The sequence below is a fragment of the Brevundimonas sp. AAP58 genome, assembly GCF_001295975.1.
Lineage (GTDB): Bacteria > Pseudomonadota > Alphaproteobacteria > Caulobacterales > Caulobacteraceae > Brevundimonas.
In genome coordinates this window covers 1-55,387 of the sequence record NZ_LJHU01000074.1, presented here as the reverse complement: position 1 = coordinate 55,387, position 55,387 = coordinate 1, and the positions used below count along the sequence as shown (strand labels likewise).

The following is a 55,387-nucleotide window of genomic DNA, read 5'->3' as shown; positions in this document are numbered from 1 at the left end:
CTTGAACGGGCCCGCGCTCGGCACCGAGATGTAGTCGGCCTGTTCCTTGGACAGGGTCGTCAGCTTGGCGCCCAGCTTGCCGAGGTGGAGCATGGCGACCTTTTCGTCCAGGTGCTTGGGCAGGACATAGACCTTGTTCTCGTACTTGGACTTGTTGGTCCACAGCTCGATCTGGGCCAGCACCTGATTGGTGAAGGACGCCGACATCACGAACGAGGGGTGGCCCGTGGCATTGCCCAGGTTCACCAGGCGGCCTTCGGACAAGAGGATGATCTTCTTGCCGTCCGGGAACTCGATGTGGTGGACCTGCGGCTTGATCTCGTCCCACTTGAAGTTCTTCAGGCCCGCGACCTGAATCTCTGAGTCGAAGTGGCCGATGTTGCAGACGATGGCGTTGTTCTTCATCGCCCGCATGTGGTCGACGGTGATGACATCCTTGTTGCCGGTCGCGGTGACGAAGATGTCGGCCGAGCCCTGGACGTCTTCCAGGGTCTGGACCTCATAGCCTTCCATCGCGGCCTGCAGGGCGCAGATCGGATCGATCTCGGTCACGACCACGCGGGCCCCGCCCTGGCGCAGCGAAGCGGCCGAGCCCTTGCCCACGTCGCCGTAGCCGCAGACCACGGCGACCTTGCCCGACAGCATCACGTCGGTGCCGCGACGGATCGCGTCGACCAGGCTCTCACGGCAGCCGTACAGGTTGTCGAACTTGGACTTGGTGACGCTGTCGTTGACGTTGATGGCGGGGAACGGCAGCTCGCCGCGCTCGGCCATCTGATACAGGCGGTGCACGCCCGTGGTCGTCTCTTCCGACACGCCGCCGATGGCGTCGCGGATGGCCGAGTAGAAGCCCGGCTTTTCGGCCAGGTAGCGCTTCATGACCTTGTAGAGGGCTTCTTCTTCCTCGTTCTGCGGGTCGTTCAGGACCGAGGGGTCTTTCTCGGCCTTGGGCCCGAGCACGCACAGCAGGGTGGCGTCGCCGCCGTCGTCGAGGATCAGGTTCGGATAGCCGCCGTCGGCCCATTCGAAGATCTTGTGGGCATAGTCCCAGTACTCTTCCAGGGTTTCGCCCTTGGTGGCGAACACCGGCGTGCCGGCGGCGGCGATGGCGGCCGCGGCGTGGTCCTGGGTCGAAAAGATGTTGCACGACGCCCAGCGGACGTCGGCGCCCAGGGCTTCCAGCGTCTGGATCAGGACGGCGGTCTGGATGGTCATGTGCAGCGAACCGGCGATCCGCGCGCCCTTCAGGGGCTTGGTCGTGCCGAACTCGTCGCGCAGCGCCATCAGGCCCGGCATCTCGGTCTCTGCGATGGCGATTTCCTTGTTGCCGAAACCGGCGAGGGAGATGTCGCGGACGATGTAGTCGGGCATTGGGCGGCTCCTTGAGCACGGCGGTCGAGGTTGGGCGCGCCTATAGCCTGCCCCCGGGGCGAGGGCAAGAAACGTATAAGGATGTCCTTATATGTCGCGGTGGCGTGAACCGACGTCAGGCGTAGTCAGGAAGCCTTTCGGTAGCCATACGTTCTACGAGCGCCGAACGCGTAATGCCCAGACGATCGGCTGTATCGTCGATCGCGGCGAGAATGCCGGAGTCCAGAGACAGGTTCGCCTTGACCGGTCGTCCTAGTCGCTCGACGGCTACGATCTCTGTGACAATCAGGCTGGCTTCCCGGTCTTCGATGAAATCCGGATCGTTGGTGAGCGCCTCGATCGATCTTGGCGCGGGTACGTCTCGTCCCGAAGCGCGTGTCACCTCGATCCAGTGTCGGACGGCTTCGACCGCATTGGCCCGCGCCTCGTCCACCGTCTTGCCCATTGCGGTGCAACCCGGCAGGTCAGGCACGACCAAGCCATAGGCTCCCGGTTCGCCGTCGATCAGCGCAATATAGTGCATCGAACACACCTCGTTCTCATTGCGATCAAAGCCATCCGGCCGTCCTCGCGATCTGTCTGGCGACACCGGGCGAAAGATCCCGATGCCGGGGGACGACGACAACAGCCCCGGATTTGGTGTGCCGGTAGAGGTCGTGACCCTTGCCACCCTCATTGATCCAGCCGTCTGCGTTCAGCCGATCAATCACGCGGCGACGATTGGTTTCCGGCTTTGGCATCGGTTCGCGGTCCGAAATCGCGGACACAAGATGGATTGGATATCCTCTCAGAGCAAGGTCTTGGGCGCATATTTGTGCGCCTCGCAGCGTAGCTCTTTATGCCCTCGGAGCCGGCGTCTGCATCGACCGCGTCGCGGGGACGCCGACGCTGGGTTCGCGGGCGGCGCCGGCGGTCTCGCCGGGCTTCATGAACTTCACCAGCACGCGCTGACCGATCAGGAGCGGCGCGTCGCCGGCAGTCACGACGACCTCCACGACCCGTTCGTCCGACCGCTGGGACGGGTCGTCCGAGGCCAGCTTGCGGGCCCCGAACACGGCGGCGCGGCGCAGGACCGAGCCGACGTAGACGGTCGAGGGGTCGCCCTCGGGGGTGATCTCGACGGCCTGGCCGGTCGATACGTTGGGAATGTCGCTCTCGACGATCTCGGCGCGGGCGATGCGCGGGGCGTCGGGCTCCAGGTCGAACAGGTTGGACACGTTCAGCGTCGAGGCCCCCGAACCCGGGTTGGCGTAGCGTCGCACGATGCGGCCATCGGCGGGCGCGCGGATGACGGTCAGTTCGACGTTGTAGGCGGCCTGGTCGCGGCGGGCGCGAGCGGTCTGCACCGCCGCCTGCTGCGAGGCCAGCCGGGCCTGGGCGGTGGCGATGGCGTCGCGCGCCTGGTCCATCCGCTGGGCGGCGACGAAGTTGGTGGCCACCAGCTGCTGCAGCCGGTCATGCTCGCGCTGGGCCGTGCGGATGTCGACCTGGATCAGACGCAGCTGGGCCTCGGCGGCATTGAGGTCGGCCTGCGCCGTCTGCAGCGCCAGACGCGGTTCGTCGTCTTCCTGACGGGCCAGAATCTGTCCGGCGGTGACGATGTCGCCTTCCTGCACATAGACCTCTCGCACCACGCCGCCCCGACGGGCCGCGATCTGGATCAGCCCGCCCTCGACGTCGACGCGCCCGTTGGCGATGGCGGCATAGGGGCTCTCGACGCGCTCGGCGGCGGATTTCTCCTCGGCCGCCTTCTTGGCCGCGCCCTGGCCCTGCATGAACAGGAAGCCCGCGACGATCACGATGATCAGCAGGACGCCGATCCAGACCCATTTGTTTTTCAGGAAGCCGGGCATGCGTTGAAAATCCTAGTGGGTCGTCAGTGATGGGACGCCAGGGTGGCGTTCGGATTGGGGGTGCGACGCTCGTCGCTGATGATGATGCCGTCCTCGATCTTGATGACGCGGTCGGCCCACTCTTCGAGGCGCGGGTCGTGGGTCACGCAGATCACGGCGGCGCCGTGCTCGGAGGCCGCGCGACGCAGCAGCCGAATGACGATCTGCCCGTTCTCGCCGTCCAGCGCCGAGGTCGGTTCGTCGGCGAACAGGATCTGCGGGTCTTTGGCCAGGGCCCGGGCGATGGCGACGCGCTGCTTTTCGCCGCCGGAGAGGGCCGACGGACGCTGATGCAGGCGGGGCTTCAGGCCGACTTCCTCGAGCGCCAGCGTCGCGCGCTTCTTGGCCGCCGCAGGGGACAAGCCCTGAAACTTCAGCACGGTCTCGACCTGCTGCAGCGCCGTCAGGGCCGGGAACAGGTTGAAGCCCTGGAAGATGAAGCCGCAGTGGTCCAGCCGGAACTTGTCGATCCTGCCGGGCGACAGCTTCCACAGGTCGTCGACGTCGAGGGTGTCGACGCGGCCTTCCTCAGGCCGAAGCAGGCCGGACAGGGCCGCGATCAGGGTCGACTTGCCCGAGCCGGACGGGCCCATGACCATGGTCAGGTCGCCATGGCGGGCATCGAAATCGACCCGCTTGAGCACCTCGACGAAGTTCTTGCCGGACTTGAAGCGCTTGACCAGGCCCTTGGCCTCGATGGCGAAGTCGCCGTGCTTGCCGTGCGATGTGGTGTGAGGGCTCATCGCAGCAGGTCCGCCGGCTGGCTGTTCTTGAGGACGCCGAGGGACAGCATTCCCGACAGCATGGCGATGACGATCAGGCCAATGCTGACGATGATCAGCAGGATCGGCGGCAAGGCGATGATGATGCCGTTCGCCATAGCCAGTTGCGCGACCAGCCATGTCAGTCCGACCGCAGCGAGCACGCCGACACAGCCGACCCAGAAGCTCAGCTCCATGACGATGCGCCGGAGCGATCCCATACCCACGCCCAGGGCGCGGAGCGAGGCGAACTCCTTGATATTGGCCATGATGGCCCCGCGAAGGGTCTGCCAGGTGATGGCGACGCCGATGATCGTTCCGAGGACCACGCAGCCGCCCAGGATGATGACCAGAATGCCCTCCTCGAACATGGCGTTCTGATTGGCGTCGGCGAGTTCCTGCCGGGTCCAGGCCCGCCAGCGTCCGTCGCCGGACGCATTCAGCTCCTCGGCGACCCGCTCCGACTGAGCCGGGTTCTGGACCTTGATCATGAGCGGTCCGACCTGCGGGCTGCTGTCATTGATCTGGCCCAGCATGCGCAGGCTGTCCCGAGACATCACGATCGCAGGCTGCATGGGGTTGGGATACCCGCGCAGAACGCCCACCACGGTCACCGTGCGCCCGTTGAACAGGGCCTTGTCTCCAAGCTCCACGCCAAGGGTGCGCAGCGTCGTTTCATCGATCGCGATGGTGAAGGGCTGCCGCAGCGCTTCGACCAGTTCCTCGGAATAGTCGACCGGGATGGTCACGGCGCCTGGAGCGGTGTCGATGACGTTGACCTGAACGCCTTGGGCCCTCGGGGCTCTCAGCCGGGCCCGTTCGGCTTGGCTCAGCGTCGGATTGTAGTCGCGGATGCTCTGAAATTGACCCCAGCTTCCTGCCAGGGGGCGGACCTCGACAACCTCCGGGTGATTGTAGGCCAGGGGAATAAAGCGGCGCGGCACGCCTGACGGTCCGTCACCAAGCCGTGTCGCGCCGGGCTGCATGATGATTATGTCGGCGCTCGACCGCTCGATGGTCGCGGTGAAGCTCTTGCCGATGCCGATGAACACCCCGGTCATGGCCAGCACCAGCAGGCCGGACAGGGCCAGCGCCATGACGGCCGCCATGTAGCGGCGCCACTCGAACAGCAGCGTAGATAGGGCGAGCGACATGTGTGACAGAAGTGTCCCTGACGTGTGGCGTTATCTGACGCCCCCGAGCCTTCCCACCAAGTTAAATCGGGGTAAGGACGCTTGTCATCGATATTGCGACGCTAGGGACGGGACGAGCAGACCCGAGGGAGCGTCATGATGACAATCGTGCGCCATCGCAACCGCCGTCGCTCGTCATTCCGCGTTCACCCCGATCGGGCTAACCTTGCTCGCGCATGTGCCTTGGGCCTAGTCACAAGATAACGCCCCCTCCGGAGATCCCCCCTATGTCGCTTCGCCGTCTTGGCCTCGCCGCCTCGCTCGTCGCCCTGTCGTTCGCCGCCAACCCGGCGCTGGCGGACGAGGGGATGTGGACGTTCGACAACTTCCCGATCCAGACGGTGAACGACAAATACGGCACCCGCATCGACCAGGCGTGGCTCGACCGCGTGAGGAACGCCGCCGTCCGCATCCAGGGCTGCTCGGCCTCGGTGGTGTCGCCCAATGGTCTGGTCCTGACCAACCACCACTGCGTCGTCTCCTGCGTCCAGGACCTGTCGGACGCCCAGAACGACTTCGTCGCCGCCGGCTTCCGTCCCGCGACCCGCGAGGACGAGCGCCAGTGCGCCGGACAGACGGCCGAGATCCTGACCAACATCACCGACGTCACCGACCGCATCCTGGCGGCCGGTGAGGGGCTGGAGGGCGCAGCCTTCGTCCAGGCGCGTGGGGCCGAACAGCAGGCGATCCAGCGCGAGGCCTGCGGCGACGACCGGACCCGCACCTGCCAGGTCATCAGCTTCTACCGTGGCGGCCGCTATGCCCTGTACGAGTTCCGCCGCTATGAGGACGTGCGTTTGGCCTTCGCGCCGGAGTTCCAGGCGGCCTTCTTCGGCGGTGACCCGGACAACTTCAACTTCCCCCGCTTCGCGCTCGATTTCGCCTTCCTGCGCCTCTACGAGAACGGCCAGCCGGTCGAGACGCCGAACCACCTGACCTGGACCACCGAGGTGCCGGAAGAGGGCGACCCCGTCTTCGTGGCGGGCAATCCCGGCTCGACCTCGCGTCTTCTGACCGTCGATCAGCTGGAGCGTCTGCGCGATCAGGTCCAGCCGACGACCCTGCTCCAGCTGTCGGAACTGCGCGGCCGCATCCAGCAGTACGCCTTCACCGGCGAAGAGGCCGCGCGCGTCTCGGTCGATCCGCTGTTCGGCATCGAGAACAGCTTCAAGGCCACCTTCGGCCAGCAGCAGGCCCTGCTCGACCCCGACTTCCTGGGCAGGAAGCGCGAGGAGGAGGCCCAGCTGCGCGCCGCCGTCGCCGCCGATCCCGCGCTGGCTGAGCGCATCGGCGATCCCTGGAGCGAGCTGACCGCCGTCGAGGACAGGGCGGCGGACCTGTTCATTCCCTTCCGCCAGCTGGAGGCCGCCGCTGGCCAGCGCTCGCTGCTTTACAGCTATGCCCGCGCCATCGTCCGCGCGTCGAAGGAACGGGCCAAGCCGGCGGATCAGCGCCGTCCTGGCAACTCCGACGCCGACATCGCCGCGCTCGGCCGTCGCCTCGCCGCAGTGACGCCGATCGAGGCGGACCTGGAAGAGATCTACCTGTCCTTCTGGCTGTCCAAAACCCGTGAATACCTGACCGTCGACAATCCCGACGTCCAGCGTCTGCTGGGCCGCGAGAGCCCCGAGGCCCTGGCGGACCGCCTCGTGTCGGGCACGGGTCTGGCCGACCCCGCCCGCCGCGCCCAGCTTCTGGCCATGACGCCGGAACAGCTGGCCGCCTCGGGCGACCCGATGATCGAGTTCGTGATGCGGAACGACGACGCGGCCCAGTTCCTGCGCGCCCAGTGGGAATCAACGGTGTCGGGCCCGACCGCGCGCGCCGCCGAACGCATCGCCCAGGCCCGCTTCGCGGCTTACGGCACCAACCAGTATCCCGACGCGACCTTCTCGCTGCGCCTGTCCTATGGGGCGGTCGAGGGCTGGACCTGGCGCGGCACGGAGGTCGAGCCCTTCACCCGGATCGGTGGCCTGTATGAGCGCGCCACGGGCTCGGCCCCCTTCGTCCTGTCCGAGGCCTTCGCGGCCGCCGAGGACCGGGTCAACAAGGACGTCGTCTACAACTTCAGCTCCACCAACGACATCATCGGCGGCAACTCGGGTTCGCCCGTGATCAACGCCGACGGCGAGGTGGTCGGCGCGGCCTTCGACGGCAACATCCACTCGCTCGGCGGCGCCTTCGGCTACGACGCGGCGCTGAACCGCACGGTGACGGTGTCGACGGCGGCGATCACCGAGGCCCTCCGCAACGTCTACCAGCAGCCCCGCCTGCTCGAGGAACTCGGGGTCGAATAGGTCGACCTCTCCCTCCCCCTCGGGGGAGGCGCACGATTGTCATCCCGGCCGAAGCGCAGCGAAGAGCCGGGACGAGCCGCCGCAAATGTCTGAAGGCCCGGACAGACCGTCAGGTCTGATCCGGGCCACGGCCTGCCCGCAACTGGCTATAAAGATCGGCCCACCGTGGATTGTCCTTCTCGACCAGGGCGAACTTCCAAGGTCGCTGCCACCGCTTGATCCGCTTCTCACGCAGGATCGCCTGATCGACGTAGCGATGATGCTCGTACCAGACCAACTGGTCGATCCCGTGCTCGCGGGTGTAGCCGTCGAACACGCCGAGCTTGTGCTCCTCGACTCGCCTGATCAGATCATTCGTCATCCCGACGTACAGCCAGCCGCATGGTGCATCGGCCAGCATATAGACCCAGAAATCGAAGTCACGCATGCCCGTCTCCCGGACAATCGTTGCGCGATTTCCGGGAGGGAGTCAAAGAACCCAGCCGTGCGTCCCGGCTCTCCGCTGCGCTTCGGCCGGGATGACAAATCCGTGCGCAACTTGACCCATCCGGCGTGATCCCCTCCATTCCCGCCCGAAATCCGGAGTCCCCCATGCGCCTTCTCCTTCTCGCCACCACCGCCGTCCTCCTCTCCGCCACCGCCGCCTCTGCCGAGGAAGGCATGTGGACCTTCGACAACTTCCCCATCGCGCGGGCGAACCAGACGCTGGGGACGAACATCGATCAGGCGTGGCTGGACCGGGTGCGGCTGAGTTCGGCCAGGTTCGGCGGGTGCTCGGCGGGCATCGTCTCGGCCCAGGGGCTGGTGCTGACCAACAACCACTGCGTCGCCAGCTGCGTGGCCAATCTGTCGACGCAAGCCGTGAACTATGCCGCGACCGGCTTCACGCCGCGCACCCGCGAAGAGGAACTGCGCTGCCCCGGCGGGACGGCCGAGATCCTGACCGACATCACCGACGTCACCGAGCGCGTCAGGGCGGCGGGCGCCGGTCTGACGGGCCAGGCCTTCACCCGCGCCCGCGACGCCGAGATCGGCCGCATCGAACAGGAAGCCTGCCAGGGCGCCTCCGACCGCCGCTGTCAGGTCGTCAGCCTTTATCGCGGCGGCCAGTTCAAGCTCTATGCCTACAAGCGCTACACCGACGTGCGTCTGGCCTGGGCGCCCGAGGACCGGGCGGCGACCTTCGGCGGGGACCTGGACAACTTCTCCTTCCCGCGCTTCGCCATCGATGCCGCCTTCGTGCGCCTGTACGAGAACGGCCAGCCGGTCGCGACGCCGACCCACTTCGTCTGGAACGATGACCAGCCGGTGACCGGCACGCCCGTCTTCGTGTCCGGCAGCCCCGGATCGACGCAGCGTCTGCTGACCCAGGACCAGCTGGCGTCCATCCGCGACGTCGTCCTGCCGCTGGACCAGCTGATCGCGTCGGAGCTGCGTGGCCGGCTGATCCGTTTCGCCGCCGAGAGCGAAGAGAACGCCTTCATGGCCATGGACCCGATCGTGGGTCTGGAAAACACCTACAAGCGCGGACTGGGCCGCATGCGCGCCCTGACCGACGCCGGCTTCATGAGCCGCCGCGCCGAGGCCGAGGCCGACTTCCGCGCCCGTGTCGCCGCCGACACCGCGATGGCCGAGGCGGCCGCGGATCCATGGGGCGCGCTCTCGGCCGTGCAGCCAGCGGTGCGTGAGCTCTATGTGCCCATGGCCCTGCTGGAAGGCGGGACGGGCATCGGCACGACGTCGCCGGGCGGCGGCTCGGTCCTGTTCAACTATGCCCGCACGCTGGTTCGCGCAGCCCAGGAGCGCGAGAAACCCTCGGCCGAACGCCTGCCGGAATACGGCGACGCCCGGCTGGGCGCGGTGGAGAATGCCATCATGGCCCAGGGCCCGGTCTATCCGGAGCTGGAGCAGGTCCGCATGGAATGGTGGCTGTCCAAGACCCGCGAGTGGCTGACGGTCGACGATCCGCGCGTGCGCACCCTGCTCGGCCGTGAGTCCCCCGAGGCCCTGTCGGCGCGTCTGGTCGAGGGCTCCACCCTGGCCGACCCGGCCGTGCGCCGCGCCCTCTGGGACGGCGGCATCGAGGCCATCCGGGCGTCGAACGATCCCCTGATCCAGTGGATGCTGTCGATCCAGGACGTGACGCGCGGCGTGCGCGCCGACTGGGAGACCCGCGTCCAGGCCCCGACGGAACAGGCCTCCGAACGCCTCGCCGCCGCCCGCTTCGCCGCCTATGGCGACAGCGTCTATCCCGATGCGACGGGGACACTCCGCCTGACCTACGGCCTGATCGAGGGCTCCGACGTGCCGGGCCAGAGGTTCGACGGCTTCACCACCTTCGACGGCCTGTGGGACCGGGCGACGGGTGCCGCCCCGTTCGACGTGGCGCCCCGGCTGCTGGCCGCGCGCGACGCCATCGACGGCGACACGGTGCTGAACATGACGGTGTCGTCCGATACCATCGGCGGCTCGTCGGGCTCTCCGGTGGTCAATGAGGCGGGCGAGATCGTCGGGGCCAACTTCGACTCCACCGTCCTGACCCAGAGGAACGCCTACGGCTACGACCGCGACGTCAACCGCAGCGTGATCGTCACCACCGGCGCGGTGACGACGGCGCTGCGCGATGTCTATGGCATGGACCGGCTGGTGGAAGAGCTGGGGGCCGACTGAGGCCGCACCACTTCTGTCATAAGTGTCCCAAGGATTGTCATCCCGGCCGAAGCGGAGCGGAGAGCCGGGATGACAAGGTATTCTAGCGGCTAGAGGCGGAGCTAGGGATTCAGCCGCCCCTGGTGGTCGTCGGCGGCGAAGACCACCTCGCGGTCCGGCCGCTTCACCTTCGATCCCGGCCGTTTCAGCTCGGTCAGGATGTGGCGGATGACGTTGATGCGGGCGGTCTTCTTGTCGTCGGTGGCCACGACCGTCCACGGCCCGTGCTTGGTGTGGCATTCGTCCAGCATGCGGTCGCGCGCGGCGGAATAGGCGTCCCACCGCTTTTGCGCCTCGGCGTCCAGCGACGAGACCTTGAACCGCTTCAGGGGGTCGTCGACCCGCTCCGCCAGCCGCTTGGCCTGCTCGGCCTTGGAGATGTCCAGCCAGATCTTGATCAGCTGGATCCCCGAGCCGCGCAGCATGGTCTCGAAATGCGGCACGTCCTTCAGGAACTGCTCGTGCTGTTCGGGCGTGCAGAAGCCCATGACGGGCTCGACCCCGGCGCGATTGTACCAGGACCGGTTGAAGATCACCCACTCGCCCGCCGCCGGCAGATGGGGGACATAGCGCTGGAAATACCACTGGGTGGTCTCGCGCTCGGTCGGCTTGGGCAGGGCGACGACGCGGGTCTGGCGCGGCGAGGCGAACTCGGTGATGCGCTTGATGGCCCCGTCCTTGCCCGCGCTGTCGCGGCCCTCGAACACGATCAGCACTTTCTGGCCCTGTTCGATCGACCAGTGCTGGGTATCGACCAGCTCGATCTGGAGCTTCTCCAGCTCGGCCTCGTAGTCGTCCTTCTTGCCCATGGTCGTCTCCTTGCCTCGGCGAGGTTGCAGCGATTTAAGTTGGCGCGTCGAGTCCGATCGCACAGTCTGGTCCCATGAGCACAAGACGAGAGCTGCTGGTGGGGACCGCCGCCCTCGCCGTCGTCGGAGCCGGGTCAGCGGGCGCCGACGCCCGCGCATGGGACGCCGCCCTCGACCGGATCGCGGCGGGCGAAGGCGCGGCGCCCGCGCTGGCCGGCATGGTCGTGGGCCGGGACGGACCGCTATGGATCGGGGCGCGCGGGGTGCGTCGCGCGGCATCACCGGATGCCGTGACCGCGGATGACCGCTGGCACCTGGGGTCCAACACCAAGGCCATGACCGCGGCCCTGTATGGCCGCCTGGTCGATCAGGGCCGGGCCAGCTGGTCGGCGACCCTGTCTCAGACGCTGCCCGACATGGCGATGCATGAGACGTGGCGCGATACGGCCCTGACCGCCGTCATGGGCCATGTCGCGGGCCTGTCGGATCAGACGGCGATGGGTCGGACCTGGCTGATGACGGCGCGATCCGATCCGCGAAGCCTGCCCGAGCAGCGCCGGGCGCTCGTGGAGGCCATGCTGGCCGTGCCGCCCGCAGGGACACCGGGAACCTTCGCCTATGGCAACGCCAACTACATCGTCCTCGGCGCCGCGATCGAGGCGTTGACCGGTCAGCCGTGGGAAGAGGTCCTGCGGACCGATCTGTTCGCGCCGCTGGGCATCCGCAGCGGCGGGTTCGGCGCGCCACCGGGGGACCAGCCCTGGGGGCATCGCGGCGGGACCGCGATCGATCCGGCGAACCCGGGCTCCGACAATCCCCTCGCGCTCGGACCGGCGGGCACCGCCCATATGACGCTGGGCGACTATGCGCGCTTCCTCGGGTTGTTCCTGAACGACGGCGCCGGCCTCCTTTCTGCGGACACGATGGCGGTTCTGACCCGATCGGCGGGTTCGGGCCGGCCAGCGTACGGCGGGGGATGGATCATCGCCGAAGGTCAGTCCTGGGCGGGCGGTCCGGCCCTGACCCACGATGGCTCCAACACGATGTGGTATCTGTCGGCTTGGGTGGCGCCGGGGGCGGGACGCGCCTTCGTGGCGGCGTCGAACGACGGCATGGCCGGCGCTCAGGCCTGCCGCCAGCTGATCCCGGCCCTGATCCAGGCGACCTGACGGGTTGTCGCTGGCGGATCGAACCGCCGCGCTTCATGTTGATCGGGCATGAAGCGCGACTTCGCCGATTTCTGGAACCTGATGTGGGAGCTCGGCCTGGCGCTGTGCGCCGGCTTCGCCCTGCTGAACGTCTTCGCTCCGCCCCAGGACCTGCCGTGGAAGCCGCTGGACCTGAACCGCCCCATCGGTCAGGCGACGGCGGCCAAGGTGGCGGACTTCGCCGTGTCCTTTTCCGCGCCGGATGAAGAGGTCGAGGCGGTCACCGCCGCCTGCCTCCAGACGCTGCGGGATGCGGGCGTTCAGGTCCGCCGCGCCGAGGCCATCGACGGCGGCGGCTTCTGCCAGGTGAGGAACGCCGTGGTCATCACCGGTGGCGCGGTGACGCCGCTCCGGCCCGGCGGCCTGACCATGCAGTGCCCGCTGGCGGTCCGCTACGTCATCTGGGACCGGCAGGTTCTGAGGCCGGCCGCGGAGGCCGCCTATGGCTCCACGCCCGTGGCGGTGAACAATTTCGGCACCTATTCCTGCCGCCGCATCTATGGCTCCGACGACCGGAACGACCGTCCCAGCGAGCACGCGCGGGCCAATGCGCTGGACGTCGCCTCGGTCACCCTGGCGGATGGACGCACGGTCTCGGTCCAGTCCGACTGGGACGGGCAGGGGCCGCAAGGCGTTGAAGGGGCGGGCTTTATCCGGCGGATCCGGGACGGGGCCTGCCGCGTGTTCTCGACGGTTCTCAGTCCCGACTACAACGAGGCCCACGCCGACCACCTGCATCTGGACGGGGCCCCGAGGGGGCTGTGCGCCTGATTTCACTTCATCTTGATCGCCCGGGGCGCGAATCGATTCCGATTGACCGGGCTTGACGGCTGGGAGACAACATTCGCGCAATCCGGATTTCGCGTGGGGTCCAAACCTGCGTCTAGCTCCTTCTATGAACGAGCCTGTCCAGATGGATTGTCGGACCCCTTGAACAGGGCGTTCGCCTGGAAGAGCGCGTTTATGGAGACGCACAATGCCGACCGGTACGGTCAAGTGGTTCAACCCCACCAAGGGCTTCGGTTTCATCCAGCCCGAATCCGGCGGAAACGATGTGTTCGTGCACATCACCGCCGTTCAGAAAGCCGGCCTCGCCGGTCTCGATGAGAACGCCAAGGTCGAATACGAGCTGGAATCCCAGCGCGGCAAGACCTCGGCCGTGAACCTGAAGGTCCTCTGATCCTCACCGATCAGGGTCGCCGATAGCGATCACGCGGGCGCGGTTCCTCCGGGAGCCGCGCCCGTTTTCGTAGGCGCGGGCGGTCGCGCGTTCGACCACTGCGCCAGGACGATCGCCGCCATCACCAGCGCCCCGCCCAGCGCCTGAACCGGCGACAGGATCTCGCCGAAGATCACCCATCCCAGCAGACCCGCCACGATCGGCTGGATCAGGATGGTCACGGCGGTGATGGACGCCGGCAGCCGCCCCAGCGCCCAGGCTACGCCGCCCTGTCCGGCCACATGCATCAGCCCCATGCCCACACAGGCCGCCCATCCCGCGGCCGTCGCCGGAACCATGTCCTCGCCCAGCATCAGGGCGACGGCCCCCATCAGCGGCAGGCCCGCCAGGGTCGCCCAGAAGGTGACCTTCAAGGCGCCCGCCGTGGTCCGGGCAAACTTCACCATCAGGAAGTAGAGGGCGTACCAGACCGAGACGAGCAGAGAGAGGGCGTCGCCCAGCGGCGGATTGGTGCCCTGGCCCCCCGCCTTGCCCGCCGCCATGGCCCAGGCCCCGGCCATGGCGAAGCCCAGCGCCAGGAGGAACAGCCGCGCGGGCTTCTCCTTGAAGAACAGCCACCCGATCAGGGTCACCACCACCGGCGTCAGGTTGCACAGCACCGTGGCGTTGGCGACCGAGGTCATGACGATGCCGTAGTGCCAGAACGACAGGTCCAGCGCGAAGAACAGCCCCGCCAGCAGCATCCACTTCGACGGCCGCCCCAATCCTAGCCAGTCTGGGCCTTCGCCGCCCGGCCGGGCGACCAGCAGGACCAGCAGCGGCATGGCGAAGGCGAACCGCCAGAACCCCGCCGCCGCCGGTCCCGTTTCGGTGAGCCTGACCAGGATCGGTGCCAGCCCCAGGATCGACGCCGAGGCCAGCACGACCAGCAGCGGAATCAGACGGGGAGCGGGGGCGGTCATTCTGCCTCCCCTTTATGGGCAGGGATGTCGGCGCGCCAGCGACGACAGGGTGGGGTTTGCACCACCCTCCCCACCCGGACTTCGCTTCGGTCCGCCCGCCGTCGTCTCTACTCCCATGAAGGGGAGGCAGAGGCTTCGAGGCTCGTGGCGAGGGTCTCTCCGGGCTTAACGCCAGAGCCAGACGATCCGGGGTCAGCGTCTTCTCATCGCCGTCAAATCAGGGTCTCGACGCGACCGGAAGCGGACTTTGGTCGCACGTTCCAACCTTGCCAGCGCTGCTGTTTCGGACAACGTTGACGGGAGTGCAGTGGAAAAGGGTCGGAACATGCGGTGGATGGGCTTGGCTTGTGCAGGCGCGATGGCGGTGTCGGTGGCCATGGTCGGCGCGGTGCCGCAGGCGATGGCGCAAACCTCTGGCCCGCGCGCATCGTGCCTCAGCTATCCACAGCCGGCCCCGCTGGACCAGCGCCGGACAGAGGCTCTGGAGAGCAGATTCACTGCGACGCTCTCTGGCCTGGCCCGAGAGCTTTACCGGCCGACGGATGGCACGCAGGTGGACTGGGCCGAGGCCGTCCGACTGAACCGGCTGGTGATGCAACGCACGGAAAACTTCGCCTATACGACATACGGGGCCCGTCTGTGGGAAGAGGCGGCCAACACGATCCAAAAAATTCACCAAATCGGCCTGTATGGCGCGCCGGTCGACTTTGCAGAAGTCGAGCGGATCTATCAGTTGCAGGAAGCGCGGGGACTAGATGTTTCTGAAAGGCGGGCGCAAACGGCGCTGCTGCGTCGCGGTTTTGAGGACTACCTGGCCGGTGTGGAGCTCAGCAGGGCCGGTGATCACGTTCGCGCGCTGACACGTCTGCGGCTGGCGGGAGAGGCTGGCTTTGCCCACGCCCAGTATGCTGTCGGGCGCTATTACATGGGCGAGCGAGGTATAGACGCCAATTTTCCAGAGGCCTTTCGATGGTTTCAGAGGGCAGCCTTACAAGACCATAGTGACGCGATGTATTCTCAAGGCGTCCTTCTCTATGGGGACTATGCTGGAATGACGCAAAATCAACGCAACGCGATTCCCTATCTTTATAGTGCCGCGCAGCGCAACCACGCCTATGCCATGCTCGGTCTGGGGCTTTCATTCCAGAACGGGAATGGCGGCCTCCCGCGCAATCGAAACGAGGCGCTTTGCTGGTATCGTCGGGCACTGGCGGCCGGAAACGATGTCGACGGATCGCGTCGCGAAGCCCAGGCGTTGATCGATCGGCTGTAACCGGCGGTCGGAAGGCCAGCCCGCCACCTAGCCTCGCGCGCCGGTCGCGTCATCGCCCGACGGGGATGTCCGCGCGACAGGCGGGCGGGCTCAGGCCCCGGCGGTGGACAGGCGAAAAGGGTTAATGTAGCTGTAATCGAGTGCGTTGCCGGCCTCCTCCAGGGTTCGCCTGACAGGAGAATATTGAAGTCTCGCAAGGACTTGAGAGGGGAGCTGACGGAATGGATCCGATCACTTCGATCGTGGCCTCCATGCTGATCTCGGGCGCGGCGGCGACGGATGGTCACGGATGCCACGAACGCCCGCACGGCTCGCATGACGCCTGCGCCTGCACCCGCGTCGTCGACTTCTACGGCCCGTGGACGGGTGGAGGCGGCTATACCCCGCCCGGCGGCTGGCCGCCGCCGATCCACGTCCCGGCCGGCCCGGCCATCCACGTCGCCTCGCCCGGCTACCGGGTGATCGGTCGCCCGGTCCATGTCGCCGGCCCGGTCGTCCACATCCAGGGCCCGCCGGTCTATGTGGACGCCCCGCCGATCCGCATCGCGCCCGCCCAGATCTACGTCCAGCGTCCCGAGGTCCATGTGCGCCCGTCGGAGATCATGGTCGAGCCGCCGCAGGTCTATTTCTCGGATTGCGAGGACGGCACGGTCTGCACGCCGGTCGAGGGCCACGGTGGCGGTTCGGGCCGTGGCGCGCGCGCATCGGCCCACGAGACGGCTCCGCCGCCGCCGGTGAGCGGATCCGCCGTGATGTCGTCACGGGTGTCGCCGCCGCCTCCGCCGCCCGTTCCCGTCTATCCGCCCAGACAGGATCGAAACTGACGGTGACGGCCGGGGCCCCCGCGGGGACAGCCGCGCCGACAGGCCGTTCCCCGGCCGGGCGCCGCAGGCTGGGGCGGGGGATAGGCGCCGCCGGTCTGGCGCTCGGGCTCATCCTCGCCATGTCCTTCCCGGCGGCCGCGCGACAGCCCGGTGCACTGGGCCAGGCGGACGCGGTCGACCCAGCGGCCTCGCCCGCCATTCAACGTCTGAAGTCCTGGGTTCTTGCGACCGGCGACAATCAGGGCCTGCCCTTCGTCCTGATCGACAAGGTCGAGGCCCGGGTCTTCGCCTTCAGCCCCGACGGAGGGCTGCTGGGGACCGCGCCCGTGCTTCTGGGTCTGGCGCGAGGCGACATCTCGCCCCCCGGGATCGGCGACCGCCCCCTGTCCGCCATCGCGCCGGAAGACCGCATCACGCCATCGGGACGCTTTCTCGCCGCGACCGGCGAGAACCTGACCGGGGCGAGCGTGCTCTGGATCGACTACGACGAAGCGCTCTCGCTGCATCCGGTCAGGGGTCGACCGGCAGATCGTCGACTGCAGCGCCTGGCGACGCCGACGCCTGAGGACAACCGCATCTCCTACGGCTGCGTGAACGTGCCGGTCGCCTTCTATGACGATATCATCGCCCCGACCTTCAGAGGCACGGCGGGGATCGTCTACATCCTGCCCGAGCACCGCCCGATCACCGAGGTCTTTCCCGGGGTCTGACAGGGTCTGCGGCCCATGACGCGACCGCCAGGCTCCCCTGCGGTTCGATCAATCGACGGCCGCCGTCACGGCCATCGCGCGCGTTTCAGAACGGCGATCATCGGGTGCCAGACAGCCTGACCACGTCGGCGACGCCCGGGTCGCGCCTGCCCACAGTCCATGCCCGCTTTCGACGCATAGCGGACATCGAAGACGGGAAGGCCAGCGACGATCGGCGCAGCCGCAATCGTCCGCCAGTCGGGTGTGGTAGGCGAGCTCGCCCCTTGGCCAATGAAAAAAGGTCGGAACTGCTCGCCCGCAAATGCTGGACGCCGACTGTCCCGACTTTGTGCGACCTTTGCCTCAAACGCTAGTCTGATTGCTCTTCCGAGCGTGGAAATGATTGCAGGCTAGCAAGCCGTTGGAGCTCCGCTAAATGGGCGGTAAAGGCCCGTCGCCCCAAGGGCGTCAGCCGCGCCCAGGTCCTGTTCCTGCCGGAGGAAACGGCTTTGCGGATAGCAATATACTGAGCCTCGTTCAGCAGCTTCAAATGCTTGGACAAGACCGAGTCCGACACAGCTAGTGCATCCCGGAGCATGGAGAACTCGGCCTCCTCCACGCTCACCAGAACGGCACAGATCTGAAGCCGACCCGGCGCATGGATCACCGGATCGAACGTCGGCACCTTCATATTTCGCTGGCTGCCAAGGCCTTGCGATAAATCGAAACCCACCAGCGGCTGGCTACGAAGGTGGTCATCGTAGCGAGGGCTCCTGCAATAAGGGCCGGCCAGCGCTGACCAAGCGCCATCGACGAGATGAAGGTGATCAACGCCAGCGCCGCAATGATGAGATACATGCCGATGGCCACGGCCCGCGCCGGAGGCGGGCCGCCGTTCTTCGCCCATATCCCGCTGCGGTCGCGACGGATGACCGATAGCCAGGTGATCGCCCCGATGCACGGCCCTGCAGCGAGAGGTCCCCAAGGCATCGGCATGGTGTTCACGGCGAAAACGCCCCCGACCGCCAGCGCGAACGCCAGGTCGAATGTCCAGTGAACATCGAGTCGCTTGGCAACAGCGGCTTTGGCGTCACGAACTTCCGCCAGCGCGTCAAGGGATGTCCGATCCACCACTGTAAGCACCTCTTTGGTTTCCAAAGTGGAAAGTATCATAACTTTCCATATTGGCAAGTGAAGGGCGCTGATCGGAAAAGGCGGTCATGTCCGCTCCCCACCCCAAACGGACCTGCGCGGTGTCCGCTTACGGCGCATCCCCTGAATGTCCGCAATCGGGCGTCAGGCTGAGGGCCGAACCCGACCCGTTGCGGACCTATAGTCAGCGCATTGCCGGCCTGATGCAGCCTGGCAGCAGTGTTTGCGGTCTGTTCGGTCGTCTGACCTGAGGCGTGTCCGTTTGCAGTTGCAGTCCTAACCCTAGCCCCGACAGGAGGGCTGCTGGGCGAGCCACGCTTTTGCAGCCTCCAAGACTGCATCGTCCGGATCACGGGGGTCACCCTGGCCAGTGCTCACGGGTTCGTCCGGGGGGATCCCATCGGGGTAGATCCGACCTTGGCTGTCCCTCAAGTAAGCGGCGGTGACCGCCATCTGGATACCGTCGCTTAGGGTGAGAATGTCATTCGCGCTCGCGACACCGTAGGTTGGCTCACCGAAGTAGCGCGTTCCTTCGCGGCCTCGCAGCGCGATGGCTGTGCCCTCGCCGGAGCTGGCAACGCCTTGATCGATGAGCACCGCCATTGGAAGCTGACTGATGTTCGTCCCGGGGGTCCACGTCGGGAGCGCCCCGAGTATCGCGGCACTTGCACCGGCCGAAGCATATCCAACCATTTGGCCCGACTCGAAGGCGATGCGCGCATCCTCCAACCCAGGGCCTGCGATGGCTGGATAACTGTAACCTTCTCCCAGCAACGGCCAGAGCCCAGCGGTCATCGGGAACATGTTGCCGCCGGAGTTGCCCCGGAGATCAACGACAAACCCGCAGGCCCCTCCGTCGCCCAAGGCGTCAGTGATTGACTGAGCGAAGGAGTTGTCAGCGTCGCTGCCGCCAAAGGCCGGAACGACCACAGTTCGGGCGACCGAGCCTGTTCCCAGTGGAAGATCTCGACCGGAGACAGGACGATCATGGAACTCGGAGTTCGAGACCCGGCGACGGGGAAGGTCCGGCAGATAGCGGTTGCGACCGTTTCGCCTGACCCATTCATCGTATTGTTCGTCGCTTGGGCTAATGAACGAGTGGTTGTCGCCGAGGGACCAGACGATCCAGTGGTAGGCTGGCAGAAGGTCGATTGTGTCTGACGCCGAAGCCGCCAGCTCTCGTGCCCTCGCTTCGACGGCAACCCAATCGACACTGTCTCGGTTCAGTGCGATGGGCCTCACCGCTTGAAGGGCCTCGGTGACCCGGGCTTGTGGGTCAAAGGCTTCCTGAGACACCGCCGGGCCGGCAAGAGCCAGGCCGATAACAAGCACTGCCAAACGCATGGATCGACCCTGAGGCTCGGAGATTCTGACGGACCACGATCACCATTATACCAATGACCGTTCCTCCCTTATAGCCCGGCGCGTGCCTGCTCCAGTCGGGTCCGCTTTCCACCCCTAGCGGCTGTTCGGAGCATCCGCTTTCGACCTGGACCCGTCACACGACGGGCGAAGACCATCAGCCAAAGCCCAGCTCTGCCCTCAGCTCCTCCGCCGTCACCCCCGCCTCCCTGAGGGCCATCAGGGTGACCGACCCGTCGCGCTTGGCATAGCGCTTGCCGTCCGGGCCCAGCAGCAGGCGGTGGTGGCGATAGGTCGGGGTCGGCAGGTCCAGCAGGGCCTGAAGCACGCGCTGGATCGAGGTCGTCTGGATCAGGTCCTCGCCCCGGATGACGTGGGTCACGCCCTGGGCCGCGTCATCGACCACCGAGGCGATGACATAGCCCGCCCCGATGTCCTTTCGCCCCACGACCATGTCGCCCAGGGCCTCGGGCCGGGCGGTCCTGACCCCCGGATCGGCCGTCTCCTCGACCCAGATCAGGCGCTCGAACCCGCCCAGCCGATCCCGCGCGGCCGCCAGCGACAGCCGCCAGGCGAAGGGCCTGCCCTCGGCCATCCACGCGGCCTCTTCTTCGGCAGGCAGGGGGCCGCCGGTGAAGGCGCCCGCGTCGGCCGGATCGTCCGCATGGGGCGCGCCGCCCGCCAGGGCCATCAGCTCCTTGCGCGTCCGAAAGCAGCGATAGAGCACGCCCCTGTCCCGCAGCCGATCCAGCGCCGCGTCATAGGCCGCGCGCCGCTCCGACTGGCGCATCACCGGCCCGTCCCAGTCCAGGCCCAGCCAGCGCAGATCCTCGATCAGGGCCGTCTCATACTCCGGCCGACAGCGGGTGAAGTCGGTGTCCTCGATCCGCAGCAGGAAACGCCCGCCCGCCGACCGCGCCGCCGTCCACGCCGTCAGCGCCGAGAAGGCATGACCCCGGTGCAGCAGGCCGGTCGGCGAGGGCGCGAAACGGGTGACGAAGCTCACGCCCTCACATCCGGGCGATCGCGCCCGCCTGCTCCGCGGCCTTCACGATCGCGTCGATCCGGGGCTCGGGATCGCCGTCGAACTGCACCTTCAGGTGCTCCAGGGCGAAACGGCGCTGGCCCATCATCCAGTCGTGGATCTGCCGGGCGGGGTCCTCGCCCGCCGGGAAGGCGCGCCCGGTGACCTGATAAAGGGTCAGAGCCAGACGCTCGGGCAGGTCGAAGCGGGCGAGCTTTGGACTGGCGCGCCGCTGCTGGCGGGCGGCCTCCTGACGGAAGCTCGGAGAGCTGACGATCTCGGCCAGCACAGGACCCAGGTCGGCCACGGCCCGGGCGAAGGCCTCGGGCTCGGACGCGGCCGACGGCAGCCACTTTCTAAACGCCGGGTGATCGCGCGCCATCATGTCGAGCAGCACCAGCAGCGCACGCCCGGTGAGGGGCATGACGGTGAAGCTGACATGCAGCGAGGGCGCATCGACGGCGATGGCGTCGTGATAGACCCCGCGCGGCACATAGAGCACATCGCCCGGCCGCATGGTCACCGTCTTCACCAGCCGCCCCCGGCTCTTTTCGATGTCGGCGTGGGTCAGGTTGGGCGGATAGTCGAGCGGGTCCGACACGCGGCCCTCGTAGAAGTTCCAGATCTTCTCGCCCTCGGTCTGGACCGCGAAGACGTCGTGGACATCGTAGTGGGTGCCCAGCACCCGGTTCTCCTTGAAGGAGCAGAAGACGCTGGCCCCGACCTTGGCCCCCATGGCCTCGCCTAGCGCCACGCCGGCCTCTGTGATCGGCGCGTGCAGCGTCAGCATGTCGTTGGCCAGGATGCTGGCGCCGGCGCCGAGCATCAGCCGGACCATCTCCGGATCGGGCCGCCAGACCGGACCGTGGGTCGACGGCCGCGAGCGACAGTACTGATCCGGCGGAACATCGACCTCGCGGTGCATCATCTGCAGCCGGTCGGAATCCCAGACATTGGTCTGGGCCAGCAGGCCGTTGAAGGCCGCCCAGGTCAGCAGTTCGCGCTTGGTCGATCCATCGGGCGCGGGCACATGCAGCGGCTCGGTACCCAGGTGCTCGCTGCGAAACCGGTCGATGCCGATGGGCGCCAGGATGTCTTCGAATGTCCGCATGAAGGTTGTCTAGGTCTGACGCACCCGCCTGTCGACGGGGACATGAGGCCGCTGCGATCGGGAGCCGGGGTTCGTCGGGATCATGGGGTGGCGGGTGACAGCCGCACCAGGGCCCCGGACCGCTCCGCCGCCTCCACCGCGCCGCGCAGGGCGGGTTCGGGCACGAAGTCGAACTGGGCGATCATGTCCTCCAGGGCGAACTGGGGCTGGGCCAGGGCCCATTCCATGGCCACCGCGGCCGGTCCTTCGATGCGCGGTCCGATCAGGCCGGCGGGGCGGAACAGCGTCAGCGGCTTGCGCTCGGGCAGGGCATAGGCGGCGGGCCGGGGGGTCAGACGCGCCTGGGCCATGGCGATCTCATTGATGAAGAAGGGCATCCGGGCGATCTCGGTCAGCCGGGTCATCAACCTGCCCACGTGGTCACGCAGCGCGGCGCCGCCGTCCGGCGCGGCCGGCGGAAACCAGGCGCGGAACGTCGGGTCCTGCATGGCCGCCGCTTCCAGCAGGGAGAACAGGATCCGTCCGTACAAGGGCGTGACCGACAGGGTCAGGTGCAGCGACGCCCCCTCGACCGCCAGGGCGTCGTGGTACCAGCCGCGCGGCACATACAGCACATCGCCCGGCCGCATCCGCACCTCCTGCACCAGGGGCCCGCGCGTGGCGGCGAAGTAGGCGCGCGGGTCCGCCGGCTCGGGCGGATCGACGGGATCGGGCGCGCGGTTGGCATACAGCCGCCAGACCTTCTCGCCCTCGGTCTGGATGGCGAAGACGTCGTGCAGGTCATAGTGGGTCTGGAACGCCTGCACCCCGCCGAACGAGCAATAGACATTGGCGGCCACGGCGCCGGCAAAGGTTTCACCCAGACCGTCGCACAGGGCGGCGATTCCCGGCGTCAGGCGCTGGACGTCATTGGCGATCAGGCTGGCCCCGGTCGACAGCAGGACCTCGACCTTGGCCGGCGAGGGCCGCATCACCTTGCCGGCATGGGTGTCGGCCAGCACGCAATAGGCCTCGGCCGGGATCGGCTCGCCGTTTCGGACCATCCTCAGATTGGCGGGCGTCCAGATCGAGGTCTGCGACAGCAGGCCGTTGAACGTCGTCCAGTCCAGGATCGACCGCTTGTCCGATCCCTCCGGCGCGGGAATGTGCAGGGGCCGCGCCCGGTTCTGATCCAGGAAGGTCTCGCGGTTCAGCGGCCGCAACAGATCGTCCAGACTGCGCATCAGGGCCTCACCGGGTTCAGCCGTCGCGCGATGGCGGGTTTCGGCCCTGAACACCGCCCAGCCTCTTCGGCAGGGGTGTCCGCGACGGAAATCTCGTCCAGAGTGAGCATGATCGAACGCTAGCCGTTCATCCGCCTGACCGGAAGACCACCATGCCTCTCAGCCCCGCCGACCTCGCCGCCGCCCGCCAGTCTCTGGCCGAGCGCGACCCGGCGCTGGCCCGGGCGCACGCCCAGACCCCGCCGTTCGAATGGCGCGTCCGGCAGGCGGGGTTCGTCGGCCTGTTCCGCATGATCGTGGAGCAGCAGGTGTCGGTGGCCTCGGCGGCGTCGGTCTGGGCGCGGCTGCAGGCGGGACTGGGCGAGATCACGCCGCAGGCGCTGCTGGCCCATGATCTGGACAGTCTTCGCGGCATGGGGCTGTCGCGGCAGAAGGCGACCTATGGACAGGGCATGGCCCGGGCCCAGGTCGAAGGGCGCATCGATCTGGATCATCTGTCGACGCTGGACGACGCCGCCGCCATCGAGGCCCTGGTGTCGCTGAAGGGCGTCGGCCTGTGGACCGCCGAGGCCTATCTGCTGCTGTGCGAGGGGCGCACCGATGTCTTTCCCGGCGGCGACGTGGCGTTGCAGGAGGCCATCAAATGGGCCGACCGCGCCGAGGTGCGGCCGGACACGAAGCAGGCCTATGCCCGGGCCGAGGTCTGGCGGCCGTGGCGCGGCGTGGCCTGTCACCTGCTCTGGGCCTGGTACACCGGCGTGAAGAAGGGCGAGATCGTGCTGGACGACCTGCCTCCAGCCGTCGAGCGCCGCGCGCGAGACGGCAGGCAAGAGCAACGGCCATGAGCGTCATTGATCCTGCGGCGATCGGGGCCGAGCTGGCGCGTCCGGAAACGGTGTTGGGCGCGCTGGACTTCGCTGGGGTGGCCGTCTTCGCCGCCACGGGCGCGCTCGCGGCGGCGCGGGAGAAGCACGACCTCGTCACCTTCGCCTTCTTCGCCGCGATCACGGGGGTTGGCGGAGGAACCCTGCGTGACCTGCTGATCGGCGCGCCGGTCTTCTGGGTCGAGGACTGGCGCTATATCGCCGTGTGCCTGGCCGCCACCCTGGGGGTCTGGCTGCTCGGCGTCGGGACCTGGCGGTTCCGGGCGCTGCTCTGGCTGGATGCTATAGGGCTGGGGGCCTATGGCGTGCTCGGCGCGGCCAAGGCCGAGGCCTTCGGCGTGCCGCCCCTGGTCTGCATCGTCATGGGGGCTCTGACGGCCTGCTTCGGCGGCATCGTGCGCGACCTCCTGGCGGGCCAGCCCTCGATCCTGCTGCGGCGCGAGATCACGGTCTCCGCCGCGCTTCTGGCCGCCACGGCCTATGTCACGGCGCGGGCCCTCGGCCTGGATCCCTGGCCCGCCGCCCTGATCGCGGCGCCGGCCGGGTTCCTTTTGCGCGCGGGGGCGTTGGTGTGGGGCTGGAGCCTGCCGGGCTTTCCCGGCGGCCTCGCCCGGCGGTAGCCGTCCAGGGTGGGTGACGGAAAGCGGTTCATCACGGAGAGCACGGAGGATTCACAAAGGACACGAAGGGACCGAGCAGAAGGTCAGGTCGCCGATCCGTCACTTCCAGCGATCTATGCAATGGGATCGCGGCTGCGCCGCAAAAGCTTTCCGACGCGAAGCGTCATGTCATTTCGGGCGGCCAAGCATGGCGGTCGTCGCCTTGACCGTCTGCTCGGTCCCTTCGTGTCCTTGGTGAACCCTTTGTGCTCTCCGTGATGAACCTCTTTCTTTGCCCGCCCAAGTCTTCATCAAACCGACGCCAAGCCGTCATGGCGGCGGCGACGAATCGGGGTTAGGCTTCGTTCATCAGAGAGAAGGAGCGACGTCTTCAGTCCGATTTTCTCGATCCCGTCTGGCTCATTGAGCAGGGGGACCTGATGCAGGTCTCCCACAAGCCGCCGTCCGGCTTTCCCGCGCTCGTGCTGAACGCCGACTTCCGGCCCCTTTCCTACTATCCCCTGTCGCTCTGGCCGTGGGAGGAGGCGGTCAAGGCGGTCTATCAGGACCGCGTCGACGTGGTGTCCACCTACGACCGGGTGGTGCGCAGCCCGTCGATGGAAATGCAGATCCCCAGCGTCATCGCGCTGAAGAGCTACGTCGACCAGAACCGCGCCCCGGCGTTCACCCGTTTCAACGTCTTTCTGCGCGACGGCTTCACCTGCCAGTACTGCGGCACCACGGCCGAGCTGACCTTCGACCACGTCATTCCGCGCAGCCGCGGCGGCCGCACCACGTGGGAGAACATCGTCGCCGCCTGCTCGCCCTGCAATCTGAAGAAGGGCGGCCGTACGCCCCAGCAGGCGCACATGCCGATCCGCCGCGCGCCCCACCGCCCGAACGCCTACCAACTCCAGGAGGCGGGTCGCCGTTTCCCGCCCAATTATCTGCACCAGAGCTGGCTGGACTACCTCTACTGGGACATCGAGCTGGAGCCGTAGGTCCGGGGCTCAGCCGCCCAGCGCTGTCCGAAACCTGCGGCGCGTATCCAGCAGGACCCAGCTGCGCATCAGCAGTTCGGCCACGTCGTAAGGCTTGAGCAGCACGTCATTGGCCCCCAGTGACAGGGCCCGAAGGCGTGCGTTCATGGTCGAGTCGGCCGTCAGCACCAGGATCGGCAGATAGTCGTTGGGCGCGGTCAGGCGACGAAAGCTTTCGAGCAGCTCATAACCGTCGATGCCGGGCATCATGAGGTCCAGCAGCACGAGGTCGGGCGTTCTGTCTGCGAACGCTGTGAGGGCCTCCGCCGGATTCAGGAAGGTGACGACCTCGTTGAAGCCCTCGCGGCGAAAGGCGCGATCCACCAGGCTCAGGTTCGCCGGCTCATCGTCCACCGCCAGGATCATGGCTGATTTCAACACGGGGTCCTCGGGGATGATCCTCATGCGCGGTCTCCTTGCGGTACCGGACCTCGCGGCAGGTCGAGAATGAAGACGGCGCCCTGCCGGTCCTCGCGCGGGCGATAGGTGACGTCCCCGCCCTGGGCCTGGGCCAGGCCGCGCGACAGGGCCAGCCCCAGACCGGAGCCCTGGGCACCGCTCCATCGTTCGGCGTCCAGCCGGTCGAACGGGGTGAACAGGCGGTCGACGAGCGCGGGCGGGACACCGGGCCCCTGGTCCCGCACCGCGATCTGGATCCGATCGGGAGTCTCGGCCAGGGTCAGCGTGACGGTCCCTCCGGCCGGGCCGTACTTGATGGCGTTCGACAGAAGGTTCAGCAGGATCTGCACCGTCGCCCTGCGATCGGCGGTGACGCGCGCATCGGAGGCCCCCTCGACGCGAATCTCGACGCCGGCCGCCTGGGCTTGAGGCGCGATCAGGTTGCGTACGTCAATGAGCAGGGGGCCGGCATCCAGCGTCTCTGGTGTCAGGGCGTGGCCGCCGGCCTCGATCCGGGCGATGTCCAGCACCTCCTCGATCATGGCCAGCAGATGCCCCCCGGCCTTGGCGATCTGGTCCACCGCATGTCGCTGGTCGTCCTCCAGTGTGTCGCGGTCCATGCCCAGCAACTGGTTGAAGCCCAGGATCGCGGTCAGGGGCGTGCGCAGCTCGTGGCTCATGCGCGACAGGAACTCGCTCTTGGCGCGGCTGGCGCGTTCGGCCTCGGCGCGGGCGTGGCTCAGGGCCTCCTCGGCGCGGCGGCGCTCGGTGACGTCGCGGGTCACCTTGGAAAAGCCGGTCAACGTCCCGTCCTCGTCGCGCAGGGCGGTGATGACGACGTTGGCCCAGAAGCGCCCCCCGTCCCGGCGGACACGCCAGCCCTCGTCCTCGACCCGGCCATCGCGGCGCGCGACCTCCAGCAGGCGCGCCGGCGTCTCCTCACGGGCTTCGGGAGGATAGAAGGTTGAGAAGTGGCGGCCCAGGATCTCTTCGGCGCTCCAGCCCTTGATGCGCTCGGCCCCGGTGTTCCAGCTGACGACGTTGCCCTCCACATCCAGCGCGAAGATGCCGTAGTCGCGCACACCCTCGATGACGCGCCGATACCGCTCCTCGCCCTCGCGCAGCGCGGCCTCGCGCGAGCGGAGCAGGTCGCCGGCCTGGACCAGCCGTCGCGCCAGGCGGCCGATCTCGTCCTGGGCCTCGTCCACGAGGGTTAGGGGCTCGCCCTGTTCGAGCCGCTCGGCGTCCCGCTCCAGGCCCCGGACCCGGCGCACGATGCCGGTGAACAGAAGCTGGGCCGCCGCCAGCCCACCGAGAATGCCGATCCCCGCCATGACGGCGGTCAGGGTCCAGGTGCGGCGGCGCTCCGCGTCGGCCTGGGCCTGACGCTGTTCCAGCAGTTCCCGCTCGCGCCGTTGCATGGCGTCGATCTCGTCACGGAGCGCGTCCAGGACGGCCTTGTTCGCGACCAGGGCGCGGGCGACATCGGCCGCCTCGACGCCGGCGGCCGTGCCGGCGCCCGGCATGGCGGCCAGCTGGGCCAGGCCCTGCCGCTTCTGGATCACCAGGGTGTCGACCCTGGCCAGCCGCTGACGGATTTCCGGATCGCGGGTGGTGCGGCGCAGGCGATCCAGCGTCTGGGGCAGCAAGGCCTCGGCCTTCACATAGGGCTCCAGAAAGGCCTGTCGGCCGGTCAGCCGATAGCCGCGCACGCCGCTGGCCGCCTCGGCCAGCAGGGCGTGAACTTCATGGATGTCCCGCTGGATGGCGAAGGTCAGACGCACGCGCGCCTCGGCTTCGGCCTCCGCACGTCCGGACAGGTGCAGCGCGCCGATGCCCGACAGCAGGATGGCCAGCGGCAGGGCGACGACGATCAGCCCCTTGGGCCCCAGACCCAGGTCGGCCCAGGCCCGGGCGGCGCTTGTCCAAAGCGGCAGCCGGCTCATGACTGGGTCCTGGCCGCGAACACCGCCGCCTGGGTGCGATCCGCCACGCCCAGCTTGGCGATCAGCCGCTCGACGTGGGTCTTCACCGTGCCGGGGCCGATGCCGAGATCGCGGGCGATTTCCTTGTTGGTCAGGCCGCGCGCGACCCCGTCCAGAACCTGGCGCTCGCGCGTCGTCAGCCGGGCCAGATCGTCCGGGCGAGGGCCGGCGCTCGGGGCCATCGCCCTTCGCAGCAGAGCCGTCGGCAGGGCCGTGCGTCCGGCCGCTACCGCGCGGATGGCGTGAAGCAGCTCCTCGCGCCCGGCGTCCTTCAGCACATAGCCGGTCGCGCCCGAGGCCAGGGCGCTTCGGACATATTCCGGCGTGTCGTGCAGGGTCAGCAGCAGAACCCGTGCGGGTGATCCCTCCAGGATCAGCGTCGCCGCCTCCAGCCCGTTCATGCCGGATCCAAAGCGGATGTCCAGGACAGCCACGTCGACATCGCCTGCGGCGGCGCGCGCGACGGCGGCCTCGGCGGTGGCGACCTCGGCGACGACGGCCATGTCCGGCTCGCGCTCGATCACGGCGCGCAGGCCGGCGCGGGTCAACTCGTGGTCGTCGGCGATCAGCAGACGCATCATCGACGACCCGCCGCAGGTACGATGGCACGGATGCGAAAGCCCCTTGCCGTCTCGCCCGCCTCCAGCCGACCTGCGACGGCGGCCAGCCGCTCGCGCATGATCTCCAGGCCGAACCGGGGGGTGGCCTCGGCGGACGCGCCCCGCGGTTCGCCGCCGGCATTCTCGACGCTCAGCACCACGGCGTCCCGGCTCTCGCTCAGGGCCAGTTCGAGGCACACGCTCGCGCCCGGCGCGTGCTTGGCGACGTTGGTCAGGGCTTCCTGGCCGATGCGGAACAACAGGGTTTCCTGCCAGTCGGGCAGTCGGTCCGGCAGTCGGTCGATCACGGTGACGGCGTGTCCGGCATCCTCCAGCCGACGCGCCGCCTCGCTCAGGGCCGCGACCACGCCCAGGTCATCGAGGCTTGTGGGGCGCAAGCCCGAGATCACGCCACGCAGGTCGCTCACCGCCTGGCGGGCCATGCCGATCAGGGCGTCGAGATCATGCGCGGCCCCCGGCTCGGCTTTGCCGTCGAGATCCAGTCTCAGCAGCTCGAGGCGGCGATGCAGGGCCGCGACCTGTTGAGCCACGCCATCATGCAGGTCCGCCGAGATCGCCGCGCGCTCGCCCTCCTGCGCCGTGACCACGCTGGACAAAACCTGTTCCAGATCCTTTTCGCGCTGGGCCAGACGGCCCAGAAGATCGGCCTCTCTACGCCTCTGGAGGTCGACCGTGAGGCGGGCCTCGATCATTTCGACCAGCAGCCGCAGCGCCTCGGCGTCGTCCGCGCCGGACAGGGCGGCGGGATTCAGCGGCGCCGTGAAGACCAGCCGAACACCGGGCCGTCCACGCTCGGCGAGGGTCTGCATCGGGATGACCAGTCCGCCCTCGGGATCGGCCGCCTCCGGGCCGAACAGAGCGCCGCGCCCGTATCCGGCGAACAGGGCGGCCCGGCGGGCCGCGCGCTCGATCGCGGCGTCCAGATCACCTCCGTCCGCCGCCGCCAGATCGCGGTTGACCTCGATCAGCAGCTTCAGGCGGGCGGCGCGCGCCTCCGAATCCCGGAACAGGGAGCGCAGGTCCGTCGACAGGGCGGCATCAGGGCTCAATCGGGCCGGTCTCCATCTGGAAGACCGTCCTAGCTGAGCTTTTGCAACGCGTCATATGCCGAACGGCATAGGCCGCCCGGCGCGCCAGGCCGCCGACGCAGCCACGCCTGATCTTCCGCATCTTCCGGCCGTCGCCGCACACCGGCCCCGTCGAAAGGACACCCCATGCGCAAGACCCTCGCCCTCGCCGGCCTCGTCAGCCTGATGGCCGCCCCCGCCCTGGCCCAGATGCCCGCGTCGGTCGCCGTTTCCAGCGACAGCTACGCCGTCGCCAACCTGAGCCCGGCCACGGCCGCCGCCGCCCCGATCACCGTCGCCGAAGTCGAGGCCGCCCAGCGCGCCTGGGGCGACGCCCTGGTCGCCATCGCCACCGAGTACGACCGCAACGGTCAGGCCGCGGCCCAGCGCCTCGCCGGACAGATCATCGATGCCGCCTACGGCTACAACCTGGGCCCGGTCGCCTTCAAGCCGACGCTGGCGTCGGGCGAGCAGACCTTCCGCACGACCCGTGAGGGGGCTCTGGCCTACTTCGTCGGCGGCAACAGCCGTTTCGCCGGTGACACGGGCTTTGCCCTGAAGGGCTGGCGGTCCTACGAGATCGACAACGCCGCCATCGTCATCAACGGCACCACCGCCATCTCGACCGGCAACGTCATGATGACCAACGCCGACGGCGAGACCACCACCGTCGACAAGACCTGGGGCTGGGTGCGCGACGCCAACGGCGCGCTGCGCATCGTGCTGCACCACTCCTCCCTGCCGTACAGCGCGGACTGATCCGCGCCCGTGCAGGCAAGGCCGCCCCGCGCCCCGGGGCGGCCTTTTCCGTTTTCGATCACCGGACATCGCCGATGAAGCTCGTCACCGCCTTTCTCACCACGACCGTCGCCCTGGTCGTCGCCCTGCCCGCTACCGCCCAGGATGATCGCCAGGTCTGGTCGGCCGCCTTCGCCAGCGGGCCGGTCCAACCGGGCGGAAAGCTGCTGGTCTGGTTCGATGGCCATGCCCGCTTCCGCGACGAGGGCGACCAGCTGGACGTCACCATCGTGCGCCCAGGCGTCGGCTGGCGCATGTCGCCTCGCCTCGATTTGTGGGCCGGCTACGCTCACGTCACCCTGCGCCGCCCCGGACCGGACGGCGAGGAGCACCGCGCCTGGCAGCAGGCCACCTATCCCATCGCCGAGATCGCGGGCGGGCGGCTGACCGGTCGGACCCGGCTGGAGCAACGTTTCCGCGAAGGCGGCGATGACACCGGCTGGCGGCTGCGCCAGTTCGTTCGCTGGAGTCGGCCGATCGACGGGTCCGATGTGTCAGTCGTCGTCTCCAACGAGACTTTCGTCGCCTTCAACGACACCGACTGGGGACAGGCCGACGGCTACGACCAGAACCGGGCCTTCGTCGGACTGGGCTGGCAGGCGACGCCCCGCTTTCGGCTGGAGGGGGGCTACATGAACCAGCACATCGCATCGGCGACCGGCCCGGACCGGCAGAATGACAATCTGCTGGTCGCCGGGTTCGTGACCTTCTAGGGCGCGGCCTACGCCTCGCCGGGCCGGACGTGGCGCCGGACGTGGTGCAAGACGACGCAACCCTCGCCCCTGGCCCAGGCTGCCCGGCTCACCGATCCGTCGCGCGCTCCATCGGCGCCACCTGTGCCCTGGTGCGCCGGGCCCTGCTCTGACCAAGTCTGACGATATCGGTCGCAACCTTGACCGCGACAGGCGCGCCTGAAACCGTGGGCTCTTCCGGAGCTCCGTTTCGCGCCCATGCTGATCGAATTTCTGGCCGTATCGGCGATCCAGGCGACAGCCGTCACACCCGATCCCTCACAGTGCCCCACCCTGGCTCGCCTGGACCGGGCGCGGCTGGGCGTTCGTCCGCCACCCGACTTCACGCCCGTCTACGTCGAACTGACCGAACCGGGCCGCCAGCCACGGATGATCCGTGGATCGGAAACCCACCGCACGATCCAGGCGGCTCTCATCGGCGTCGCCATCGGGCCCGAGGCCCAGCAGGGAGCGAGAGCTTGCCCGCTCCGCCGCAGATAGAACACCAGACCAGAGGATGACCGGATGATCGTCGAAGCCCTTTTTCTCGCCACGCTGGCAGGCCCGATGGAGCGCGACGGCGTTCGCTTCATCGGATGCAGCTCGACGCCCCAGGAGCGGCAGGGGCCGACCCTGTTCGAAACCTTCCGCATCGAGGTTCGACGGGGTGATCTGATCCGCTGGGACCGCTGGAGCGAGGTCGAACGGCAATACCTCCCGGCGACCCACGGCAATGGATGCGTGGAGCCGACCTACAGCGAGCTCGGCCCTGTGACCGTCCGCTGCTCGGTCACCGCCGACCGGTATCACACCGAATACGAATCACCCGTCAGCAACGGCAGCACCTCCATCGACCGGACGACGGGTGACCTGACGATCACCGCCCAGAATCGCGACAGCGTCTTCGCGTTCCGCAACGCGGGGGTCTGCGGACCGACGACCGACCCGTCGCGCCGTCGCTCCGGCGAACCCCGGCTCTAGGTCGCCCGCGCCCGCCCGATCCTTCCTGACCCCCCGGAGCCACGCCATGCTGAGATCCCTCATCGCCGCGGCCGTCTGCGTCATCGCCGCATCGCCCGCCATCGCCCAGTCCGAGATGACGGCCAACATCTATTTCGAGCGCGGCAGGGACCAGCTTCTCTCGTCCGCGCGGCAGACCCTGGACGCCCTCGTGGCCCAGATGGGCAAGAGCGATGAGCCCATCCTGCTGTCCGGCCACACCTCCCGCTTCGGCGAGGAAAGCGACAACGTCGGCCTGTCGCAGCGCCGGGCCAATGCGGTGCGGGATTATCTGGTGGGGCGCGGCGTCCCGGCGGCGCGCATCACGACGGCGGCCTATGGCGAGACCCGCCCGGCGCGCCCGACCGCCGATGGCGTGACCGAGCCCCTGAACGAGCGTGTCGAGGTCCGCGTCGGCGCTCAACCGCCCGCCATCACCGCGGCCGATGTCCTGACCCTGTCCGCCGGGTTCCAGCCCGATCCGGTCACGATCCCGGTCACGGCGGGCGGCCTGATCGCGTTCAACGGCCTGGACACCGACTGCTATGGCGGCCACATCCCGCTTCAGGCGCAGGTCGTCCTGCGTTACGAGCCGGGCGACTATCCGCTCATCGTCCGCGCCAACGCCGACCAGGATGCCACCCTGACGATCGTGGCCCCGGACGGCGGACTGCACTGCAATGACGACGGCCCGTCCGGCTTCGACCCGGAGGTCCGCTTCGATTTCCCCCTGGCGGGCCTGTATCAGATCCACGTCGGGACCTTCTCCGAGGGCGAGCGCTTCCCCGCGACCGTGTCGATCACAGAGGTCGACTGAGACCGGGCCCTAGGCCTCGCCGGGCCGGACGTGGCGATAGACATGGCTGATGACGACCGAGCCTTCGCCGACCGCCGAGGCCACCCGCTTGACCGATCCGGCCCGCACGTCGCCGACCGCGAACACGCCGGGGCATGAGGTGGCATAGGGCGAGTCCGACAGGCCGCAGTCCTGGCCCGTCTTGATGAAGCCCTTGGCGTCCAGCTCGACCAGGCCGTCCAGCCAGGCGGTGTTGGGCGCGGCCCCCACCATGATGAACAGGGCGCGGCTGTCGATCCGCTGCCGAGAACCGTCGGCCCGATTGACGATCGTCAGCCGCTCCAGCCGGTCCGCCCCCTGCAAGTCCTCGACCTCGCTGCGATAGTGGACGGTGATCCTCGGATCGGCCTCCAGCCGTTGTGTCAGGTAACGCGACATCGACGCCGCCAGGCTGGGTCCGCGCACCACGACGTGCACATGGTCGGCGTTGCGGCTCAGATACATGGCCGCCTGGCCCGCGCTGTTGCCGCCGCCCACGATCACGGCTTGCGTGCCCCGGCACCAGCGCGCCTCCAGCTCGGTCGCCGCATAGTAGACGCCGGCCCCCTCGAACTCTTCCAGACGGGGCAGGGGCAGGCGGCGATACTCGACCCCGGTCGCCACCACGACGGCCCGGGCGCAGACCGACTGACCGTCGTCGAAGCGCACGCAGAAGGTCCCGTCCTCGCCGCGCTCGATGCCCGTGGCCCGCAGCGGAATGGCGAAGCGCGTGCCGAACTTCATCGCCTGGACCTCGCCGCGCCAGACCAGGTCCGCCCCCGAGATTCCGGTCGGAAAGCCCATGTAGTTCTCGATGCGGCTGGACGTGCCCGCCTGCCCGCCGATGGCCAGGTCCTCGCTGACCAGGGCGCGCAAGCCTTCCGCGCCCGCATAGACTCCCGCCGCGACGCCCGCCGGGCCGCCGCCGACGATCAGCACCTCGAAGGCGTCCTCGGGGTCCAGCTGGATGTCGAGCCCCAGCCGGTTGGCCAGCTTGGCCGGGGTTGGGTCGGTGATGATCTCGTCCACGCCAAAGATAACGGCGGGCTGGGACTCGGTCACGCCGCAGACATGCAGCGCCGCCCGGGCCTCCGGGCTGTCCAGCGGATAGGTGACGCAGGCGATGCGGTTCCGCGCCGCGAACGACGCGACGCGGCGAACGGCCGGGCTCTCGTCCACGCCGATCAGGCGGATGGCCCCGTCGCCGTCCTCCAGCTGACGCCGCCGACGCGCGGCGAAGACGCCGATGATGATGTCCGACATCTCCGGGATCTCGGCCATCAGCCGCAGCATGGTGGGGCGATCGACCTCGGTCGTCGTGGTGTCCTGCGCCGCCCGCATCGGCAGGGTCCAGCGCCCGCCCGCCAGAAAGCCGATCTCGCCCATGAACTGGCCCGGACCCAGGGTGGACGGCACCCGCCGCTCGCCGGTCGTCAGGTCCACCACCTCGACCTCGCCCGCCTCGACCCAGACGAAATGGTCCATCGGATCACCGGGCCGCGCCAGGAACTCGCCGGCCTTGTAGGTCCGGGTCTGCCCGACCGCCTGGATGGCCGCGACATGGGCGGGGCTCAGCGGCGTCCGCTTGGTCTGACGCAGATCGAAGGCGATGGATTCCATGGGACGAAACGCTCCGGTTGTCCGGCGAAGCTTAGCCTGCGTTGTGTGACGGTTTGATCCGGACGCGGCCGATCACAGACGACCCAGCACCTCGATGACCGGCCCGCCAAGACCCGACCGCACCTCGGCGCGGATGCCATAGGCCGAGGCGATCAGCTCCGGCGTCAGGACGGTCGCCGCCGGGCCATCGCCGATCACCGCGCCGTCGGCCAGCACCACGATCCGGTCCGCGATGCGCAGCGCCAGCGACAGGTCGTGCAGGGTCACGATCACCCCGACCCCGCCTTCCGCCATCGCCCGGAACAGGCCGACCGCGTCCAGCTGATGAGCGGGGTCCAGTCCGGTCATGGGCTCGTCGGCCAGCAGCCAGTCGGGCTCTCCGGCCAGGGCGCGGGCGATCAGGACGCGCGCCCGCTCTCCGCCCGACAGGGTGTCGACGCTCCGGTGCGTCAGGTCTGCGGCTCCGGCGGCGGCCAGCGCCCGGTCCACCGCCGCCTCGTCTTCGGCCGACAGGCCGCGCGCGCCGATGAAGGGGGTGCGCCCCAGTCCGACCAGGGCCCGCGCCTCGACCGGCCAGGCGATCTCGGGCGTCTGGGGCATGACCGCGATGCGCCTTGCCCTCGCCCGCGCCGGCATGACCGACAGGGGAGAGTCGTCCAGGCGCACGGCCCCGCTCGAGGGCCGCATCAGCCCCGCGAGACAGTTCAGCAGCGTCGACTTTCCTGCCCCGTTCGGCCCCAGAACCGCCGTCACGGTCCCGCTCTGGACGCTGAGGTCGATGCCATGCAGCACGGGACGGCCGCCCAGTGACACGCCGAGCGCCAGGCACGTCAGGGTCGAAATCGGCCGGGTCATGCCGTCCCCTTTCGAAGGCGCAGCAGCAACATCAGGAAGAAGGGCGCGCCGAACGCCGCCATGGCCACGCCCAGCTTCACCTCCGCCGCCGACGGGGCCAGCCGCACCAGAATGTCGGCCGCCAGGACGATCACCGCCCCGCCCAGGATGCTGGGCCCCAGCAACGCCCCCGGCCGCGCTCCCACCAGAGGCCTCAGCAGATGCGGCGTCACCAGTCCGACGAAGCCGATCACCCCGGTCACGGCGACACAGGCCCCTGCAGCCAGCGCCACGCCCGCCGCCAGAATCCACCGCGTCCGCTCCAGCGACACACCCAGCGACCGCGCCCCGGTCTCGCCCAGCGTCAGGGCATCCAGCGCCCGGCCCGTGGTCAGCAGCAGGCCGCACCCCAGCGCGATCAGGGGCGCGGCCATGCGCACCTCCGGCCATCCCCGGTCCTCGATCGATCCCATCAGCCAGTCGACGATCTCGGCCACGGCCCAGGGATTGGGCGCCAGCGACAGGGCCAGCGACACGCCCGCGCTGGCCACCACGCTCAGGATCGCCCCGGCCAGCAGGAACGACACCATGCTGGATGCCGTCCCCGACAACAGCATCAGGACCAGAACCCCCAGTAACGCCCCCGCCACCGCCGCGACCGGCAGGGCCCAGGGCACCAGCGCCGCCACGCCATAGTAGAGGGTCAGCACGGCCCCCAGCGCCGCCATGGCCGAGACCCCCAGCACGCCGGGATCGGCCAGCGGGTTGCGGGTGTAGCCTTGCAGCGCCGCCCCGCTGAGCCCGAGCGCCCCGCCGATCAGCAGGGCCAGCACCGTGCGCGGAGCCCTCAGTTCCAGCAGGATCGGCCAGCGCGGGTCCGAGCCCGGATCGAACCAGACCTCGAACGGCACCCAGACCCGGCCGATGCTCAGGCTCAGCATCGACAGGACCACCAGCGCAGCCGCCAGAGCGCCATACAGCAGGGGGCGGTTCATCGCCTTCACGCGCCCCCCTCCAGCACCGCGTGCCGCGCCTGCGCCAGGGCCTGCGCCGTCTGGATCAGCACGGGCCCGCCGCAGAACAGCAGCTTCTGGGCAAAGGTCTCCCGCCGCATCCGGTCTGCCAGATGCGTCAGCGCCGGGTGCCGCAGCAGGCTCTCGGCCCGGCTGGGCGCGCCCGGCCGGGTCACGCCGCTCAGCAGCACGTCCGGCGGATCGGCCACGATCTGCTCCAGCGGCACCGACATGGACTGCGTCAGGCCATATCGGACGGCGGCGTTGTCGAACCCGGCGCGTCGCATCATCTCGTCCATCAGGGTCCCCGGACCCGAGGCGAAGCCGCCCGGCATGAAGATCAGCGCCGACGGCCGGGGCGAGCCGGCGGGCGGTTCGGCTGCGGCGAGGGCAGCCTGGATGCGCGCGACCAGGGCCTCTCCCCGCTCGGGCCGGCCCACCCGTCGCGCGACCTCGCGCACCTGCGCCAGGCTGTCGGCGACGGTTTCCGGCACGGGAAAGACCGCCTGCGGAATCTCCAGCCGGTCCAGGGCGCGACGCAACGGCTGGGACACGAACTGGCCGTTCAGCACCAGATCGGGCGACAGCGCCGCGACCTCCTCGGCCGTGCCCCAGTTGAAGGGCAGGTCGCGGGCCACCTCGGCGATGGTCGAACTCTCGGCTTCCCGCGAATAGTGGCTGAGCGCGGTGATCCGCTCGTGCTCGACCACCTCGACCAGGATGACGTCCAGACAGGGGTTCAGCGACACGATCCGGCGCGGCGGGCCATCCGCAGCGGGCGGCACGGGCCGGATCGGCTCTCCACATCCCGCCAGCATCGCCAGACCCCCCGCCAGCAGGGCGCGACGGGGCACGGCCGCGCGCGGGGCGGCGTAGCGAGCATCATCAGACGGCGGCCGGTCTTCGGCCATCGGCGTCCCTTCCTTCGACGTCGCCGACGCAGCACGGCCGCGTCGGGACAGGCATCGTCGTCGGGGGTTCGACCCGTATCGCCCGGAACACCACGTCCGCGCGACGCACGACCGCGACAGGCAGGTCTCCTGGCTCGCGGGTCAGGGCCGGTGCGCGCCGCCTTCCCGGAAGCCGCTCGGGCCGCCAGTGGCATTCGACGCGCGGGCTCGCCGCTTACAGTTGCGTGGTCAGCCCGGGTCTCTCACCCGAGTTCCCTTTTCATCCCCGTCGCCGGGGAACCTGTCGCACCCTCACGCTAGGCCAAGGCGTCGCAGGCGACAATGGTGGAGGGGTCCTCAGGCGGAGAAGCCGTCGACGACCGCCTGGAACATCGGATTGGGCCGACCGGCGGCATTGAACAGCAGGGGGCTGTCCTTGCCGTCGTCGCGGGCATCGCGGCGCAGCCAGCTGTCGGTGTCCCTCAGGCCCCAGAGCGTGAAGGCGTGCCTCTGCGCGGGCGGCAGGTCCATGAAGGCCTCGGCCAGTTCCATGACCCGGCCCGTCTGCTGTTCGATCTTCTGGCGCTGGGAGCGGGTGTCGATGCGGCCTTCACGACGGAGCGACGCGTCCAGCTCCGACATGTGGATCGGCAGGCCGAACTGAGCGGCCTCGCGGAAGAAGGCGGTGATCTGGCCGGCGGGGATCTCGATATCCAGATGGCTCTGGGTCCCGATCCCGCCGATCGGCACGCCGCGCCCCAGCATCCGCTCGACCAGCCGCAGAAAGGTCGCGCCCTTCACCGGATTGTTCTCGAGATTGTAGTCGTTGAGGAACAACACGGCGTCCGGATCGGCCGCATTCGCCTGCTCGAAGGCGCGGGCGATGTAGCCGTCCTGGCCCAGCGCTTCGGACCAGTGACAGTCGCGCAGGCCGTTGCCGTCTTCCGCCACCGCCTCGTTGACCACGTCCCAGCCGTTGACGCGCCCTCGGTAGCGACCGGCGACCTCGGCGATGTAGCGATCGAAGGCGGCGACGAAGGCCCGACGGTCCAGCCCGCTGAACACCTCGGCCCCTTGCGAGTACCAGACAAGCGCATGGCCATGCAGGCGCAGACCGTGGGTGGTGCAGAAGTCTGCGATGCGATCCGGCGCGTCCCACAGGAACCGGTCCGGCCCCTGCAGAATGTACTCCATCTTCATCTCCCACTCGGGCGTGAGCTGGGAGCAGTGGGTCAGACAAAGATCGACCCAGGCCTGATCGTCGAACTGCCCCGCCATGGCCGCCGTGCCGATGGGGAAGGGGACCAGGGACTTCAGCGGCGTCGCCTGGATGACCGGCTGGGCCACCGTCTGACCGCAGGCGGCGAGCGCGAGGGTGGACGCGAGGAAGAGGCGCCGGTCTAGCGGCGCGACGTTGTCGAAGGAGCGGGCGCGCATTATAATCTCATGATAAGGAGCCCGCCATGCAGACCGCTCGCGTCACCGTGCTGATGACCCCGGACCGCAAGGCCCAGCTGGAATCCCGCGCCGCCGACATGGGCGTCTCCAGCGGCGAATTCATCCGCCTCGCCGTCGACAACTTCAACCCCAGCGAAACGGAATCGGCCGAACTGGCCGCCCTGATCGACGAATTGTCCGAGGCCGTGCCCCGCATGCGTGCGGCTCTCGACCGGTCCGTCGAACGCCTGGACAGCACCCACGCCAAGGTGGACCGCCTGCTCCGCGACATGGGCGTCCGCGCATGAGCACCGTCAGCGATATGCTGAAGGGCCTGCGTCAGGTGGTCCTGATGGAGGCCAACATCGCCCGTCTCGAACGCTCGGTCGAAAGCCTGAGCAACGATGTCGACGGCCTGGCGGACGGCCTGGGCGCGCTGCGCGACCGGGTGTCCCGTCTGGAGGGCTTCATCGAGGGCGCGGCGGCCGTGTCCCAGTCTCAGCCGCGATTGACGCGAGACTAGGCCCCGACCCCGCACGATCAGCCTGCGCGTCTGCGCAGCCCCATCTCGTCGAACGCCGCCGTCTCGCGCTTGCCGGCGGCGATGAGGGCGTTCAGGCGGGTCGTCTCGGCGACGTGCTCGAACTTCTTCAGTTCCGAATAGGCGTCGGTCAGGGCGTCGCGCGCGCCGGCTTCCTCTGCGTCCAGCGTGTCCAGGTCGGCCTCGGCCAGACCCTTCTTCGTCTTCCAGCCGGCCAGATAGGCCTGGAGCAGCATGCCCGCCTCGGCATCGGCGCGGGCGCGCTCGCGCTCCACCTCGACCTCTGCGTCCAGCACCGCCAGCCGCATCTCGGCCGAGGCCTTGCGCGCCGTGATTTCGGCCAAGCGCTTCTGCAGCGTCTCGACCTCGTAGTTGGAGATGCGGATGAGGGAATGAGCCCAGGCGGTCATGCGAAATCTCCGGTCACTGCAGCTGACCTTGGTTCAGAATGCTTTCCAACCGGTTGAAGGCGTCCGCCAACCGCGTGACGTCCTCCTTGTCCTGTCCGAGGAAGGCTTCCAGCGCCGGGTTCAGCGCGATGGCCCGGTCGACGATGGGGTCGGCGCCTGCGCGATACGCCCCGATCTTGATCAGCTCTTCCATGTTGGCATAGGCGCTCAGGCACTGGCGCGCCCGCTTGTTCAGCTCGCGCTCGGGCGGCGTCTGGTTCTCCGGCATGGTCCGGCTGACGGACTTCAGAACGTCGATGGCGGGAAAGCGCCCGCGCTCGGCGATCTTCCTGTCCATGACGATGTGGCCGTCCAGAATGCCTCGCACCGCGTCGGCGATGGGCTCGTCGTGGTCCCCGCCGTCCACCAGCACGGTGAACAAGGCCGTGATCGGCCCCGCCGTCGTCCCATCCGGCCGCACCGGACCGGGCCCGGCCCGTTCCAGCAGCTTGGGCAGTTCGGTGAAGACGGTCGGCGTATAGCCCTTGGTCGTCGGCGGCTCGCCCGCCGCCAGCCCGATCTCGCGCTGCGCCATGGCGAAGCGGGTGACGGAGTCCATCAGGCACAGGACTTCCAGGTCCTGGTCCCGGAAGTATTCGGCGATAGCCAGCGTCATATAGGCCGACTGGCGCCGCTTCAGCGCCGGCTCGTCCGAGGTCGCCACCACCACGACGGCGCGGCGCAGGCCTTCTTCGCCCAGGGTCTCCTCGATGAACTCCCGCACCTCGCGGCCCCGTTCGCCGATCAGGCCGACCACGACCACGTCGCACGTCGCCTGCTTGGCCAGCATGGACAAGAGCACCGACTTGCCCACGCCCGATCCGGCGAAGATGCCCAGCCGTTGTCCCCGGCAGGTGGTGGTGAAAACGTCCATCGCCCGCACGCCCAGATCCAGCCGCTCGCCGACCCGTCCACGGGAGTGCGCCGGCGGCGGCGAGGCGCGAAGCGGATAGGGGGCCGGCCCCGTCAGCAACGGCCCCTTGCCGTCGATCGGCTGGCCAAAGGCGTCGATGATGCGGCCCAGCCATGCCGTGGTCGGCCGCACGCTGGCCTGTTCGCCGATGATGTGGATGTCTGCGCCGGGTGCCACGCCCTCGACCGGACCGAACGGCATCAGCAGAGCCTTGGAATCGCGGAAGCCCACGACCTCGGCGGGCAGGGGGGTCGAACCCCGCCGCCCGATCTCGGCCCGCGCCCCGACCGCCAGCCGCGACAGCCCGCCCCGCGCCTCGATCAGCAGGCCGTTCACACCCGCCACCTTGCCGGTGACGACCAGGGGATCGACGGCTTGAACGGCGGCGATCAGGTTGCGCAAAGGGGCACGGCCTCGCAGGTCAGGAGGCGTTAACCTTTGGGCCGACGTGGTTAACGAGGGGTGAAGGTCACGGGGCTGGCGCACCCCCAGCACCCTCATAGCTCTCGAATGATTCGACGACGTCCGGGTCCCGCGTTCTGGCGGCGGCCTGGTCGGCTTCACCCGCCGCGACATCACCCAGCGCGATCCGCGCGAGGCCACGACCGTACAGGGAAGCCGGGAGTTCGGGTTCGATCGCCAAGGCGGCCTCGTAGGCGGCGAGTGCGTCTTCGGACCGGCCAAGCTGCAGCAGGACCCGACCTCGGCTGTCGAGTATGCCGGGCTCTTCCGGCGCGGCGGCCAGGGCCGCGTCGCAGTCGCGTAGCGCTTGATCGAGCATCACGCCCGCGGTTGCGGCCGTCCAGCAGAGGTTGTTCAGAGTGCCGGGATCGGAAGGATGCCTTTCGCGCAGGATCGCCATATCTCGCGCGGCGCCTTCCAGGTCGCCCAGTCCGATCAGACTCTCGGCTCTCAGCATGAGCGCCGCCTCGGGATTCGGCGGAAAAGGATCGAGCAGGGCGTTCAACAGCTCGACCGCTAGGCTGTATTCTGCGCGTTCAACCTTCAACGCAGCGAAGTTCAACCTGACCCCCGGATCGTCAGGCGACGCCTGGAACAGGGCGTCCATTTCGGCATCGGCTTCCGCCGTTCGGCCGGCCTCGTTCAGCACACCGATCCGACGAAGCTTCAGGCGCAGGTCCGATGGCCGCGACGAGATCAATGTATCAATGTCTCGCAGAGCGCGGTCAGGCTGGTCCAGCCCGAGGTAGAGTTCTGACCGCATACTGAGGGCGAATTCGTCGTTCGGCGCCTGACGCAGGGCCCGCGATAGCTCGATGACCGCATCCTCAAGCCGGTTCTCCGACATGGCCAGCAAGGCGTTGCCGTTCATGGCGACCCGTTCCGAGGGGTCGATGTCCACAGCCCGTTCGAGATCCGCGGCCGCCCCCGTCAGGTCGCCGGCCCAGAAGCGGTAGACGCCCCGGTTCGCCCAGGCCGCGCTGCTTTCTGGATCGAGTGTGATCGCCTCCCCGGCCGCTTCCACGGCCGCGGCCCGGTCGCCGGCTTGAGACAGAGCAAGGGCCCTGTCGAGCCAACCGGACGCTGTCGTCGGCGTCTCTGCGCTCCATGCCGCCCGATCCGCATCGGTTGGACGATAGGCGTTGGGACGAAACACGCGAGGTGGATCGTAAGGACGAGCCTCCGCTGCCAGGCGGTCGCGATCCGCCGTCTCAGCGGAAATCTCGGAGACGAGACTTCGCAGGGTCGTGTGCACGACAACCCGGTCTTGCTCGAGCGCGACGCTGCGGCGGATATGCCGGCCGAACTCGGTCCGATCGACCTCGCCGCCCGATACCCGGAAGCCCTCTCCCCCTCCTGGCAGCAGGACGGTTGAGACCTGGCGGGCATAGCTGGGGTGTATCATCGCGAAAGGCGCGAACTGGTAAGGTCCGGGTGGACGCTCCAGGGCCGTGATGGCCTGGTACGACGCGCCCGGCGGGATCAGGCCTGTGTCGTTCCATTGTAATGTGGTCTCTCCCCGCACAGTCAGGGACAGGACGTTGGTTTCCTCGTCGTAGGTCGATCCAACCTCGTCGATGGTCAGGTCGGCGATCTGTCCCATCCAGATCGCCCGCAGACCCTGATCCTTCTGAGCGGGCTGGACCAGGGCCAACTGGCCACCCAGGAGCGTGGCGGTGTCGCCGGTCAGGATCAGCGTGCCAACGACGCCAGCTGGCGCATACAGACCAGCGGAAGCATCGACCTCGACCCTCAGGTCGGACTGAGGCCGGTCCAGAGGTCCGGGAGACAGGGCCTCCAGCCTCGCGTCTGGCCCCGTGAGCGGCAGCGCCCAATGCAGGGACGGTACGACAACATCGGCCAGGACGCGGTCGCCGCTGCGCGTTCCATCCAGCCAATAGACCGCGCCATCGATCGTGACCCGCACGAGGACATGATTGAAGGCGCCAATCATCGGCAGCCTCTCTACGAGGCCATCGCCGTCGGTGAGGCTGACGGCAGCCGGTTCGGCCGGAATGCCCAGGCCGTCGAGGAGAGCCAGCAACAGCGCAGTCTTGGCCTTGCAGTCGCCGAAGCGCTGGGTCCATGTCTCATCCGCGCTCGCCGGCGTGAGGGCGCCCTCGCCCATCACCAGGGCGACGTAGCGAACCTGATCCTGCACCAGCCGCAGCGCCGCGGCGGCGCGAGTGGCTGGATCGTCGGACATGGCCCGGATCCGTTCGATCTCGGTGTGAAGCGGCGAGTCGGGCGCTATCGCGCGCGCCCTGTCGTACAGCGGCTTGAGGGCGACCGCGATGTCCGACCAGTCGCCATAGGCGGACAACTCCACTCCCCGGACGTCGGCGAAACGCCCCGGCGCGTCTTCGGGAACGAGAACGGGGTCGAGGGGACCCAGGTCGAACTCGATGATCTGCCGGTTGCCCTCGCGACGGGGACGAAGCGGGATCCAGTTGGCGCTGGCGCGGGTTTGCACGGCCAGGTCCGCTGGCCAGGACGCCCGAAACCTCGCGCGCTCCAGCCGGGCGAGCGGGTTCAGGTCCAGGGTCTCCTCGAAGTGTCCGGCGAGGACCAGGTCTCGCGTCGTGATCGTATGGGCGACATCCAGAACGTCACCGACCCGCAACCCCTGAGGCTGCAAGACTGCGGTGACGTAGCCGTCCAGCATGGACTGCTCGAGGTTCTGCTCTCGCCTCAGGATTTCGAAAGACTGATCCGCCAGGAGGTCGATCACCACGCCGTCCCGGATCAGGTTGACGTGGTGGACCATCACCGAATCCGAGGCCGGGTTCCAGGTCAGGGCGACGTTGCCCAGCAGGGGCAGGGCCTGGGGCGACAGCGCCTGGGTTTGAAGCCGCTGATAGCGATTCACGGCCTCTCCAGTCGCCAGGACCTGGGCGTCGTAGAGGGGAACCCGCACTCCGGTTTCGGCAGGCGCGGGTGTCAGGGGACCCATGACGGCCTCGTCGACCCAGTCGGGCGTCGGACCGCGGGCGGGTGCCGGACCGTCCTGCGCCCCGGCCGGATACGCAATCAAGAGTCCGATGGCGCTCATGGCCGCAAGGAATGAACGCAGCGTCCTGGCCAGCATAAGGGTGCTCCACGCCGCGACGGGCGGCCTTGGAGACCGTCATAGTCTGTGGATTGCCACAGACCAATTGTCGATGACGCCGCTCAACCTCAGTACCACCCGCGCTGGTCGATATAGGCCTCCAGCGCCTGGATGCGCGTCGCGTCGGACGGGTGGGTGGAGGCGAACTCGGGCTGGCCGGATTGGCGCTGCTGGGCCATCAGCCGCCACAGGGCGACCGCCTGCGACGGGCGGAACCCGGCGGCGGCCATGTAGTCGACGCCCAGGCGATCCGCCTCCAGCTCGTCGCGGCGTGAGTGCGGCAGCAGCAGACCGTACTGCGCCGCGACCGTGCCCAGCGACCCGACCGTTCCGCCGCGCGACCCCGCCGCGCCCTGGGCCACCGACAGGCCGATATTGGCCAGGGCGGCCGACGAGGCCCGCTCGGCGGCGTGCTGGGCGACGACGTGGCCCATCTCGTGGCCGATGACGGTGGCGAGCTGGTCGTCGTTCTGGACCAGCGCCAGCAGGCTGGTTGTCACCCCGATCTTGCCGGACGGCAGGACGAAGGCGTTGGGGCTCTGGCTGTTGAAGACGGCATAGTCCCAGGCGCGATTGGTCAGGCCGGCGGCCCGCACCAGCCGGTCGCCGACCCGGCGGATGCGCTCGACCTGGGGTCCACTGCGGGTCGGGTTCTGGGTGCGCAACAACTCGGCCCAGGCGGCGTCGGACTGCTGGTTGATGGCGGCCGTATCGCCCAGGATCAGCTGGTTCCTGCCCAGCGTCTCGTTGTAGGCGCAGGCGCCGAGCGCGGAGGTGGCCACGAGGGCAGCGGCGAGGGCGGTCAGGCGGCGGGTCATGGCGTCTCTCGGTGAAGCTTGGCGGATCAGACCGTCGAAACTCCGGCGCTGCAAGAGCGGTTCCGCTATCCCTCGATCATCTCGCGGATGCGCGCGCCGAGCGCCGAGACCTGGAAGGGCTTGGTCATGACGGCCATGCCAGGCTCCAGCGTATCGCCCGCCACCACCGCGTTCTCGGCGTAGCCGGTGATGAACAGCACCTTCAGATCGGGCCGCGCCACGCGAGCGGCGTCCGCCACCTGCCGTCCGTTCATGCCGCCGGGCAGGCCGACGTCGGACACCAGAAGGTCGATACGCGCATCGGAGTTAAGGATCGCCAGGCCGGCCGGGCCGTCGGCGGCCTGGAGAACCGCATAGCCGGCGTCCTCCAGCACCTCGACCACCAGCATCCGCACGGTCTCCTCGTCGTCGATGACCAGCACGGTTTCACCCTGACCGGCGTCCGCATCGGCCTCGGCCTCGGGCGCCTCGGCCGGGTCGGCCACACCCTGCCAGCGAGGCAGGGCCAGCGTCAGGGTCGTGCCCTGTCCGGGCTCGGTCTCGATGCGGACCTGTCCCCCCGACTGGCGCATGAAACCGTGGATCATGGACAGACCCAGCCCCGTGCCGTGACCGATCGGCTTGGTGGTGAAGAAGGGATCGAAGGCCTTGGCCACGACGTCCGGCGTCATGCCCGAACCGGTGTCGGCCACCGACAGCTTGACGTAGTCTCCGGGCGGCAGATCACGGGACCGCGCTTCTGCGGCGTCCAGCGTGGCGTTCCACGTCCGGATGGTCAGGTCGCCGCCGTTCGGGGCCATGGCGTCGCGGCTGTTGATGCACAGGTTCAGCAGCGCGTTCTCCAGCTGTGACGCGTCGATCCGCGTGGTCCACAGGTCGGGTGCCGCGTCGATCCTCACCCGGACGTCCGGTCCCACGCTGCGCCGGATCAGGTCTTCCATGCCCAGCACCAGCCGGTTCACGTCCGTCGGCCTGGGATCCAGCGTCTGGCGCCGCGAGAAGGCCAGAAGCCTCTGGGTCAGGGTGGCCGCCCGCCGCGACGCGCCCTGGGCGGCCTGGATGTAGCGATCCATCCCCGCCAGCCGCCCCTCGGCCATGCGCTTTTCGATCAGCTCCAGACTGCCCGATATGCCGGCCAGCAGGTTGTTGAAGTCGTGGGCGATGCCCCCGGTCAGCTGGCCGATGGCCTCCATCTTCTGCGACTGGCGCAGGGCTTCTTCCGCGTGCATCAGCTCGGCGGTGCGTTCGGCGACCCGCTCCTCCAGCGTGGCATTGAGCGCCTTCAGCGCCTGGGTCGCGCGGGCGCGCTCGACCTCGGTGCGGATGCGGGTGGCGACCTGGCGGACCAGCTCGACCTCGTGATCGCTCCAGACGCGGGCGTCGGCCTGGTTGACGAACACCATCCCCACCAGATCCCCGCCCTCCAGGACCGGCACGTTGATGAAGGCGCGACAGGCGGCGTCCTCCAGGCTCTCGATCGCCCCCTCGGCCCGGGGGTCGCCCCGCACGTCGTCGACGCGCAGGATCGCGCCGGTCTTCATGTCGTCGATGAAGTCGCCCCAGTCGCGCAGCCGCAACGTGCCCGCGATCGATCGGGCGCGGTCCGACACCCAGTCCTGTTCGACATGGATGGTCTCGGCGACGGTGTCGACGGTGGCGTATCCGACGCGGTCGGCCTTCAGGAACCGGCCCAGCACCTCGGCGGCGCGGGCGGCCAGACAGGCCGGATCGGCGAGGTCGCGCATGGCGTCGCCGATCTCGACCAGGGCCTGCTGACGCAGCTCCGCTTCCTTGCGCCCCGAAATGTCGGAGACGACAGCGTAGAAGCCGTCGATCACCCCGGTGTCGTCGTGCCGGGGAATGTAGTCGGCGCGGACATGGCGGCCCCGCGCCCCGGCATAGGGCAGGAAGTCCTCGAACGTCACGGTCTCGCCCGCCAGGGCCCGCTCCATGTGGGGGCGGGCCTTGGCGAAGGCCTCATCGCCCAGAACCTCGACCACGGATCGGCCGATCAGGCTGGCGGCGTCAGGCCCGAACCAGTCGGCATAGCCGCGATTGTTCAGCTGGTAGCGGAAGTCCCGATCCACGAAACTGACCAGCACGGTCAGGCTGTCGGTCAGGCGTTGCAGCTCGTCGCGCTTGCGGGCGGCGTCGCGCTCGGCCTCGCGCCGGGCGATGGCGGCCCGGGCCCGCTCGCCGAACTCGCGCGCGAAGGCGACGTCCTCCGGCGTCCAGACGCGCGGCGTGGCGGAGTGGATCAGCATCTGGGCGACCGTGCGCCCGCCTTCCTGCAAGGGCGCATCCAGCAGGGCGGCGACGCCAAAGCTCAGCAGGGGCAGGGGGTCGCCGCGGGTGCGGGGATCGGTGCGCACGTCGTCGATCGTCACCGCCTGACCGGCGATGATGTCCTCGACGTAGGCGCCGTAGTCGCGGAAGCGGTGCAGGCCGACGACGCTCGACGTTTCCGGTGCCGCCCGCCAGTCGCGCACGACCGCGATGGTCTCCCGGTCCGGGTCGATCACGCCGTATCCGACGCGGTCGGCTCGCAAGGTCTGACCCAGGATCGCGGCCGCCGCCTCGGCCATGTCCAGCGGGTCGTCGGTCCGGCTGATGGCGTCGTCCAGCGCGATCAGGGCGTCCTGGCGCGCGCGCTCCTGGCTTTGGCGCTGTTCGGCCAGCACCAGGTCGGTGACCTCGCGGACGAACACCATCAGTCCGGCGGGTCGCCCGCTCTCGTCGGGGACCGGCGTGTAGTCCAGGTCCAGCCAGGCGGGCTCCGGCGCGCCCTGCCGATCCAGCACCAGTTCCTGCCGCTTCAGCGACCAGGCCTCGCCGGCTAGGGCGCGGCGGATGTTCAGGTCGTTGAAATCGGCGATCTCGGGCCAGCCGTCGCGCGCGCCCAGACCCAGCAGCTCCGGGTGCCGCCGCCCGGCGAAGCGGGCATAGCCGTCATTGTAGATCAGCGTGCCCTCATGTCCCCACAGCAGGACCATCGGGTTGGGCGCCGCCACCATCATGCCGACGATGGTCTTCAGGCTCTGCGGCCAGGTCTGGATCGGCCCCAGCGGCGTGTCGGCCCAGGCATGGGCGCGAATCCGCGCGGACATCTCGCCGGATGATCCGAGGACGTCCGTCTTCTGGTCGCGCTCTGCAGTGTGGTCCAGCAGTGACGGTTCCCCCCGGCCGGTGAGTCTGCGCCCATAGTGGCGCCTGCGCAAACGCGAGCCGGCCAGAATGGTTCAACGGCGCGGTTGCGCCCTGTGGCGACAACCCTATGTCCTGTCGAGCCGCCGTCCGGAACAGGCTCCGGGCGTTGGATTTCAGACGTTTCAGACTGTTCGCACCCGATTTCTCGTCTCTGCCGGAGCCCTTCCCCATGTCCGACGCCGCCCCCGCCGCCGCCCGATCCACCTCTGGCCGGGGCAAGGTCTATGGCTCCATCCTGGACACCATCGGCGACACGCCGATCGTCGGCCTGCCCCGGCTGTCCGCCGAGCTGAGCCCCAAGGCGACGGTGCTGGCCAAGCTGGAGTTCTTCAACCCGATTGCCTCGGTCAAGGACCGGATCGGGGTCGCCATGATCGAGGCGCTGGAGGCGGACGGCCGTATCCAGCCCGGCGGCGTCCTGATCGAGCCGACCAGCGGCAACACCGGCATCGCGCTCGCCTTCGTCGCGGCCGCCAAGGGCTATCGGCTCATCCTGGTCATGCCCGAAAGCATGTCCATTGAACGTCGCAAGATGCTGGCCCTGCTCGGCGCCGAGCTGGTCCTGACGCCGGCCGAAAAGGGCATGAAGGGGGCCATCGCCATGGCCAACGAGCTTCTGGAACGCACGCCGGGCGCGGTCAGCCCCAGCCAGTTCGAGAACCCCGCCAACCCGGCCATCCATCGCTCGACCACGGCGGAAGAGATCTGGAACGATACGGCGGGCGCCGTCGACATCGTCATCTCCGGCGTCGGCACCGGCGGCACCATCACCGGCGTCGGCCAGGTGCTGAGGGCGCGCAAACCGGGGCTGAAGATGATCGCGGTGGAGCCCACCGCCTCGCCGGTCCTGTCGGGGGGAGAGCCCGGGCCGCACAAGATCCAGGGCATCGGCGCGGGCTTCGTCCCAGCCGTGGTCGACCGTTCGGTCATCGACGGGGTGGAGCAGGTCTCCAACGAGGACGCCTTCGACATGGCCAGGAAGGTCGCCCGGGTCGAGGGCATCCCCGTCGGCATCAGCTCGGGCGCCGCCCTCGTCGCCGGCTTCCGTCAGGCGGCGCTGGACGAGAACGCGGGCAAGACCATCGTCGTGATCATCCCCAGCTTCGCGGAGCGGTATCTGTCCACGGCCCTGTTCGAGGGGCTCTGAGGCTCAACCCCAGAAGCCGCCTGCCAGGCCCACCGCCATCAGGGGAAAGGTCGCGATCAGGCTGGCAATGAAGGTCACGAAGGTGATTACGGCGGCCTTGACCAGGCCACCCGGCAGGGTCCGGTACCACCGGCCCTTGCCCACCCTCAGAAAGGCGATGAACCCCAGGATCAGCATCCCCAGGGAGGACCAGACCGCCGTGGACGGCATATAGGCGAGAAAGCCGATCGGGATGAAGGGCAGGGTCCAGACGTTCAGATAGTGAAAGGTCGCCCGGAACGACTTGCGCCAACCCAGATCGGCGGCGTCCCACCACCGCAGCAGCGGAGCCGAGACAAGCGCATAGAACAGGGCGTTCAGCGGCACCAGAACCAGCGACATCCAGTTGTCCGCGTCGGCGAGGAAGGCGTCCCGGCTCTTGCCGGATTGGGCGATCAGCGGGTCCAGCGCCTCGGGGGGCAGGCCGGCGAACATGATGGTCGTCCCGCCCATGAGGAACAGCTGCAGCATCAGAACGCCGCACAGGGTCAGGTAGAAGCGCAAAGGGCGCGCATAGACCCCGCCTCCGCTGGGCCCCAACGCCATATAGGCGTCCAGCATGGCCGACGGCTTGACGAAGGCGTCCCTCAGGGTCCGCAGCTCGCGCTGACCGAAGCCGGTCGCGTCCTCGCTCAGATGATGCAGTCCAGCCTCTGGCTCGCGGCTGGGTGACCTCGGCGTGTCCGGTGTTTCCGTCATGGGGCGCTCGGTCGAGGGAAGAGGGAACAGCGATACTGTGGGCTGTGCGGGAGGGGTCAAGCCCCAGCGGTGTCGCCGACGTCCCTTGAACGTCCATTCAAATATCCTTGACTCCCCGACTTGAACGAGCGTTCAATGGTCGGGACAAGGGAGGACGGCATGGCGGACCCGCAGGCCGAGCTGGCGACCATGATCGCCAATCTGAAGGACAAGACCGGCAAGTCGCTGGACGACTGGGTCGGCCTGACCCGCGCCAGCGGTCCCGCCAAGCACGGCCAGATCGTCGCCTGGCTGAAGTCCGATCACGGCCTCACCCACGGCTATGCCAATCTGGTCGCGCACAAGACCCTGGCGTCCGACGCCGGCTCCCATGCCGACGACGACCTGATGGCGGCCATGTTCGCCGGACCCAAGGCGGCCATGCGGCCCGTCTATGACAAGGCCGCTGCCTTCGTGGCCTCGCTGGGCGAGGTCGAGTTCGCGCCCAAGAAGGGCTACGTCAGCTTGCGCCGCTCCAAGCAGTTCGCCCTGCTGCAGCCCTCGACCAAGGACCGGCTGGACGTCGGACTGAATCTGAAGGGCGTCGAGCCCGAGGGGCGGCTGGAGAAGGCCGGGTCCTGGAACGCCATGGTCACCCACCGGGTCCGCATCGCCTCGGCCGAGGAGGTCGACGCCGAAGTGGAGGGCTGGCTGCGCCGCGCCTGGGAGGCGGCATGAGCCCCAAGGAACGTCAGGACGTCCGGAGCCGCATCGTCATGGCCGCCATGGAGCTGTTCTTCGCCAAGGGCTACAATTCGACGTCCATCGCCGACATCCTGAGCCGGACCCAGCTGAACGCGGGCAGCCTGTATCACGTCTTTCCCGGCAAGCAGGACGTCCTGGTTGCCGTGCTGGAGTGGTACCGCGACGGCATCCGCGAGAACCTGCTCGACCTGGCTTGGGAGGGGGTGGACGACCCCATCGAGCGGATCTTTGCCCTGCTGGATCGCTATCACTGGATGATCGTGGAGACCGACCACACCTTCGGCTGCCCGATCGGCTCGCTGGCGCTGGAGCTGCACGAGGCTGATCCGGTGGTGCGCGACCTCCTGGCCATCAACTTCACCAACTGGGCCGAGGCTGTGCGCGAATGCCTGGACGCCGCGGGCGATCGCCTGCCGGCCGATCTGGACCGCCGGGCGCTCGCCGAGTTCGTCCTGACGACGATGGAGGGGGGCGTCATGCAGGCCCGCACCTATCGCGACGTCGCCTACTTCGACCGGGGCGTGGCCATGCTGCGCGACCATTTCGACATGCTGCTGGCCCGCGCCGCGCGCCGGCCCGAGATCGCCTGAGGAGGGTCTGATGAGGGTTCGCCTGATCGCCGCTTTCGCCCTGTCGCTGCTGGCGGCCGGACCCGCGCTTCCCGTCTTCGCCCAGGTGGCCGAACTGCCCGCGCCGGGCTCGGGCCGGGCGGCCTACGCCCCCTTCGAGCATCTGGTTGGCAGAACCTGGCGCGGGACGGGCACGGGCCCGAATGCGGTCGAGGACATCCAGCGCTGGGACTGGGCCATCGGCGGCCACGCCCTGCGGGTGGTCCATTCGGTGGCGGGCGGGGCCTATGCGGGCGAGACCCTGATCTTCCGCGATCGCGACAGCGGGGCCTATGCCTTCCACTACTTCACCACCGGCGGCTTCCACACCTCCGGCATCATGCGGCCGACCGGCCCCGGAGCTTTCGAGGCGGAGGAGACGGTGCATGGCCTGGACGGCTTCACCACCCTGCGCTCGACGATGACGATGGGCCCGGACGGCGTTCACCGCACCCGAACCTCGCGCGAGGTGGACGGGGCCTGGGTCGAACAGGGCGGCTTCGACTATCGCGAGGACGCCTCGGCCACGCCCGTGATGCCGGCGCTCGGCGCGGCTCCGGCGCGCGAGGCCCCGGCCTCCGCCGGCCCGCTGGACCTGACCCGTCGCATCCTGCGCCACGTCGAGGAGACCGGTCAGGACGTCGCCGCCTATGTCCGCATCCGCAACGGCGACCCGGTCGATGACGAACTGATCGCCGTGTCCTGCGCCTGCGCCCAGAGGGTCGAACTGCACCGCATCGACCGGTCCGGCGAACGGCCCAGCATGGTGTCTGACGCCGTCTGGACCGTGCCTGCCCGGGGCGAGCTGGATGTGCGACCCGGCAGTCCGCTGCACTTCATGTTGATCGGCTATGACCCGACAGCGGCGAGCGACGGCAAGGTTCGTCTGACCCTGACCTTTCGCGTGGCGGGACCCGTCGAGGCCGAGTTCGCCCTGACTGATGACAGCGCCGCCGCATGGGGGGCTTTCAACTGAGCGTCACGCGCGGTTAACCCGGTCGGCCGTACCCTCTGGTCCGACATGTCCGAACCGGCGTCCGTCCCGCCCCCAGAGGCTGCGAAAGCCCAGTTTCGCGCGCGCCATGCGCTGCTGAAGCGACTGGCCGATGTCGTGTCCCTGCCGGCCAGCCGGGTGAACGCGTTCGAGCGCGCGGTGACCGGCGATCTTCTGGTCGAGATGCTGCGCCTGGCCTCGCCGCAGGAGAGAAAGCGCGTGGCGGTCCGGCTGACGCCGCTGGCCGAACTGCCCAACAGCCTGACGCGCATGCTTCTGCGCGACGATACCGAGATCGCAGGCCCGCTGATCGAAGGGTGCGCGGCGCTCAACGACGCCGACCTGTGCGCCTGCGCCGCCGATACCGGACCGGAGCATCGCTTCCTGATGGCCAGTCGTCGCGGACTGTCCGAGGTCGTGACCGAGAGCCTGATCGCGTTCGACGAACCGGCCGTGATCCAGTCCCTGCTCAGGAACACGACGGCGAAGCTGTCGCAGTCCGGCATCGAGGCCATCGTCAGCCTGAGCCGCACCGCGCCAGAGCTGTGCGAACACCTGTTGCGGCGACCCGAGCTCCGGCCCTCGGGTGCCTACGTCATGTTCTGGTGGTGCGGACCAGAGGATCGCAGGACCATCCTGCAGCGCTTCGCCGTGTCGCGGGAAGTCCTGCAGGAGGTATCCGAGGACGTCTTCGCCATGGCCGCCGAGGAAAACTGGCAGGACCCCGTGGCCCGCAAGGCCCTGCAGTTCATCGAGCGCCGGCAAAGGAATCGCGCGGCCATCGAGAAGAGCCCCTACGACAGTCTCGAGCATGCCGTCGCCGTGGCGGCCAAGGAGGGCCTCAGCCCCGGGTTGGCGGCGGAGATGGCCTATCTGGCGGGCATCAAGCCCCTGACCGGCGCCAAGATCATGGGCGATCTCGGCGGTGAGCCCCTGGCCATTCTGAGCAAGGCTACGGGCATGTCGCGCGTCGATCTTGAAAACCTCTGGCGGTCCGTGCGGCGCCCTCTGGTCGATTCGACCGGACAACCGCATCCCGACTGGACGCGCGTCCAGATGATCTACGAGATGCTGGCCGTAGACCGGGCCCAGACCGTGCTCCGATACTGGAACTGGTCCCTGTCCTCGGCCATGTCACCGGCGTTGATGAAGGCGATCCGTGAGGGGGATGAAGAGGCGCTGGATCAATACTCTGCGCCTGAACGGGCCGCGATGATGGCCCTGGCGGAAGACTTCGGCCGCTGATCGCGCACGCTCGTCAACACAGTAAACGCGGAACGGGATCGTAAAGCGCGGCCCGCTGAGCTGTTGTCTCAAAGCATTTGCCTTGAAGCGCGAACATCATTATCAGCGCGAGTCTCGATCGCCGAAGCGCGAACAGTCAAAGATAAGGAAACACCCGTGGACGCCTCAAGACCTGAAGACCGCTCCGAGCTGCTGGAAATGACGGCGGACATCGTGTCGGCCTATGTCGGCAACAACACCGTCGCCGCTGCTGAACTGCCGAGCCTGATCTCCAACATCCACGCGGCGCTCAGCACGGTTTCGACCGGCGTTGTCGAGGCGGCACCGGAGCCCAAGGAGCCGGCCGTGCCGATCCGCAAGTCGATCAGCCCTGATTACCTGATCTGTCTGGAAGATGGCCGCAAGTTCAAGTCGTTGAAGCGCCATCTGCGCACCAAGTACGACATGAGCCCCGAGGAATACCGCGCCAAGTGGGGTCTGCCGAAAGACTATCCGATGGTCGCCCCGAACTATGCCAAGGCCCGCTCGGAGCTGGCCAAGCAGATGGGGCTCGGCCAGGGCGGCCGCAAACCCGCCCGCGCCGGTCGCGTCGCGAAGAAGTAGGTTTCACGAAATCCTCCCACGCATCGCGGGGGAGGGGGACCAGCCGAAGGCTGGTGGAGGGGGCGGACGCGCGCACCGTGTCTGGAGCCGCCCCCTCCACCGCTTCGCGGTCCTTGAGGATCGGCTCGTATACGAGCCGACCGCAAGCCCCCGTTCGCCTTGCTCCGGGGGAGGATGAGGTCAGGCCGCCTCGGCCCCGCGCCTCAGGCGCCAGAACCGCAGGGTGCGCAGCGCCGCGTCCCGCTGCAGCTCGGCATACATCTTGGCGTAGCTGTGGGCCTTGCCCATGGCGTTCTCCTCGGCGTTGAGGATCACCACGGCGAAGGTCAGGAACAGGGCGCGGTCCAGGTCCGCCGCCTTGCAGACGACGGCGAGTGCATCCAGCTCCTTCTTCTCGACGATCGACTGGGCGGTGTGGAAGTCGATGTCCGCCAGCTGGGCCAGCGCGATCAGGAAGGACGTGCGGCTGCCTGAACGCAGGAACCGCGCCAGCATCGTCGGGGTCAGCTGGTTCGCGGCCTTCAGCTCCTCAACGTAGGCGTAGCATTCGACGTAGTCGGGCGGCAGGGCCCCGTCATCGGTGGCGACGCGGGTCCGGCCGGCGGCGAGCGCGCTTTCCAGCAGCGCCGGATCCATCGAGGCGTTCTGGTCCAGGATGCGCTGGCGCAGGCGGGCCTCGACGACGAAATACATGTCGTTCAGCAGATCCGGGGGCAGGCTCTGTCGCTGGACCGTGGCTTCGTGCAGCGCGGGATTGGCCTTTGCGCGTTCGACCGCCGTCTCGCTGGCGGCACGCGAGAGGCGGGCTCCGTCGTTCCGGAGCAGGCTGCCCAGGGTGTCGTCGTCGCCGCGTTCGACGATGACGTCGGACACGGCCTCGGACACCGTGGCGCGTTCGGAGACGGCCTTCAGATGATCCTGGCCCTTGGTGCGGACGACACCAAGCAGGTCGTCGTCGGTCAGGACGGTCGAGGCGCGCAACACGGCGGCGGCGACGGCCGCCTCGTCATTGGCCAAA

At 68.6% G+C, this 55,387-nt stretch carries 55 protein-coding genes and 1 riboswitch (1 of these 56 cut by a window edge); of the genes, 24 read left to right on the top strand and 31 right to left on the bottom strand.

All coding sequences use genetic code 11. The features are described 5' to 3' along the window. The 6 genes from ahcY to IP78_RS10315 all read right to left on the bottom strand — a co-directional run. On the bottom strand, positions 1-1,371 hold the 5' portion of the coding sequence (gene ahcY, locus IP78_RS10340; protein WP_054111597.1) for an adenosylhomocysteinase. 21 nt of this gene lie to the left of the window's left edge; only the first 1,371 of its 1,392 coding nucleotides appear in the window; its start codon is at positions 1,369-1,371; the stop codon falls past the left edge of the window. Between the two features lie 115 nt (positions 1,372-1,486). Further along, the gene (locus IP78_RS10335; protein ID WP_054111596.1) at positions 1,487-1,894 is read right to left on the bottom strand and encodes a type II toxin-antitoxin system HicB family antitoxin; all 408 of its coding nucleotides are present in this window, start codon (positions 1,892-1,894) and stop codon (positions 1,487-1,489) included. 25 nt (positions 1,895-1,919) lie between these two features. Beyond that, a complete protein-coding gene (locus IP78_RS15825) occupies positions 1,920-2,111 on the bottom strand; it encodes a type II toxin-antitoxin system HicA family toxin (RefSeq protein WP_082384953.1) in 192 nt (63 codons plus the stop codon). Between the two features lie 96 nt (positions 2,112-2,207). Further along, entirely contained in the window at positions 2,208-3,224 is a 1,017-nt protein-coding gene (locus IP78_RS10325) for an HlyD family secretion protein (protein WP_054111594.1), read from the bottom strand. A gap of 23 nt (positions 3,225-3,247) precedes the next feature. Beyond that, the gene (locus IP78_RS10320) at positions 3,248-4,006 is read right to left on the bottom strand and encodes an ABC transporter ATP-binding protein (protein WP_054111593.1); all 759 of its coding nucleotides are present in this window, start codon (positions 4,004-4,006) and stop codon (positions 3,248-3,250) included. After that, positions 4,003-5,178, bottom strand: a complete 1,176-nt coding sequence (locus IP78_RS10315; RefSeq protein WP_054111592.1) for an ABC transporter permease — start codon at positions 5,176-5,178, stop codon at positions 4,003-4,005. Before IP78_RS10315 ends, IP78_RS10320 begins: the two co-directional genes overlap by 4 nt. A 266-nt stretch (positions 5,179-5,444) precedes the next feature. Between IP78_RS10315 and IP78_RS10310 the strand changes: the two genes are divergently transcribed. After that, positions 5,445-7,514, top strand: a complete 2,070-nt coding sequence (locus IP78_RS10310; protein ID WP_054111591.1) for a S46 family peptidase — start codon at positions 5,445-5,447, stop codon at positions 7,512-7,514. 109 nt (positions 7,515-7,623) lie between these two features. On the opposite strand, the gene IP78_RS10305 is transcribed toward IP78_RS10310, so the two are convergent. Continuing rightward, a complete protein-coding gene (locus IP78_RS10305) occupies positions 7,624-7,941 on the bottom strand; it encodes a GIY-YIG nuclease family protein (protein ID WP_054111590.1) in 318 nt (105 codons plus the stop codon). Between the two features lie 164 nt (positions 7,942-8,105). Between IP78_RS10305 and IP78_RS10300 the strand changes: the two genes are divergently transcribed. Continuing rightward, complete coding sequence (locus IP78_RS10300) at positions 8,106-10,184, top strand: S46 family peptidase (RefSeq protein WP_054111589.1); 2,079 nt, start codon at positions 8,106-8,108, stop codon at positions 10,182-10,184. A 101-nt stretch (positions 10,185-10,285) separates the two neighbouring features. Here IP78_RS10300 and ppk2 read toward each other — a convergent pair whose 3' ends face one another. Further along, positions 10,286-11,032, bottom strand: coding sequence for a polyphosphate kinase 2 (ppk2, locus tag IP78_RS10295; RefSeq protein WP_054111588.1), 747 nt, complete (start codon positions 11,030-11,032; stop codon positions 10,286-10,288). Between the two features lie 74 nt (positions 11,033-11,106). Between ppk2 and IP78_RS10290 the strand changes: the two genes are divergently transcribed. The 3 genes from IP78_RS10290 to IP78_RS10280 all read left to right on the top strand — a co-directional run bounded on the left by IP78_RS10290 (position 11,107) and on the right by IP78_RS10280 (position 13,420). Further along, entirely contained in the window at positions 11,107-12,201 is a 1,095-nt protein-coding gene (locus tag IP78_RS10290) for a serine hydrolase (protein WP_054111587.1), read from the top strand. 48 nt (positions 12,202-12,249) lie between these two features. Further along, positions 12,250-13,011 carry an extensin family protein gene (locus IP78_RS10285; RefSeq protein WP_054111586.1) on the top strand — a complete coding sequence of 254 codons (762 nt, stop codon included), beginning with the start codon at positions 12,250-12,252 and terminating at the stop codon, positions 13,009-13,011. 205 nt (positions 13,012-13,216) lie between these two features. Then, positions 13,217-13,420 (top strand): cold-shock protein, encoded by a 204-nt coding sequence (locus tag IP78_RS10280; RefSeq protein WP_054111585.1) that lies wholly within the window; start codon positions 13,217-13,219, stop codon positions 13,418-13,420. A gap of 29 nt (positions 13,421-13,449) precedes the next feature. Here IP78_RS10280 and IP78_RS10275 read toward each other — a convergent pair whose 3' ends face one another. After that, positions 13,450-14,382, bottom strand: coding sequence for a DMT family transporter (locus tag IP78_RS10275; RefSeq protein WP_054111584.1), 933 nt, complete (start codon positions 14,380-14,382; stop codon positions 13,450-13,452). Positions 14,383-14,629: 247 nt separating this feature from the next. Between IP78_RS10275 and IP78_RS10270 the strand changes: the two genes are divergently transcribed. The 3 genes from IP78_RS10270 (at position 14,630) to IP78_RS10260 (ending at position 17,189) form a co-directional block, all read left to right on the top strand. Then, positions 14,630-15,655 (top strand): tetratricopeptide repeat protein, encoded by a 1,026-nt coding sequence (locus IP78_RS10270; protein WP_156320364.1) that lies wholly within the window; start codon positions 14,630-14,632, stop codon positions 15,653-15,655. A 221-nt stretch (positions 15,656-15,876) separates the two neighbouring features. Further along, positions 15,877-16,479 (top strand): hypothetical protein, encoded by a 603-nt coding sequence (locus IP78_RS10265; RefSeq protein ID WP_054111582.1) that lies wholly within the window; start codon positions 15,877-15,879, stop codon positions 16,477-16,479. Between the two features lie 119 nt (positions 16,480-16,598). Continuing rightward, positions 16,599-17,189, top strand: coding sequence for a L,D-transpeptidase (locus IP78_RS10260; protein ID WP_197272435.1), 591 nt, complete (start codon positions 16,599-16,601; stop codon positions 17,187-17,189). Positions 17,190-17,538: 349 nt separating this feature from the next. Here the strand turns inward: IP78_RS10260 and IP78_RS10255 are convergent, their stop codons facing one another. From IP78_RS10255 to IP78_RS10230, 6 genes are all read right to left on the bottom strand, one after another. Beyond that, positions 17,539-17,859 carry a transcriptional regulator gene (locus IP78_RS10255; RefSeq protein WP_054111581.1) on the bottom strand — a complete coding sequence of 107 codons (321 nt, stop codon included), beginning with the start codon at positions 17,857-17,859 and terminating at the stop codon, positions 17,539-17,541. Beyond that, positions 17,856-18,341 (bottom strand): hypothetical protein, encoded by a 486-nt coding sequence (locus IP78_RS10250; RefSeq protein WP_054111580.1) that lies wholly within the window; start codon positions 18,339-18,341, stop codon positions 17,856-17,858. Before IP78_RS10250 ends, IP78_RS10255 begins: the two co-directional genes overlap by 4 nt. A gap of 261 nt (positions 18,342-18,602) precedes the next feature. Continuing rightward, positions 18,603-19,664 carry a S41 family peptidase gene (locus tag IP78_RS15030; RefSeq protein ID WP_082384951.1) on the bottom strand — a complete coding sequence of 354 codons (1,062 nt, stop codon included), beginning with the start codon at positions 19,662-19,664 and terminating at the stop codon, positions 18,603-18,605. A 175-nt stretch (positions 19,665-19,839) separates the two neighbouring features. Continuing rightward, positions 19,840-20,688 (bottom strand): tRNA glutamyl-Q(34) synthetase GluQRS, encoded by an 849-nt coding sequence (gene gluQRS / locus IP78_RS10240; protein ID WP_054111578.1) that lies wholly within the window; start codon positions 20,686-20,688, stop codon positions 19,840-19,842. A gap of 4 nt (positions 20,689-20,692) precedes the next feature. Continuing rightward, positions 20,693-21,817: a JmjC domain-containing protein gene (locus tag IP78_RS10235; protein WP_054111577.1), complete on the bottom strand. Its 1,125-nt coding sequence runs from the start codon at positions 21,815-21,817 to the stop codon at positions 20,693-20,695. A gap of 80 nt (positions 21,818-21,897) precedes the next feature. Beyond that, positions 21,898-23,040 carry a JmjC domain-containing protein gene (locus IP78_RS10230; RefSeq protein WP_156320363.1) on the bottom strand — a complete coding sequence of 381 codons (1,143 nt, stop codon included), beginning with the start codon at positions 23,038-23,040 and terminating at the stop codon, positions 21,898-21,900. A 152-nt stretch (positions 23,041-23,192) separates the two neighbouring features. Here IP78_RS10230 and IP78_RS10225 point away from each other — a divergent pair, with 152 nt between their 5' ends. The 3 genes from IP78_RS10225 (at position 23,193) to IP78_RS10215 (ending at position 25,524) form a co-directional block, all read left to right on the top strand. After that, the gene (locus tag IP78_RS10225; RefSeq protein ID WP_054111575.1) at positions 23,193-23,885 is read left to right on the top strand and encodes a DNA-3-methyladenine glycosylase; all 693 of its coding nucleotides are present in this window, start codon (positions 23,193-23,195) and stop codon (positions 23,883-23,885) included. Beyond that, positions 23,882-24,544 carry a trimeric intracellular cation channel family protein gene (locus tag IP78_RS10220; protein WP_054111574.1) on the top strand — a complete coding sequence of 221 codons (663 nt, stop codon included), beginning with the start codon at positions 23,882-23,884 and terminating at the stop codon, positions 24,542-24,544. Before IP78_RS10225 ends, IP78_RS10220 begins: the two co-directional genes overlap by 4 nt. Positions 24,545-24,963: 419 nt before the next feature. After that, on the top strand, positions 24,964-25,524 hold the full coding sequence (locus tag IP78_RS10215) for an HNH endonuclease (protein ID WP_054111573.1): 561 nt from the start codon (positions 24,964-24,966) through the stop codon (positions 25,522-25,524). A gap of 9 nt (positions 25,525-25,533) precedes the next feature. On the opposite strand, the gene IP78_RS10210 is transcribed toward IP78_RS10215, so the two are convergent. From IP78_RS10210 to IP78_RS10195, 4 genes are read right to left on the bottom strand one after another with little or no spacing between them, the layout of a single operon-like run. Next, complete coding sequence (locus IP78_RS10210; protein ID WP_082384950.1) at positions 25,534-25,968, bottom strand: response regulator; 435 nt, start codon at positions 25,966-25,968, stop codon at positions 25,534-25,536. Beyond that, positions 25,965-27,908 carry a PAS domain S-box protein gene (locus IP78_RS10205; RefSeq protein WP_054111572.1) on the bottom strand — a complete coding sequence of 648 codons (1,944 nt, stop codon included), beginning with the start codon at positions 27,906-27,908 and terminating at the stop codon, positions 25,965-25,967. Before IP78_RS10205 ends, IP78_RS10210 begins: the two co-directional genes overlap by 4 nt. Further along, entirely contained in the window at positions 27,905-28,525 is a 621-nt protein-coding gene (locus tag IP78_RS10200; RefSeq protein ID WP_231680982.1) for a response regulator transcription factor, read from the bottom strand. Before IP78_RS10200 ends, IP78_RS10205 begins: the two co-directional genes overlap by 4 nt. Then, positions 28,525-29,616, bottom strand: a complete 1,092-nt coding sequence (locus IP78_RS10195) for a sensor histidine kinase (RefSeq protein WP_054111570.1) — start codon at positions 29,614-29,616, stop codon at positions 28,525-28,527. The genes IP78_RS10200 and IP78_RS10195 overlap by 1 nt, the downstream gene beginning before the upstream one ends. A gap of 165 nt (positions 29,617-29,781) precedes the next feature. Here IP78_RS10195 and IP78_RS10190 point away from each other — a divergent pair, with 165 nt between their 5' ends. From IP78_RS10190 to IP78_RS10170, 5 genes are all read left to right on the top strand, one after another. Beyond that, positions 29,782-30,393 carry a phosphoribosyl-AMP cyclohydrolase gene (locus tag IP78_RS10190; protein ID WP_054111569.1) on the top strand — a complete coding sequence of 204 codons (612 nt, stop codon included), beginning with the start codon at positions 29,782-29,784 and terminating at the stop codon, positions 30,391-30,393. A gap of 74 nt (positions 30,394-30,467) precedes the next feature. Continuing rightward, positions 30,468-31,145, top strand: a complete 678-nt coding sequence (locus IP78_RS10185) for a DUF2490 domain-containing protein (protein ID WP_054111568.1) — start codon at positions 30,468-30,470, stop codon at positions 31,143-31,145. Positions 31,146-31,382: 237 nt separating this feature from the next. After that, positions 31,383-31,664, top strand: a complete 282-nt coding sequence (locus IP78_RS10180) for a hypothetical protein (protein ID WP_054111567.1) — start codon at positions 31,383-31,385, stop codon at positions 31,662-31,664. Positions 31,665-31,688: 24 nt separating this feature from the next. Further along, positions 31,689-32,144 (top strand): hypothetical protein, encoded by a 456-nt coding sequence (locus IP78_RS10175; RefSeq protein WP_054111566.1) that lies wholly within the window; start codon positions 31,689-31,691, stop codon positions 32,142-32,144. A 46-nt stretch (positions 32,145-32,190) separates the two neighbouring features. Then, positions 32,191-32,979, top strand: a complete 789-nt coding sequence (locus IP78_RS10170; RefSeq protein ID WP_054111565.1) for an OmpA family protein — start codon at positions 32,191-32,193, stop codon at positions 32,977-32,979. Between the two features lie 9 nt (positions 32,980-32,988). On the opposite strand, the gene IP78_RS10165 is transcribed toward IP78_RS10170, so the two are convergent. The 5 genes from IP78_RS10165 to IP78_RS10145 form a co-directional block, all read right to left on the bottom strand. Next, the gene (locus IP78_RS10165; protein WP_054111564.1) at positions 32,989-34,617 is read right to left on the bottom strand and encodes a cyclic nucleotide-binding domain-containing thioredoxin-disulfide reductase; all 1,629 of its coding nucleotides are present in this window, start codon (positions 34,615-34,617) and stop codon (positions 32,989-32,991) included. 72 nt (positions 34,618-34,689) lie between these two features. Next, positions 34,690-35,472: an ABC transporter ATP-binding protein gene (locus IP78_RS10160; protein WP_197272434.1), complete on the bottom strand. Its 783-nt coding sequence runs from the start codon at positions 35,470-35,472 to the stop codon at positions 34,690-34,692. Beyond that, positions 35,469-36,446, bottom strand: coding sequence for an iron ABC transporter permease (locus IP78_RS10155; protein ID WP_054111604.1), 978 nt, complete (start codon positions 36,444-36,446; stop codon positions 35,469-35,471). The genes IP78_RS10160 and IP78_RS10155 overlap by 4 nt, the downstream gene beginning before the upstream one ends. 5 nt (positions 36,447-36,451) lie before the next feature. Further along, complete coding sequence (locus IP78_RS10150; protein ID WP_231680981.1) at positions 36,452-37,375, bottom strand: ABC transporter substrate-binding protein; 924 nt, start codon at positions 37,373-37,375, stop codon at positions 36,452-36,454. A gap of 101 nt (positions 37,376-37,476) precedes the next feature. Then, positions 37,477-37,674, bottom strand: a riboswitch (cobalamin riboswitch). A gap of 37 nt (positions 37,675-37,711) precedes the next feature. Beyond that, the gene (locus IP78_RS10145) at positions 37,712-38,791 is read right to left on the bottom strand and encodes an endo-1,4-beta-xylanase (RefSeq protein WP_054111563.1); all 1,080 of its coding nucleotides are present in this window, start codon (positions 38,789-38,791) and stop codon (positions 37,712-37,714) included. A gap of 26 nt (positions 38,792-38,817) precedes the next feature. Here IP78_RS10145 and IP78_RS10140 point away from each other — a divergent pair, with 26 nt between their 5' ends. After that, on the top strand, positions 38,818-39,099 hold the full coding sequence (locus IP78_RS10140; protein WP_054111562.1) for a ribbon-helix-helix protein, CopG family: 282 nt from the start codon (positions 38,818-38,820) through the stop codon (positions 39,097-39,099). Beyond that, positions 39,096-39,314: a hypothetical protein gene (locus IP78_RS10135; RefSeq protein ID WP_054111561.1), complete on the top strand. Its 219-nt coding sequence runs from the start codon at positions 39,096-39,098 to the stop codon at positions 39,312-39,314. Before IP78_RS10140 ends, IP78_RS10135 begins: the two co-directional genes overlap by 4 nt. 17 nt (positions 39,315-39,331) lie before the next feature. Here IP78_RS10135 and IP78_RS10130 read toward each other — a convergent pair whose 3' ends face one another. From IP78_RS10130 to IP78_RS10110, 5 genes are all read right to left on the bottom strand, one after another. Continuing rightward, the gene (locus IP78_RS10130; RefSeq protein ID WP_054111560.1) at positions 39,332-39,742 is read right to left on the bottom strand and encodes a flagellar export protein FliJ; all 411 of its coding nucleotides are present in this window, start codon (positions 39,740-39,742) and stop codon (positions 39,332-39,334) included. A gap of 13 nt (positions 39,743-39,755) precedes the next feature. Continuing rightward, positions 39,756-41,096, bottom strand: coding sequence for a flagellar protein export ATPase FliI (gene fliI, locus IP78_RS10125; protein ID WP_054111559.1), 1,341 nt, complete (start codon positions 41,094-41,096; stop codon positions 39,756-39,758). A 67-nt stretch (positions 41,097-41,163) separates the two neighbouring features. Further along, positions 41,164-44,244, bottom strand: a complete 3,081-nt coding sequence (locus IP78_RS10120) for a DUF3857 domain-containing protein (protein WP_054111558.1) — start codon at positions 44,242-44,244, stop codon at positions 41,164-41,166. Between the two features lie 89 nt (positions 44,245-44,333). Then, a complete protein-coding gene (locus IP78_RS10115) occupies positions 44,334-45,083 on the bottom strand; it encodes a M48 family metallopeptidase (RefSeq protein ID WP_054111557.1) in 750 nt (249 codons plus the stop codon). A gap of 65 nt (positions 45,084-45,148) precedes the next feature. After that, positions 45,149-48,190 (bottom strand): PAS domain-containing protein, encoded by a 3,042-nt coding sequence (locus IP78_RS10110; RefSeq protein ID WP_054111556.1) that lies wholly within the window; start codon positions 48,188-48,190, stop codon positions 45,149-45,151. A 269-nt stretch (positions 48,191-48,459) separates the two neighbouring features. On the opposite strand from IP78_RS10110, the gene cysK reads away from it, so the two are divergent. Next, on the top strand, positions 48,460-49,437 hold the full coding sequence (gene cysK / locus IP78_RS10105; RefSeq protein ID WP_054111555.1) for a cysteine synthase A: 978 nt from the start codon (positions 48,460-48,462) through the stop codon (positions 49,435-49,437). A 3-nt stretch (positions 49,438-49,440) separates the two neighbouring features. Here cysK and IP78_RS10100 read toward each other — a convergent pair whose 3' ends face one another. Then, on the bottom strand, positions 49,441-50,175 hold the full coding sequence (locus tag IP78_RS10100) for a hypothetical protein (RefSeq protein WP_054111554.1): 735 nt from the start codon (positions 50,173-50,175) through the stop codon (positions 49,441-49,443). A gap of 159 nt (positions 50,176-50,334) precedes the next feature. On the opposite strand from IP78_RS10100, the gene IP78_RS10095 reads away from it, so the two are divergent. From IP78_RS10095 to IP78_RS10075, 5 genes are all read left to right on the top strand, one after another. Then, a complete protein-coding gene (locus IP78_RS10095) occupies positions 50,335-50,892 on the top strand; it encodes a DUF4287 domain-containing protein (protein WP_054111553.1) in 558 nt (185 codons plus the stop codon). Next, on the top strand, positions 50,889-51,509 hold the full coding sequence (locus tag IP78_RS10090) for a TetR/AcrR family transcriptional regulator (protein WP_054111552.1): 621 nt from the start codon (positions 50,889-50,891) through the stop codon (positions 51,507-51,509). Before IP78_RS10095 ends, IP78_RS10090 begins: the two co-directional genes overlap by 4 nt. Before the next feature lie 10 nt (positions 51,510-51,519). Next, positions 51,520-52,503 carry a copper chaperone PCu(A)C gene (locus IP78_RS10085; RefSeq protein ID WP_054111551.1) on the top strand — a complete coding sequence of 328 codons (984 nt, stop codon included), beginning with the start codon at positions 51,520-51,522 and terminating at the stop codon, positions 52,501-52,503. Positions 52,504-52,548: 45 nt separating this feature from the next. Next, positions 52,549-53,766: a DUF2336 domain-containing protein gene (locus IP78_RS10080; protein ID WP_054111550.1), complete on the top strand. Its 1,218-nt coding sequence runs from the start codon at positions 52,549-52,551 to the stop codon at positions 53,764-53,766. A gap of 198 nt (positions 53,767-53,964) precedes the next feature. Next, positions 53,965-54,369 (top strand): MucR family transcriptional regulator, encoded by a 405-nt coding sequence (locus IP78_RS10075; RefSeq protein WP_054111602.1) that lies wholly within the window; start codon positions 53,965-53,967, stop codon positions 54,367-54,369. A gap of 180 nt (positions 54,370-54,549) precedes the next feature. Here the strand turns inward: IP78_RS10075 and IP78_RS10070 are convergent. Beyond that, positions 54,550-55,387, bottom strand: an 838-nt coding sequence (locus tag IP78_RS10070; protein WP_054111549.1) for a DUF2336 domain-containing protein, incomplete at its 5' end; no start/stop codon positions are given.

Coding starts and splice junctions, on each gene's coding strand:
- IP78_RS10335 (WP_054111596.1), bottom strand. CDS start 1,894: ATGCACTATATTGCGCTGATCGACGGCGAACCGGGAGCCTATGGCTTG.
- IP78_RS15825 (WP_082384953.1), bottom strand. CDS start 2,111: ATGCCAAAGCCGGAAACCAATCGTCGCCGCGTGATTGATCGGCTGAAC.
- IP78_RS10325 (WP_054111594.1), bottom strand. CDS start 3,224: ATGCCCGGCTTCCTGAAAAACAAATGGGTCTGGATCGGCGTCCTGCTG.
- IP78_RS10320 (WP_054111593.1), bottom strand. CDS start 4,006: ATGAGCCCTCACACCACATCGCACGGCAAGCACGGCGACTTCGCCATC.
- IP78_RS10315 (WP_054111592.1), bottom strand. CDS start 5,178: ATGTCGCTCGCCCTATCTACGCTGCTGTTCGAGTGGCGCCGCTACATG.
- IP78_RS10310 (WP_054111591.1), top strand. CDS start 5,445: ATGTCGCTTCGCCGTCTTGGCCTCGCCGCCTCGCTCGTCGCCCTGTCG.
- IP78_RS10305 (WP_054111590.1), bottom strand. CDS start 7,941: ATGCGTGACTTCGATTTCTGGGTCTATATGCTGGCCGATGCACCATGC.
- IP78_RS10300 (WP_054111589.1), top strand. CDS start 8,106: ATGCGCCTTCTCCTTCTCGCCACCACCGCCGTCCTCCTCTCCGCCACC.
- ppk2 (WP_054111588.1), bottom strand. CDS start 11,032: ATGGGCAAGAAGGACGACTACGAGGCCGAGCTGGAGAAGCTCCAGATC.
- IP78_RS10290 (WP_054111587.1), top strand. CDS start 11,107: ATGAGCACAAGACGAGAGCTGCTGGTGGGGACCGCCGCCCTCGCCGTC.
- IP78_RS10285 (WP_054111586.1), top strand. CDS start 12,250: ATGAAGCGCGACTTCGCCGATTTCTGGAACCTGATGTGGGAGCTCGGC.
- IP78_RS10280 (WP_054111585.1), top strand. CDS start 13,217: ATGCCGACCGGTACGGTCAAGTGGTTCAACCCCACCAAGGGCTTCGGT.
- IP78_RS10275 (WP_054111584.1), bottom strand. CDS start 14,382: ATGACCGCCCCCGCTCCCCGTCTGATTCCGCTGCTGGTCGTGCTGGCC.
- IP78_RS10265 (WP_054111582.1), top strand. CDS start 15,877: ATGGATCCGATCACTTCGATCGTGGCCTCCATGCTGATCTCGGGCGCG.
- IP78_RS10260 (WP_197272435.1), top strand. CDS start 16,599: ATGTCCTTCCCGGCGGCCGCGCGACAGCCCGGTGCACTGGGCCAGGCG.
- IP78_RS10255 (WP_054111581.1), bottom strand. CDS start 17,859: ATGAAGGTGCCGACGTTCGATCCGGTGATCCATGCGCCGGGTCGGCTT.
- IP78_RS10250 (WP_054111580.1), bottom strand. CDS start 18,341: ATGATACTTTCCACTTTGGAAACCAAAGAGGTGCTTACAGTGGTGGAT.
- IP78_RS15030 (WP_082384951.1), bottom strand. CDS start 19,664: ATGCGTTTGGCAGTGCTTGTTATCGGCCTGGCTCTTGCCGGCCCGGCG.
- IP78_RS10235 (WP_054111577.1), bottom strand. CDS start 21,817: ATGCGGACATTCGAAGACATCCTGGCGCCCATCGGCATCGACCGGTTT.
- IP78_RS10230 (WP_156320363.1), bottom strand. CDS start 23,040: ATGCGCAGTCTGGACGATCTGTTGCGGCCGCTGAACCGCGAGACCTTC.
- IP78_RS10225 (WP_054111575.1), top strand. CDS start 23,193: ATGCCTCTCAGCCCCGCCGACCTCGCCGCCGCCCGCCAGTCTCTGGCC.
- IP78_RS10220 (WP_054111574.1), top strand. CDS start 23,882: ATGAGCGTCATTGATCCTGCGGCGATCGGGGCCGAGCTGGCGCGTCCG.
- IP78_RS10215 (WP_054111573.1), top strand. CDS start 24,964: ATGCAGGTCTCCCACAAGCCGCCGTCCGGCTTTCCCGCGCTCGTGCTG.
- IP78_RS10210 (WP_082384950.1), bottom strand. CDS start 25,968: ATGAGGATCATCCCCGAGGACCCCGTGTTGAAATCAGCCATGATCCTG.
- IP78_RS10205 (WP_054111572.1), bottom strand. CDS start 27,908: ATGAGCCGGCTGCCGCTTTGGACAAGCGCCGCCCGGGCCTGGGCCGAC.
- IP78_RS10200 (WP_231680982.1), bottom strand. CDS start 28,525: ATGCGTCTGCTGATCGCCGACGACCACGAGTTGACCCGCGCCGGCCTG.
- IP78_RS10190 (WP_054111569.1), top strand. CDS start 29,782: ATGCGCAAGACCCTCGCCCTCGCCGGCCTCGTCAGCCTGATGGCCGCC.
- IP78_RS10185 (WP_054111568.1), top strand. CDS start 30,468: ATGAAGCTCGTCACCGCCTTTCTCACCACGACCGTCGCCCTGGTCGTC.
- IP78_RS10180 (WP_054111567.1), top strand. CDS start 31,383: ATGCTGATCGAATTTCTGGCCGTATCGGCGATCCAGGCGACAGCCGTC.
- IP78_RS10175 (WP_054111566.1), top strand. CDS start 31,689: ATGATCGTCGAAGCCCTTTTTCTCGCCACGCTGGCAGGCCCGATGGAG.
- IP78_RS10170 (WP_054111565.1), top strand. CDS start 32,191: ATGCTGAGATCCCTCATCGCCGCGGCCGTCTGCGTCATCGCCGCATCG.
- IP78_RS10165 (WP_054111564.1), bottom strand. CDS start 34,617: ATGGAATCCATCGCCTTCGATCTGCGTCAGACCAAGCGGACGCCGCTG.
- IP78_RS10160 (WP_197272434.1), bottom strand. CDS start 35,472: ATGACCCGGCCGATTTCGACCCTGACGTGCCTGGCGCTCGGCGTGTCA.
- IP78_RS10155 (WP_054111604.1), bottom strand. CDS start 36,446: ATGAACCGCCCCCTGCTGTATGGCGCTCTGGCGGCTGCGCTGGTGGTC.
- IP78_RS10150 (WP_231680981.1), bottom strand. CDS start 37,375: ATGGCCGAAGACCGGCCGCCGTCTGATGATGCTCGCTACGCCGCCCCG.
- IP78_RS10145 (WP_054111563.1), bottom strand. CDS start 38,791: ATGCGCGCCCGCTCCTTCGACAACGTCGCGCCGCTAGACCGGCGCCTC.
- IP78_RS10140 (WP_054111562.1), top strand. CDS start 38,818: ATGCAGACCGCTCGCGTCACCGTGCTGATGACCCCGGACCGCAAGGCC.
- IP78_RS10135 (WP_054111561.1), top strand. CDS start 39,096: ATGAGCACCGTCAGCGATATGCTGAAGGGCCTGCGTCAGGTGGTCCTG.
- IP78_RS10130 (WP_054111560.1), bottom strand. CDS start 39,742: ATGACCGCCTGGGCTCATTCCCTCATCCGCATCTCCAACTACGAGGTC.
- IP78_RS10120 (WP_054111558.1), bottom strand. CDS start 44,244: ATGCTGGCCAGGACGCTGCGTTCATTCCTTGCGGCCATGAGCGCCATC.
- IP78_RS10115 (WP_054111557.1), bottom strand. CDS start 45,083: ATGACCCGCCGCCTGACCGCCCTCGCCGCTGCCCTCGTGGCCACCTCC.
- IP78_RS10110 (WP_054111556.1), bottom strand. CDS start 48,190: ATGTCCGCGCGGATTCGCGCCCATGCCTGGGCCGACACGCCGCTGGGG.
- cysK (WP_054111555.1), top strand. CDS start 48,460: ATGTCCGACGCCGCCCCCGCCGCCGCCCGATCCACCTCTGGCCGGGGC.
- IP78_RS10100 (WP_054111554.1), bottom strand. CDS start 50,175: ATGACGGAAACACCGGACACGCCGAGGTCACCCAGCCGCGAGCCAGAG.
- IP78_RS10095 (WP_054111553.1), top strand. CDS start 50,335: ATGGCGGACCCGCAGGCCGAGCTGGCGACCATGATCGCCAATCTGAAG.
- IP78_RS10090 (WP_054111552.1), top strand. CDS start 50,889: ATGAGCCCCAAGGAACGTCAGGACGTCCGGAGCCGCATCGTCATGGCC.
- IP78_RS10085 (WP_054111551.1), top strand. CDS start 51,520: ATGAGGGTTCGCCTGATCGCCGCTTTCGCCCTGTCGCTGCTGGCGGCC.
- IP78_RS10080 (WP_054111550.1), top strand. CDS start 52,549: ATGTCCGAACCGGCGTCCGTCCCGCCCCCAGAGGCTGCGAAAGCCCAG.
- IP78_RS10075 (WP_054111602.1), top strand. CDS start 53,965: ATGACGGCGGACATCGTGTCGGCCTATGTCGGCAACAACACCGTCGCC.